The sequence below is a fragment of the Amycolatopsis sp. CA-126428 genome (assembly GCF_002904335.1).
In the GTDB taxonomy this organism is placed as follows: domain Bacteria; phylum Actinomycetota; class Actinomycetes; order Mycobacteriales; family Pseudonocardiaceae; genus Amycolatopsis.
The window spans coordinates 1-55,939 of the sequence record NZ_PPHF01000128.1; the positions used below are offsets into that span (position 1 = coordinate 1).

The 55,939-nt window shown below is 71.7% G+C and carries 55 protein-coding genes and 1 pseudogene (1 of these 56 cut by a window edge); 36 read left to right on the forward strand and 20 right to left on the reverse strand.

Annotated features, from left to right (window positions below; genetic code table 11):
* Positions 1–275 precede the first annotated feature (275 nt).
* Positions 276–740, reverse strand: coding sequence for a metallopeptidase family protein (locus tag C2L58_RS30890; protein ID WP_103341201.1), 465 nt, complete (start codon positions 738–740; stop codon positions 276–278).
* 77 nt (positions 741–817) lie between these two features.
* On the opposite strand from C2L58_RS30890, the gene C2L58_RS30895 reads away from it, so the two are divergent.
* The 5 genes from C2L58_RS30895 to manA all read left to right on the forward strand — a co-directional run bounded on the left by C2L58_RS30895 (position 818) and on the right by manA (position 5,280).
* Positions 818–1,171 carry a DUF3499 domain-containing protein gene (locus C2L58_RS30895; RefSeq protein WP_026468546.1) on the forward strand — a complete coding sequence of 118 codons (354 nt, stop codon included), beginning with the start codon at positions 818–820 and terminating at the stop codon, positions 1,169–1,171.
* 81 nt (positions 1,172–1,252) lie between these two features.
* A complete protein-coding gene (locus tag C2L58_RS30900; RefSeq protein WP_103341202.1) occupies positions 1,253–2,608 on the forward strand; it encodes a phosphomannomutase/phosphoglucomutase in 1,356 nt (451 codons plus the stop codon).
* Between the two features lie 88 nt (positions 2,609–2,696).
* Positions 2,697–2,918, forward strand: coding sequence for a Trm112 family protein (locus C2L58_RS30905; protein WP_103341203.1), 222 nt, complete (start codon positions 2,697–2,699; stop codon positions 2,916–2,918).
* On the forward strand, positions 2,902–3,996 hold the full coding sequence (locus C2L58_RS30910; protein ID WP_199191530.1) for a hypothetical protein: 1,095 nt from the start codon (positions 2,902–2,904) through the stop codon (positions 3,994–3,996). The genes C2L58_RS30905 and C2L58_RS30910 overlap by 17 nt, the downstream gene beginning before the upstream one ends.
* 54 nt (positions 3,997–4,050) lie before the next feature.
* On the forward strand, positions 4,051–5,280 hold the full coding sequence (gene manA / locus C2L58_RS30915; RefSeq protein WP_103341205.1) for a mannose-6-phosphate isomerase, class I: 1,230 nt from the start codon (positions 4,051–4,053) through the stop codon (positions 5,278–5,280).
* 754 nt (positions 5,281–6,034) lie between these two features.
* On the opposite strand, the gene C2L58_RS30925 is transcribed toward manA, so the two are convergent.
* A complete protein-coding gene (locus C2L58_RS30925; protein ID WP_103341207.1) occupies positions 6,035–8,962 on the reverse strand; it encodes an AfsR/SARP family transcriptional regulator in 2,928 nt (975 codons plus the stop codon).
* A gap of 153 nt (positions 8,963–9,115) precedes the next feature.
* On the opposite strand from C2L58_RS30925, the gene C2L58_RS30930 reads away from it, so the two are divergent.
* From C2L58_RS30930 to C2L58_RS30940, 3 genes are all read left to right on the forward strand, one after another.
* A complete protein-coding gene (locus tag C2L58_RS30930) occupies positions 9,116–10,033 on the forward strand; it encodes a cation diffusion facilitator family transporter (protein WP_103341208.1) in 918 nt (305 codons plus the stop codon).
* A gap of 97 nt (positions 10,034–10,130) precedes the next feature.
* Positions 10,131–11,657 (forward strand): amino acid permease, encoded by a 1,527-nt coding sequence (locus C2L58_RS30935; protein WP_103341209.1) that lies wholly within the window; start codon positions 10,131–10,133, stop codon positions 11,655–11,657.
* Between the two features lie 269 nt (positions 11,658–11,926).
* Positions 11,927–12,610, forward strand: a complete 684-nt coding sequence (locus tag C2L58_RS30940; protein WP_199191531.1) for an LPXTG cell wall anchor domain-containing protein — start codon at positions 11,927–11,929, stop codon at positions 12,608–12,610.
* A gap of 62 nt (positions 12,611–12,672) precedes the next feature.
* Here the strand turns inward: C2L58_RS30940 and C2L58_RS30945 are convergent, their stop codons facing one another.
* Entirely contained in the window at positions 12,673–14,943 is a 2,271-nt protein-coding gene (locus tag C2L58_RS30945; RefSeq protein WP_103341210.1) for a hypothetical protein, read from the reverse strand.
* Between the two features lie 92 nt (positions 14,944–15,035).
* Between C2L58_RS30945 and ahcY the strand changes: the two genes are divergently transcribed.
* From ahcY to C2L58_RS30970, 5 genes are all read left to right on the forward strand, one after another.
* A complete protein-coding gene (gene ahcY, locus C2L58_RS30950) occupies positions 15,036–16,508 on the forward strand; it encodes an adenosylhomocysteinase (protein ID WP_103341211.1) in 1,473 nt (490 codons plus the stop codon).
* A gap of 110 nt (positions 16,509–16,618) precedes the next feature.
* A complete protein-coding gene (locus C2L58_RS30955; protein ID WP_103341212.1) occupies positions 16,619–16,906 on the forward strand; it encodes a toxin-antitoxin system HicB family antitoxin in 288 nt (95 codons plus the stop codon).
* Positions 16,900–17,349, forward strand: coding sequence for a type II toxin-antitoxin system VapC family toxin (locus C2L58_RS30960; RefSeq protein ID WP_103341213.1), 450 nt, complete (start codon positions 16,900–16,902; stop codon positions 17,347–17,349). The genes C2L58_RS30955 and C2L58_RS30960 overlap by 7 nt, the downstream gene beginning before the upstream one ends.
* Positions 17,350–17,383: 34 nt before the next feature.
* Positions 17,384–17,632 (forward strand): VOC family protein, encoded by a 249-nt coding sequence (locus tag C2L58_RS30965; protein WP_199191532.1) that lies wholly within the window; start codon positions 17,384–17,386, stop codon positions 17,630–17,632.
* A 133-nt stretch (positions 17,633–17,765) separates the two neighbouring features.
* On the forward strand, positions 17,766–18,191 hold the full coding sequence (locus tag C2L58_RS30970) for a YjdF family protein (protein ID WP_103341214.1): 426 nt from the start codon (positions 17,766–17,768) through the stop codon (positions 18,189–18,191).
* 281 nt (positions 18,192–18,472) lie between these two features.
* Here C2L58_RS30970 and C2L58_RS30975 read toward each other — a convergent pair whose 3' ends face one another.
* Positions 18,473–19,471, reverse strand: coding sequence for a hypothetical protein (locus C2L58_RS30975; protein ID WP_103341215.1), 999 nt, complete (start codon positions 19,469–19,471; stop codon positions 18,473–18,475).
* Between the two features lie 247 nt (positions 19,472–19,718).
* Here C2L58_RS30975 and C2L58_RS30980 point away from each other — a divergent pair, with 247 nt between their 5' ends.
* From C2L58_RS30980 to C2L58_RS30990, 3 genes are all read left to right on the forward strand, one after another.
* The gene (locus C2L58_RS30980; RefSeq protein WP_103341216.1) at positions 19,719–20,315 is read left to right on the forward strand and encodes a papain-like cysteine protease family protein; all 597 of its coding nucleotides are present in this window, start codon (positions 19,719–19,721) and stop codon (positions 20,313–20,315) included.
* Positions 20,312–21,061, forward strand: a complete 750-nt coding sequence (locus tag C2L58_RS30985; protein WP_103341217.1) for a hypothetical protein — start codon at positions 20,312–20,314, stop codon at positions 21,059–21,061. The genes C2L58_RS30980 and C2L58_RS30985 overlap by 4 nt, the downstream gene beginning before the upstream one ends.
* A 62-nt stretch (positions 21,062–21,123) precedes the next feature.
* Positions 21,124–21,777 carry a dTMP kinase gene (locus C2L58_RS30990; RefSeq protein ID WP_103341218.1) on the forward strand — a complete coding sequence of 218 codons (654 nt, stop codon included), beginning with the start codon at positions 21,124–21,126 and terminating at the stop codon, positions 21,775–21,777.
* Here C2L58_RS30990 and solA read toward each other — a convergent pair.
* Both solA and C2L58_RS31000 read right to left on the reverse strand, forming a co-directional pair.
* Positions 21,766–22,896, reverse strand: a complete 1,131-nt coding sequence (gene solA, locus C2L58_RS30995; RefSeq protein WP_103341219.1) for an N-methyl-L-tryptophan oxidase — start codon at positions 22,894–22,896, stop codon at positions 21,766–21,768. The genes C2L58_RS30990 and solA overlap by 12 nt on opposite strands.
* Positions 22,893–24,947 carry an FAD-dependent oxidoreductase gene (locus C2L58_RS31000; RefSeq protein WP_103341220.1) on the reverse strand — a complete coding sequence of 685 codons (2,055 nt, stop codon included), beginning with the start codon at positions 24,945–24,947 and terminating at the stop codon, positions 22,893–22,895. The genes solA and C2L58_RS31000 overlap by 4 nt, the downstream gene beginning before the upstream one ends.
* Before the next feature lie 223 nt (positions 24,948–25,170).
* Between C2L58_RS31000 and C2L58_RS50840 the strand changes: the two genes are divergently transcribed.
* Together C2L58_RS50840 and C2L58_RS51730 are read left to right on the forward strand one after the other, a co-directional pair.
* Positions 25,171–25,311 carry a hypothetical protein gene (locus tag C2L58_RS50840; RefSeq protein WP_233226038.1) on the forward strand — a complete coding sequence of 47 codons (141 nt, stop codon included), beginning with the start codon at positions 25,171–25,173 and terminating at the stop codon, positions 25,309–25,311.
* Positions 25,308–25,367 (forward strand): annotated as a pseudogene (locus C2L58_RS51730) (hypothetical protein); the annotation flags it as partial. The gene C2L58_RS50840 and the pseudogene C2L58_RS51730, both read left to right, overlap by 4 nt.
* Positions 25,368–25,572: 205 nt before the next feature.
* Here C2L58_RS51730 and C2L58_RS31010 read toward each other — a convergent pair.
* The gene (locus tag C2L58_RS31010; RefSeq protein ID WP_103341221.1) at positions 25,573–26,403 is read right to left on the reverse strand and encodes an IclR family transcriptional regulator; all 831 of its coding nucleotides are present in this window, start codon (positions 26,401–26,403) and stop codon (positions 25,573–25,575) included.
* Positions 26,404–26,568: 165 nt separating this feature from the next.
* Here C2L58_RS31010 and C2L58_RS31015 point away from each other — a divergent pair, with 165 nt between their 5' ends.
* From C2L58_RS31015 to C2L58_RS31050, 8 genes are all read left to right on the forward strand, one after another.
* Positions 26,569–26,883: a bifunctional 3-phenylpropionate/cinnamic acid dioxygenase ferredoxin subunit gene (locus C2L58_RS31015; RefSeq protein ID WP_103341222.1), complete on the forward strand. Its 315-nt coding sequence runs from the start codon at positions 26,569–26,571 to the stop codon at positions 26,881–26,883.
* 180 nt (positions 26,884–27,063) lie between these two features.
* Positions 27,064–27,741 carry an MtrAB system response regulator MtrA gene (gene mtrA / locus C2L58_RS31020; protein WP_005150760.1) on the forward strand — a complete coding sequence of 226 codons (678 nt, stop codon included), beginning with the start codon at positions 27,064–27,066 and terminating at the stop codon, positions 27,739–27,741.
* A 7-nt stretch (positions 27,742–27,748) separates the two neighbouring features.
* Positions 27,749–29,473, forward strand: coding sequence for an MtrAB system histidine kinase MtrB (gene mtrB, locus C2L58_RS31025; RefSeq protein ID WP_103341223.1), 1,725 nt, complete (start codon positions 27,749–27,751; stop codon positions 29,471–29,473).
* Positions 29,470–31,206, forward strand: coding sequence for an LpqB family beta-propeller domain-containing protein (locus tag C2L58_RS31030; RefSeq protein WP_103341224.1), 1,737 nt, complete (start codon positions 29,470–29,472; stop codon positions 31,204–31,206). Before mtrB ends, C2L58_RS31030 begins: the two co-directional genes overlap by 4 nt.
* 578 nt (positions 31,207–31,784) lie before the next feature.
* A complete protein-coding gene (locus C2L58_RS51735) occupies positions 31,785–32,108 on the forward strand; it encodes a hypothetical protein (RefSeq protein WP_441296334.1) in 324 nt (107 codons plus the stop codon).
* An 870-nt stretch (positions 32,109–32,978) separates the two neighbouring features.
* Positions 32,979–33,665: a ribosome hibernation-promoting factor, HPF/YfiA family gene (gene hpf / locus C2L58_RS31040; protein WP_103341226.1), complete on the forward strand. Its 687-nt coding sequence runs from the start codon at positions 32,979–32,981 to the stop codon at positions 33,663–33,665.
* Between the two features lie 296 nt (positions 33,666–33,961).
* Complete coding sequence (gene secA / locus C2L58_RS31045; RefSeq protein ID WP_103341227.1) at positions 33,962–36,847, forward strand: preprotein translocase subunit SecA; 2,886 nt, start codon at positions 33,962–33,964, stop codon at positions 36,845–36,847.
* Between the two features lie 66 nt (positions 36,848–36,913).
* On the forward strand, positions 36,914–38,125 hold the full coding sequence (locus C2L58_RS31050; RefSeq protein WP_103341260.1) for a cytochrome P450: 1,212 nt from the start codon (positions 36,914–36,916) through the stop codon (positions 38,123–38,125).
* 192 nt (positions 38,126–38,317) lie between these two features.
* Here C2L58_RS31050 and C2L58_RS51405 read toward each other — a convergent pair whose 3' ends face one another.
* Entirely contained in the window at positions 38,318–38,776 is a 459-nt protein-coding gene (locus C2L58_RS51405) for an Rv3235 family protein (RefSeq protein WP_103341228.1), read from the reverse strand.
* A gap of 171 nt (positions 38,777–38,947) precedes the next feature.
* On the opposite strand from C2L58_RS51405, the gene C2L58_RS31060 reads away from it, so the two are divergent.
* The gene (locus C2L58_RS31060) at positions 38,948–39,337 is read left to right on the forward strand and encodes an HAD-IA family hydrolase (RefSeq protein ID WP_233226039.1); all 390 of its coding nucleotides are present in this window, start codon (positions 38,948–38,950) and stop codon (positions 39,335–39,337) included.
* A gap of 3 nt (positions 39,338–39,340) precedes the next feature.
* On the opposite strand, the gene C2L58_RS31065 is transcribed toward C2L58_RS31060, so the two are convergent.
* Complete coding sequence (locus C2L58_RS31065; RefSeq protein ID WP_103341229.1) at positions 39,341–40,102, reverse strand: TrmH family RNA methyltransferase; 762 nt, start codon at positions 40,100–40,102, stop codon at positions 39,341–39,343.
* Positions 40,103–40,136: 34 nt separating this feature from the next.
* Between C2L58_RS31065 and C2L58_RS31070 the strand changes: the two genes are divergently transcribed.
* Both C2L58_RS31070 and C2L58_RS31075 read left to right on the forward strand, forming a co-directional pair.
* Positions 40,137–41,543 carry a WS/DGAT/MGAT family O-acyltransferase gene (locus tag C2L58_RS31070; RefSeq protein WP_103341230.1) on the forward strand — a complete coding sequence of 469 codons (1,407 nt, stop codon included), beginning with the start codon at positions 40,137–40,139 and terminating at the stop codon, positions 41,541–41,543.
* Complete coding sequence (locus C2L58_RS31075) at positions 41,540–42,031, forward strand: DUF6912 family protein (protein ID WP_103341231.1); 492 nt, start codon at positions 41,540–41,542, stop codon at positions 42,029–42,031. The genes C2L58_RS31070 and C2L58_RS31075 overlap by 4 nt, the downstream gene beginning before the upstream one ends.
* 272 nt (positions 42,032–42,303) lie before the next feature.
* Here C2L58_RS31075 and C2L58_RS31080 read toward each other — a convergent pair whose 3' ends face one another.
* The 4 genes from C2L58_RS31080 to rsgA form a co-directional block, all read right to left on the reverse strand.
* Positions 42,304–43,134, reverse strand: coding sequence for an NAD-dependent epimerase/dehydratase family protein (locus C2L58_RS31080; protein WP_233226042.1), 831 nt, complete (start codon positions 43,132–43,134; stop codon positions 42,304–42,306).
* Between the two features lie 60 nt (positions 43,135–43,194).
* The gene (locus C2L58_RS31085; RefSeq protein ID WP_103341232.1) at positions 43,195–43,947 is read right to left on the reverse strand and encodes a hypothetical protein; all 753 of its coding nucleotides are present in this window, start codon (positions 43,945–43,947) and stop codon (positions 43,195–43,197) included.
* A 172-nt stretch (positions 43,948–44,119) separates the two neighbouring features.
* Positions 44,120–45,004 (reverse strand): hypothetical protein, encoded by an 885-nt coding sequence (locus tag C2L58_RS31090; RefSeq protein ID WP_103341233.1) that lies wholly within the window; start codon positions 45,002–45,004, stop codon positions 44,120–44,122.
* Between the two features lie 101 nt (positions 45,005–45,105).
* Complete coding sequence (gene rsgA / locus C2L58_RS31095; RefSeq protein WP_103341234.1) at positions 45,106–46,128, reverse strand: ribosome small subunit-dependent GTPase A; 1,023 nt, start codon at positions 46,126–46,128, stop codon at positions 45,106–45,108.
* Between the two features lie 106 nt (positions 46,129–46,234).
* Here rsgA and C2L58_RS31100 point away from each other — a divergent pair, with 106 nt between their 5' ends.
* Both C2L58_RS31100 and C2L58_RS31105 read left to right on the forward strand, forming a co-directional pair.
* The gene (locus tag C2L58_RS31100) at positions 46,235–46,993 is read left to right on the forward strand and encodes an SOS response-associated peptidase (protein WP_103341235.1); all 759 of its coding nucleotides are present in this window, start codon (positions 46,235–46,237) and stop codon (positions 46,991–46,993) included.
* On the forward strand, positions 46,990–47,598 hold the full coding sequence (locus C2L58_RS31105; protein ID WP_103341236.1) for an alpha/beta hydrolase family protein: 609 nt from the start codon (positions 46,990–46,992) through the stop codon (positions 47,596–47,598). The genes C2L58_RS31100 and C2L58_RS31105 overlap by 4 nt, the downstream gene beginning before the upstream one ends.
* A gap of 141 nt (positions 47,599–47,739) precedes the next feature.
* On the opposite strand, the gene ybaK is transcribed toward C2L58_RS31105, so the two are convergent.
* A complete protein-coding gene (gene ybaK, locus C2L58_RS31110; protein ID WP_103341237.1) occupies positions 47,740–48,216 on the reverse strand; it encodes a Cys-tRNA(Pro) deacylase in 477 nt (158 codons plus the stop codon).
* A 192-nt stretch (positions 48,217–48,408) separates the two neighbouring features.
* Between ybaK and C2L58_RS31115 the strand changes: the two genes are divergently transcribed.
* Positions 48,409–49,032: a sigma-70 family RNA polymerase sigma factor gene (locus C2L58_RS31115; protein ID WP_013229712.1), complete on the forward strand. Its 624-nt coding sequence runs from the start codon at positions 48,409–48,411 to the stop codon at positions 49,030–49,032.
* Entirely contained in the window at positions 49,029–49,349 is a 321-nt protein-coding gene (gene rsrA, locus C2L58_RS31120) for a mycothiol system anti-sigma-R factor (protein ID WP_103341238.1), read from the forward strand. Before C2L58_RS31115 ends, rsrA begins: the two co-directional genes overlap by 4 nt.
* A gap of 67 nt (positions 49,350–49,416) precedes the next feature.
* On the opposite strand, the gene C2L58_RS51555 is transcribed toward rsrA, so the two are convergent.
* Positions 49,417–49,491, reverse strand: a complete 75-nt coding sequence (locus C2L58_RS51555) for a 50S ribosomal protein bL37 (protein WP_098515123.1) — start codon at positions 49,489–49,491, stop codon at positions 49,417–49,419.
* Positions 49,492–49,561: 70 nt separating this feature from the next.
* Here C2L58_RS51555 and C2L58_RS31125 point away from each other — a divergent pair, with 70 nt between their 5' ends.
* On the forward strand, positions 49,562–51,082 hold the full coding sequence (locus C2L58_RS31125) for a sensor histidine kinase (RefSeq protein WP_103341239.1): 1,521 nt from the start codon (positions 49,562–49,564) through the stop codon (positions 51,080–51,082).
* Between the two features lie 404 nt (positions 51,083–51,486).
* Here C2L58_RS31125 and C2L58_RS31130 read toward each other — a convergent pair whose 3' ends face one another.
* Complete coding sequence (locus tag C2L58_RS31130) at positions 51,487–51,741, reverse strand: WhiB family transcriptional regulator (RefSeq protein WP_003059797.1); 255 nt, start codon at positions 51,739–51,741, stop codon at positions 51,487–51,489.
* Positions 51,742–52,016: 275 nt separating this feature from the next.
* The gene (locus tag C2L58_RS31135) at positions 52,017–53,003 is read right to left on the reverse strand and encodes a diacylglycerol/lipid kinase family protein (protein WP_103341240.1); all 987 of its coding nucleotides are present in this window, start codon (positions 53,001–53,003) and stop codon (positions 52,017–52,019) included.
* Positions 53,004–53,365: 362 nt separating this feature from the next.
* On the opposite strand from C2L58_RS31135, the gene C2L58_RS31140 reads away from it, so the two are divergent.
* On the forward strand, positions 53,366–53,836 hold the full coding sequence (locus C2L58_RS31140; protein WP_103341241.1) for a hypothetical protein: 471 nt from the start codon (positions 53,366–53,368) through the stop codon (positions 53,834–53,836).
* On the opposite strand, the gene C2L58_RS31145 is transcribed toward C2L58_RS31140, so the two are convergent.
* The gene (locus C2L58_RS31145) at positions 53,833–54,315 is read right to left on the reverse strand and encodes a GNAT family N-acetyltransferase (RefSeq protein ID WP_103341242.1); all 483 of its coding nucleotides are present in this window, start codon (positions 54,313–54,315) and stop codon (positions 53,833–53,835) included. The genes C2L58_RS31140 and C2L58_RS31145 overlap by 4 nt on opposite strands.
* Before the next feature lies 1 nt (position 54,316).
* Positions 54,317–54,904: an acid phosphatase gene (locus C2L58_RS31150; protein WP_103341243.1), complete on the reverse strand. Its 588-nt coding sequence runs from the start codon at positions 54,902–54,904 to the stop codon at positions 54,317–54,319.
* A gap of 83 nt (positions 54,905–54,987) precedes the next feature.
* On the opposite strand from C2L58_RS31150, the gene C2L58_RS31155 reads away from it, so the two are divergent.
* Positions 54,988–55,461 carry a hotdog fold domain-containing protein gene (locus tag C2L58_RS31155; RefSeq protein WP_103341244.1) on the forward strand — a complete coding sequence of 158 codons (474 nt, stop codon included), beginning with the start codon at positions 54,988–54,990 and terminating at the stop codon, positions 55,459–55,461.
* Here C2L58_RS31155 and C2L58_RS31160 read toward each other — a convergent pair.
* A protein-coding gene (locus C2L58_RS31160) for a hypothetical protein (RefSeq protein ID WP_103341262.1) crosses the window boundary here: on the reverse strand, positions 55,458–55,939 show its 3' portion. The gene runs 178 nt beyond the window's last position; only the last 482 of its 660 coding nucleotides appear in the window; its start codon lies beyond the right edge, outside the window — the gene reads right to left on this strand; its stop codon occupies positions 55,458–55,460. The two genes, C2L58_RS31155 and C2L58_RS31160, sit on opposite strands and share 4 nt — an antisense overlap.

Below are 55,939 nucleotides of genomic sequence, written 5' to 3' on the forward strand. Positions count from 1 at the left end.
GCGTGCCTTGACAAACCCGACCGGCGGCTGAAGGGAAGGCTGGGATGAGGGGCGGGGGAGGTCTGGTGACGTTGTTGGCCGGCTTGCGCTCCCGGCCGCCGGTTCGCCCGCCGACTGAAGAGAAGGCGGGGGCGGGGGAGGTCTGGTGACGTCGTTGGTCGGCTTGCGCTCCCGGCCGCCGGTTCGCGGCGACCCCTCAGCCCCGGCCGTGGCTACCCGCCGGGATCGTCAGCCCGGCCGTCGCTACTCGCCAGCGACCCCCCGCCCGGCCGTGGCTACTCGCCTTCGATGACGTCCGGCTCCACGCCGAGATACCCCGCCACCTGCTCCACCAGCACGTCGTGCACCAGCTCCGCCAGCTCCGACGGGTCCTTCGCCCGTGCCTCCAGCGGCCGCCGGTACAGCACGATCCGGGCCCGCGTCGGCAGCCCAGTCCGGTCCACCCCCGCCGGGACCAGGCGCGACAGCGGCACCGCGCCGTCGTGCAGCACCCCGTCCGCCGGCGAGTGGCCGTTCTCGCGGATCTCGGGTACGTCGTCGACCGCCACGTCGAGCTTCGTCAGCTCGTGGCGCCAGCGGGCTTCGATCGGCTCCAGTGCGTCCAGCACCAGTGCGTCGAAGCGTTCCGCGCGGCTCGCGGCGGCGGGCAGGGTCGCCGGATACAGCGTCCCGCGCAGGCCCCGGCCGTGCCGGTCCCGCCGCGAGCGCCGCCTCTGTCGGTAATCACGAGCCGTCGCCACGTCCCGAAGTCTATGCGACCGCGGTTCAGCGCGTGTCGCGCTGGAGACCTTGCGGCGACGCGCTATCGTTTCGTTTTGTGCGGAGCGTACGGAAGTGTTCGCGTACTGGCTGTCTCGAGCCAGCTGTGGCCACGCTGACGTATGCGTACAGCGACTCCACCGCCGTCGTCGGCCCGCTGGCCACCGCCTCCGAGCCGCACTCCTACGACCTCTGCGAAGCCCACGCGCTGCGGCTGACCGTGCCCAAGGGCTGGGAAGTCGTCCGGCACGAAGGGGCCTTCGCCGCGCCGGACCCGTCGGCCGACGAACTGACCGCGCTGGCCGAGGCCGTGCGCGAGGCCGGCCGCCCCGGCAAACCGGCTCCCGCGCCCGAGCCGGAGGGGCCTTCCGGGCGCCGCGGCCACCTGCGGGTCCTCCCCGGCCGCGCCTGAACGCGTAACCCTCTCACCCCGCCGGTAGGCTTTCCGCGCGGCGCAGCGGGCGCCGGGACGGACTATTCGCGGGGAGACGGCGTGCCAGACCTTTCGGGCATCGTGAAGGCCTACGACATTCGCGGCGTGGTCGGCGAGCAGCTCGACGCGGACCTCGTCCGCGACTTCGGCGCCGCGTTCGCCCTGCTCATCAAGCCGGAGGCGCCGTCGGTGGTGATCGGCCACGACATGCGCGACTCCTCGCCGGGGCTCGCGGCCGCGTTCGCCGAGGGCGTCACCTCGCAGGGCCTCGACGTGGTCAGCATCGGGCTGGCCAGCACCGACCAGCTGTACTTCGCCTCGGGTTCGCTGAACATGCCGGGCGCGATGTTCACCGCCAGCCACAACCCGGCGAAGTACAACGGCATCAAGCTGTGCCGCGCCGGTGCCTCGCCGGTCGGCCAGGACACCGGGCTGGCCGAGATCCGCGACACCGTCGAGCAGGGCGTGCCCGGCTTCGAGGGCCAGCGCGGCACGATCACCGAGCGGGACGTCCTCGACGGCTACGCCGCCTACCTGCGCAACCTCGTCGACCTGTCCGGCAGCCGGCCGCTGAAGATCGTGGTCGACGCCGGCAACGGCATGGGCGGCCACACCGTCCCCACCGTGTTCGACGGGCTGCCGATCGACATCGTGCCGATGTACTTCGAGCTCGACGGCACCTTCCCGAACCACGAGGCCAACCCGCTCGACCCGGCGAACATCGTCGACCTGCAGGCGAAGGTGCGCGAGGTCGGCGCGGACGCCGGGGTCGCCTTCGACGGCGACGCCGACCGCTGCTTCATCGTCGACGAGCGCGGCGAGCCGGTTTCGCCGAGCGCGATCACGGCGCTGGTCGCCGTCCGCGAGCTGGCGAAGGACCCGGGCGGCACGATCATCCACAACCTGATCACGTCCAAGGGCGTGCCGGAGATCGTCGCCGAGCACGGCGGCAAGCCGGTCCGCACCCGCGTCGGGCACTCGTTCATCAAGGCCGAGATGGCCCGCACCGGCGCCATCTTCGGCGGCGAGCACTCCGCGCACTACTACTTCCGCGACTTCTGGCGCGCCGACACCGGCATGCTGGCGGCGCTGCACGTGCTCGCCGCGCTCGGCGAGCAGACCGGCCCGCTGTCCGAGCTGACCAGCGCGTACTCGCGCTACGCGGCTTCGGGGGAGATCAACTCCACGGTCGACGACCAGGTCGCGAAGATGATGGCCGTCAAGGACAGCTTCGGCACCCGCCCCGGCGTCGAGCTCGACGAGCTGGACGGCCTGACCGTCCAGCTGCCGGGCGGCGCCTGGTTCAACCTGCGCCCGTCGAACACCGAACCGCTGCTCCGGCTGAACGTCGAGGCCGCGAACGCGGAGGCCGTGCAAGGGCTGGTGGACGAAGTACTCGCGATCATCCGCAGCTGACCCGTCCACGATGAAGGGCGGGCCCGCGGGCCGAACTGTGTCCTGAAGGTGCCCTTCATCACACCTTTTCGCGTGGTATGGAGGAACCATGGCCATCACGCTCGACCCCCAGCTCCTCGAGATCCTGGCGTGCCCGTCGCCGGATCACGCCCCGTTGCGCCCCGGAGCGCCGGACGACCCCGAGGCCGACGCACTGACCTGCACCGAGTGCGGCCGGGTGTACCCGGTCCGTGACGGCATCCCGGTGCTGCTCCTGGACGAAGCGACCTTGCCCGGGGACCACGGAACCTCCGATGCCGACAGTGCTTGACGACACGCTGCTCGACGACCCCGCGCGGCTGGCCGAGGCCGACAGCGCGGGGCTGCTCCGGGCCGCCGCGATGGCCGGCGCCCAGGTGCGGGCGACCGCCGAGCTGGCCGCGGAGCTGGAGCTGTCCGACCGGCTCGACATGGGCCGCCCCCGCGCGGTCGTGCTGATCGACCGGCCGGGGGTGAGCCGCACCCTCACCCGGCTGCTGGCCGCTCTGCTGGCGCCGTCGTGCCCGGTCCCGGTGGTCGTCGCCGAGGTGGTGCCGAGCTGGATAGGCGCGCTCGACGTCGTCTTCGCGCACACCGACGACCCGGGTGACCGAGAACTCGCCGCGTCGCTCGAGCGTGCCGCCCGCTACGGCGCTTCGGTGGTGCTTTCGGCGCCGGCGGAAGGCCCGGTGGCGGCCGCCGTCGCGGGCAAGGGCGTGCTGCTGGCGCCGCGGATCCCAGTGCCGCCGGAGCTGGCGTTCCCGCGTGGCCTGGCCGCCGGGCTGCTCACCGCGAACGCGCTGGGCCTGCTGATCTCCGACGTCCAGCTGCTCGCCGACCAGCTGGACCTCGAAGCCGAGAAGGACTACCTGGCCCGGGACTCGTTCGCGAACCCGGCCAAGGCGCTCGCGCTGCGGGTCGCCGACCGCGTGCCGCTGCTGTGGGGACTGGACCCGGTCGCGGTCGCCGTCGGCGAACACGCTGCGCACGCGTTCGCCGCCCACGCGGCCACGGTGTGCGACGTCGAGGACTATCGTCAGGCCCTGGCGCGCCCCGCATTGCGGCGGGCGGCGCAATCAGGTGGCGCGGAGCGTGACATCTTCGCCGATCCGGACGATCCCTCTGGTGACATCCCCACCCGGGTGCTGCTGCTCTCGGTGCGGACCGGTCCGGCCACGGACGCGGCGCGCTACCAAGCCGAGGATCTGCTGCCGGGTGCGGACGTCATCGCGCCGGCCGAGGAGATCGAGGCCGACGAAATCGTGCGGGCCGCGGTGCTGGCGCTGCGGTTCGAACTGGCGGCGGTCTATCTCGGGCTGGCGGCGGGCAGGATCGGCGGCGCCGGTCGCTTCGCGCCCGCGACGGCGTGAGACCCGCCCAGCACCGGCTCCGGCCGGTGCCGGAGGAGTGGAGTTGAGGTGACAGTGGAGCTGCTGCGCAACGCGGTGCGGCCCTACGCTTGGGGATCGCGGACGGCGATCCCCGAGCTGCTGGGCCGGCCGATCCCCGCGCCGCACCCCGAGGCCGAGCTGTGGATGGGTGCCCACCCGGGTGACCCGTCGCACGTCATCGGCCCCGACGGGACCGAGCGGAGCCTGCTCGAGCTGGTGGACGCCGACCCGGTGACCCAGCTCGGCGAGCGCTGCGCGAAGCGGTGGGGCGGGCGGCTCCCGTTCCTGTTGAAGATCCTCGCGGCGGAGGAGCCGCTCTCGATGCAGGCGCACCCTTCGGCGGCCCAGGCCGCGGAGGGACACGCCCGCGAGGAGCGGCTGGGCATCCCGCGCGAGGCGGCGAACCGCAACTACCCGGACCCGACGGCGAAGCCGGAGCTGGTCTGCGCGCTGACGGAGTTCCACGCGCTGGCCGGGTTCCGTGCCCCCGACCGCACGATGAAGCTGCTGAAGGCGATCGAGACGCCGGGGCTGGCCAACTACACCGGGCTGCTGGAGGCCCAGCCGGACCCGTCCGGGCTGCGGGCGCTGTTCACGACGTGGATCACGCTGCCGCAGTCGTCGCTGGACAGGCTGCTGCCGGAGGTCCTGGACGCCTGCATCCGGCACGTCCAGGAGCACGGCGAGTTCGCGGTCGAGTGCCGCACGATCCTGGAGCTCGGCGAGGCCCACCCGCGCGACGCGGGCGTGCTGGCGGCGTTGCTGCTGAACCGCCTGACGCTGCGCGCGGGCGAGGCGATCTACCTGCCGGCCGGCAACCTGCACCTGTACCTGCACGGCACGGCCGTGGAAATCCTGGCGAACTCGGACAACATCCTGCGGTGCGGGCTGACGCCGAAGCACGTGGACGTCCCGGAGCTGCTGCGCGTGGTCGACTTCGCGTGCGGCGAGATGCCGGTCCAGTGCGGTGACTCCGGGGGGCGCATGGCGGTGTACCGCACGGACGCCCCGGAGTTCGAGCTGTCCCGCGTGGAGTGGGCGGCGGGCCAGGACGACGAGATTTCGGTCGACAGCGTCGGCCCCCAGATCCTCCTCTGCACGGCGGGCAACCTCCTCGTGACGGCGGACGACGGCGAGCGGGTCGAGCTGCGCCGTGGTCAGTCGGTGTGGCTGCCGGCGGCGGACCCGCCGGTGAAGATCCGCGCCTTGGGCGGGGAACGGGCCCAGCTCTTCCGCGCGACCGCAGGCACCTGCGAGGACTGACCCTCCGCCGGGCCGCCCCAGGTCTCCAGCAGGCCGGCTCACGTACCTGCCGGGTCGGCCCGCGCACCTGCCGGGTCGGCCCGCGTACCCGGAGGGTCGGCTGGCGTACCCCGAGAGTCGGCTTGCGTACCCGGAGGGTCGGCTTGCGTACCTAGTGGGTCGGCTGGAAACCGGCGCCCAGGTATCCCAGCCAACGAGTCCTGGGGCGCGAGCCGACCGCCGGGGCACGGGAGCCGACTGTCCAGGCACGCGGCCCGACCGCCGGGGTACGCGGACCGACTGTCCAGGTACGCGAGCCGACCCTCCGGGTACGCGAGCCGACTGTCCGGGTACGCGGGCTGACCGCCGAGGTGGGCTGGGTGTGCGGGGGTGCCGCGGGGTTCTGTGTGCGTTCCGTGTGGCGGCGTCCGCCACGATCGACACCAAGGGGGGACCCTGGTGCGCTGATGCGCGCCGCCGGGTCCGCAGGGGGTGGCGCCGGTCGGATTCGCCCGGCGTCCGTGGGCGTGAGGTGGTGCCGCGAGGGGGCGGCACCACCTCGGCGGCCAACCCGGCGGCCGCGGCGAGGCGGGTGGTGCGGTGAGGGGCGGCACCATCCCGTCTTGCCCGGTGGACCACCTCGGCGAGGGGACCTGGCCGAGCAGGCCAAAGAGGGGCGCCAGGCCAGCTGGCGGGCCAGGCCAAACTACCGAGGGGTACTTGGCAGGCCGGTTCGGTGCGGAGGCAGCACCCCATCAACCCAGGCGAGCCCCCGTCAGGCCGGCTCGGTGAGAGCGAGCAGCGCCCGGCGAAGGGCGGCCGCGCTGGCGTCGCGCGGGTCGAGCAGCTCCGCGGCCTCGGCCGCCGCCACCTCGGCCGCCGCCGGGTCTCCCGTGGCTTCGTACGCGCGCTTCAACACCAGCCACGTCAGGCCGGTGGCCGCTCTGCCGCCCATCTCGCGGCACTCGTCCAGACACGTCCGGAGCACCGCGATCGCCTGGGCCGCCCGGCCTTCGCCGATCCAGGCCGCCGCCAGCGCGCGGGTGCACGACAGCTCTCGCGGCCGCTCGTCCAGCTCCCGCGCCAGCTCGCGTGCCTCGCCGAACGCCGCCGTCGCTTGCTCTCGCGCGCCCGTTGCCGCCGAGATCGCGCCCCTCGTTCGCAACGACTTCGCCAGCGCCGAACGCGCCATCGTGCCGCGCAGCAGGTCGACCGACTCCGCGATCGCCGCCACCGCGCCCGCGTCGTCGCCCGTCAGCAGCGATGACCACGCGAACCCGTGCAACGCCTCGCCGAGCACCCGGGCGTCGCCGGTCGAGCGGGCCGCCGCCAGCGCTGTCCGGTCGACTTCGCGGGCGTCTTCGATGCGGCCGAGCCGCAGCAAGGCCGCCGACTCCGCCGCGCGGACCCAGCCGAGCTCGGCCGGGGAACCGTCCACAGTGAACAGTTCGCGGGCGTGGGCCGCCGTCTGCAGGGCCTCCTCCGCGCGGCCGAGGCCGATCAGGCAGTGCGCCAGGTTCGCCGAGACCCACGCGTGGGTGCGGTGGTCGCCGTGCGCCTCCAGCTCCTTGGCGCACGCGCGGTAGCGGACCGCGGCCTCCTCGTACTCGCCGCGCGCGTGCCGCAGCAGCGTCAGCGTGGCCTCGGCGACCGCCGCCAGCGGCGGGCCCGCGTCCAGGACGGCCTCGTACGCCGCGCGCATGTCGGCGTACTGCCCGTGCAGGTACAGGTAGACGCCGAGCCGGTCGAGCAGCAGCAGGGCGTCCCGCGGGCCCAGCGTGCCGATGAGCGCCAGGAGGTTCGCGCGCTCGGCGGCGAACCAGTCGTCCGGACGCGCCAGCAGCCGCTCCACCAGCTCATCCGGCAACGGCTGCGCGGGCGGCTCGTGGGCCGGGGACGGCATCGGCACCGTGCGCGGCAGCCGGGCCGCCGCCGCGTCGGCGAGGGCGAGCGTGGCCGCCAGCACCGTCCGGAGACCTTCGCCGGGCGCCGGTTCGCCGAGCTCCGCCGCGTACAGCCGGACGAGGTCGTGCATCCGGTAGCGGCCTTCGCCCGTCGCGTCCGCGCCGCGCGCCTCCAGCAGGCTCGCTTCGACGAGCTCCTCGACGGCTTCGTCCGGGTCGTCCACCAGGGTGGTGACCGCCCAGGCCGGCAGGTCGGCGAGGCGGCACCGGCCGAGCAGCCGGAACGCTCTCCGCGCGGGCGGCCGCAGGCCGTCGTAGCTCAGCGCGATGCTGCTCCGGACTGCGAGGTCGCTCACGGTCAGCTCGTCGAGGCGCCGGACCTCGTCCTCCAGCCGGCCGGCCAGCTCGCCGAGCCGCAGGTGCGGGCGGATGGCCAGCCGGCTGCCCGCGATCCGCAGCGCCAGCGGCAGCCGCGCGCACGCGGTGATGATCCGCTCGGCGTCGGCACGCTCCCGGGCCACCCGCGCCCCCGCGAGCCGGTGCAGCAATTCGGCGGCGTCGGCGCCCGACAGGGGACCGACCGCCAGCCGGTGCGCGCCGGCGAGCCCGCTCAGCCGGCGGCGGCTCGTCACGAGCACCGCGCAGCCCGGCGTGCCCGGCAGGAGCGTGCGGACGTGCTCGGGGTCGACGGCGTCGTCGAGCACCACCAGCACCCGCCGGTCGGTGAGCCGGCCGCGGAACACCGCCGCCCGCGCCCGCACGTCGTCCGGGACGGCCGGGCCGGGGACGCCCAGCGCGCGCAGCAGGTCGGCCAGCACCTCGCCGATTTCGCGGCCGGCCAGCGGCACGTACAGCTGGCCGTCCGGGAACCGCGCACGCAGCCGGTGCGCGGCGCGCACGGCGAGGGTGCTCTTGCCCGCGCCCGGCTCGCCGCTGAGCACCGCGACCGGGACGCCGCCGCCCGCGCCGAGCACGCCGGTCAGCTCCGCCAGCTCGGCGTCGCGGCCGGTGAAGTCCCCGATGTCCGGCGGGAGCTGGCAGACCGGCCACACCGCCGGCGGCAGCCGCGGCACCGGGTCTTCGCCGCGCAGGACGGCCGCGTGCACCCGCCGGGCCTCCGCCCCGGGCTCGACGCCGAGCTCCTCGATCAGCGTGCTCCGCAGCCGCCGGTAGACCTCCAGCGCGCTGCCCTGCTGGCCGGCCCGGTGCAGCGCGATCATCAGCTGCGCGGCCGGCCGTTCGCGCAGCGGGTGCTCGGCGATCATGGCCTGCAGCTCGCCGGTCAGCTCGCCGTGCCGCCCGGCGGCCAGCTCCGCGTCGACGCAGTCCTCGAACACGGCGAGGCGTTCGGACTCCAGCCGGGCGATGTCGGCGCCGAGCCGCGGTACGTGCAGCCCGGCCAGCACCGGCCCCCGCCACAGCGTGAGCGCCCGCCGGTAGTGCCCCGCGGCGGCCACCGGATCCCCGGTCCGCCGCCCTTCGGCGACGGCGGACCGGAAGACGAGCAGGTCGAGCTCCTCCGGTTCGACGTGCAGCCGGTAGCCGGCCGGGCCGTGCTCCACCCGCAGGCCCTCGATCCGGTCGCGCAGCCGCGAGAGGTAGGTGTGCAGGTTGGACGTGGCCGACTTGGGTGGCCCGCCGGGCCACAGCGCCTCGACCAGCACGTCGACGGGGACGTGCCGGCCGGCGTTGAGCAGCAGCACGGCCAGCAGCGTGCGCTGCCGCGCACCGCGCAGGACCGCCCACCGGCCCGGCGGGCTCTCGACGGCGAGCGGACCGAGCACGGCGAAGTGCGCCATGTCACCTTCCCGGTAGTGGTCGGCAGGAAAAACCACGGTAGCGAAGGGGTACGACAAAACCGGTGGCCGCGGTTCACCCGGTCGGGACGGTCGGCGCCGCGCGTTCCCATTAGGCTCCACTCGGACATTCAGGACTTCACCAGGGGAGCGGTCGTGTCAGCTGGAGGCGGAACCAAGGCGATCCTCGCCGCACTCGGGGCGAACGCCGGGATCGCGGCGGCGAAGTTCGCCGGCTTCCTGGTCACGGGGTCGTCGTCGATGCTGGCCGAGTCCGTGCACTCGCTGGCCGACACGACCAACCAGGGCCTGCTGCTGCTCGGCCAGAAGACGTCGAAGCGGGAAGCCGACCAGGAGCACCCCTTCGGCTACGGCCGCGACCGGTACTTCTACTCCTTCATCGTCGCGCTGATGCTCTTCACGCTCGGCTCGGCTTTCGCGATCTACGAAGGCATCCACAAGATCGGCCACCCGGAGCCGCTCGAGTCGCCGATCGTCGCCGTGATCATCCTGGTCGTCGCGGTCGCGCTGGAGGGCTACAGCTTCTCCACCGCCATCGGCGAGTCGAAGAAGATCAAGGGCGACACGACCTGGTGGGGCTTCATCCGCCAGGCGAAGGAGCCCGAGCTGCCCGTGGTGCTGCTCGAGGACGCCGGCGCGCTGCTCGGTCTCGTCTTCGCCCTGCTGGGGGTCGGGCTGTCGGTCGTCACGGACAACCCGGTCTGGGACGGCATCGGCACCCTGGCGATCGGCGCGCTGCTCGGCGTCATCGCGATCATCCTCATCATCGAGATGAAGAGCCTGCTCATCGGGGAAGGCGCCAACGAGGGCGTCCTCGCGACGATCGTCGACGAGCTCGCCGCGGGCAAGGTCGAGCGCGTCATCCACATCCGCACCCAGTACCTGGGCCCGGACGAGCTGCTCGTCGCGGCGAAGCTGGCGCTGGTGCCGGGGCTCGACACCGCCGAGGTCGCGAGGGCCATCGACGACGCGGAGGCCCGCGTCCGCGCCAAGGTGCCGGTGGCCAAGCTGATCTACCTCGAACCGGACCTGGACCGCAGCCTCACGCGGTAGCCGAAGATCTGCTTCCCCTTTTCGGTGAGCCGTCACGGACCTGACCCGATAGGGTGACCTACTGCGATACATGCAGGCCAGCCGCAGGAGGTCAACGGTGCCCGGAACGGGATTGTGGCGCACGAAATCGATCGAACAGTCCATTGCGGACACCGACGAGCCGGATACGAAGCTCCGGCGGAACCTGAGCGCGTGGGACCTCACGGTCTTCGGCGTCGCCGTCGTCATCGGTGCCGGCATCTTCACGCTGACCGCGCGCACCGCGGGTGACTACGCCGGGCCGTCGGTATCGCTGGCCTTCGTGTTCGCCGCGATCGCCTGCGCGCTGGCGGCGCTCTGCTACGCGGAGTTCGCCTCGACCGTGCCGGTCGCGGGCAGCGCGTACACCTTCTCCTACGCCACCTTCGGCGAGTTCATGGCGTGGATCATCGGCTGGGACCTGATCCTCGAGCTCGCCGTCGGCGCGGCGGCGGTGTCCAAGGGCTGGTCGGTGTACCTGGAGACGGTGCTCGGCTACCTCTTCGGCAAGGGCACCAAGTCGACGTTCGACATCGGCAGCGTGACCGTCGACTGGGGCGCGCTGCTCGTCGTGGCGATCCTGACGACGCTGCTGGCCGTCGGCACCAAGCTGTCTTCGCGGGTGTCCATGGTGATCACCGGGATCAAGGTCGCCGTGGTGCTGTTCGTGATCATCCTCGGGTTGTTCTACATCAAGGGCGCCAACTACACGCCCTACATCCCGCCGGGCGAGACGGGCGGAGCCGGCCAGACGGGCGTCGACCAGTCGCTGTTCTCCCTGATCGCGGGCGGCGCGAGCAGCTCGTTCGGCGTCTTCGGCCTGCTGGCCGGCGCTTCGCTGGTGTTCTTCGCGTTCATCGGCTTCGACATCGTCGCGACCACCGCGGAGGAGACGAAGAACCCGCAGAAGGCCGTGCCGCGCGGGATCATGGGCTCGCTGGCCATCGTCACGGTGCTGTACGTCGCGGTGTCGCTCGTGGTCGTCGGCATGACGTCGTACAAGGACCTCGCGACCAAGGCGGGCGACGGCAGCCACAAGACCCTCGCCACGGCGTTCTCCGCGAACGGCGTCGACTGGGCGGCCAACATCATTTCGTTCGGCGCGCTGGCCGGCCTGACCACCGTCGTGATGGTGCTGATGCTGGGCCAGGTCCGGATCATCTTCGCGATGTCCCGCGACGGCCTGATGCCGCGCGGGCTGGCGAAGACCGGCGAACACGGCACGCCGAAGCGGGCGACGCTCATCGTCGGCGGCCTGGTCGCGCTGGCGGCCGGGTTCTTCCCGGCCGACAAGCTCGAGGAAATGGTCAACGTCGGCACGCTCTTCGCCTTCGTGCTCGTGTCGGCGGGCGTGCTGATCCTGCGCCGGACCCGGCCGGACCTGCCGCGCGCGTTCAAGGTGCCGCTGGTGCCGCTGATCCCGATCCTGGCCATCCTCGCCTGCGTGTGGCTGATGCTGAACCTGACCGTGCTGACCTGGCTGCGGTTCGTCGCCTGGATGGTGCTGGGCGTGGTGATCTACTTCGGGTACAGCCGCCGGCATTCGCTGCTCGGCAAGCGGCAGGCCGAGGGGGTCGACGAGCCCGTGAAGTCGCCCGAAGCCTGACTTGCACGATAAAAGCCCCGCCTGCCTGGACACCCAGGTCGGCGGGGCTTTTTGCGTTTGGTTGCTTAATGCGAGGTTACGACTTGATCAAGACGATCTTGCGATTTGTACCCAAAGGGGGACCCCCTGTAAGCGGCTGGGTGACGTGCGATACCTTTCGATCCTTCGTGTGCCACTGACGGGTGAATTACAGCCGCGTGATTCCCACGTTCAGTGGTGCCGCGTCCCCCGATTTTGCCGTTCATCCCCCGTTCGGTACTGGAGAACTCATGCGCAGACGTTCCTTCCGCGGCGCCGTGGCGGTCATGGCGCTCACCACCGCTGCCCTGATCGGGACCGCCGGTTCCGCCCTGGCCTGCTACAGCGACGACAACCGTCCCCACCCGACGCCGGGTAAGCCGACGCCCTGTGCCGACGGCCAGGTCCTCGACCAGAAGGACGTCGTCTCCGAGCTGACGAAGAACAACACCCGGCTGAACATCAAGTCGGTCAACGAGGGTGTCACGGTCACCCGCATCGTCGTCGTCGGCGGCGACGACGGCTTCAACGACTACACGCCGGGCAAGAAGCTGGACAAGAACGCGCCGTGGAACGACCTGCGCGCGCCGTTCAACTTCAACGGCAGCCAGCCGAAGATCGACAAGTGGTTCCTGTGCGGCTCGAAGACCACCAAGCCGACCGCGCCCGCCACGACGCCGGTCACCAAGACGTCGACGCCGCCCACCACGACGGCCACCACCAAGCCGAGCACCCCGGCGACCTCGGCGACTTCCGTCTCGCCGACCAGCTCGACCCCTGCGGCCGTCGTCCCGGCGGGCAACGAGTCGGGTACCGGTGGCGGCCTGGCCAACACCGGTTTCGACAACAGCTGGCTGATCTGGGTCGGCGCGCTGCTGCTCGTCGCCGGTGGCGGCCTGCTCGCGCTGCTGAAGTTCCGCCGCAAGGCTTCCTAGTTCTCTGGTGAAGCCGAGCTAGTCCACGGCTGAAGGCCCCTCGCTCCGCGCGCGAGGGGCCTTCACCGTTTCGGGGGGAAGTCCCCGAACAGCGAGCCCTGCTCGCCCCAGGACGGCTTGCCGAGGCCGGCCGCCATCGCGACGGCGTGGTCCCATTCGGCGTCGACCACGTAGTCCTGGTGCTTGAGCACCCCCGGCGCCCAGCGGTGCCGCCCGGTCGGGCCGCGCAGCGGGTCCGGCAGCCAGTGGTCGCCGCCGAGGATCAGGACGCCGTTGGCGTCGGCCGCCGCCGACACCGGGCCGCAGCCGCCCTCCGGGAGGAACCCGACGCCGTGCAGCCGCCGGTCGGCGACCGAGTGCCGCCAGGTCGTCACGCCGCCGCCGAAGATGTCGGTGCCGCGGCACAGTGCCCGCCAGCGGCCGTCCAGGTCGGCGAAGAGCCGTTCCAGCGCTTCCTGGGGCAGCAGCGCCGGGAAGGCGCGCTGGTAGCCCCACTGCAACGGCGATCCGGCGGTCAGCACGCCGACCCGCTCGAGGTCGGCTTCCGGCAGTTCGGCCGCCAGCCGGGCGGCGGCCATGATCGTCAGCAGGCTGCCGAGGTTGTAGCCGGAGAGCACCACGCGCGTACCGGGTTCGGCGAGGTGTTCCCGCGCCCGCGCGGCCAGTTCCGGGACGACCTTCAGCGCGTAGCAGGGCGGGACCGTGGGGTGCGCCGCCCGCGGCCAGAAGCAGACCAGGTCGGCCAGCGCGCCGAGGTGGCGGCTGCGCTGCGGGGTGCGGGCGGCCGTGTAGACCACGCGCAGCAGGCCGGCGGCCAGCGCGCCGAGCGCGACCACGCCGATCGCGGACAGCGGGCCGAACCAGCCGGGGACCAGCCCGAACCCGAACCGCAGCACCAGCAGGGCCGCGCCGCCGGCGGACATCGCGCTCGCGACCGCCAGCGCCAGGTGGTGCAGGTGCCGTCGTTCCCACGCCGAGCGCGCCCACGCCGCCGCGGCCTGGGCCTCCTGGCGCTCGTCGTGCTCCATCAGCTCGACGATTTCGGGGATGCCCCGCCGCAGCCGCCGCAGCGGGACGGCGACCGCGAAACCCAGCACGCCGAGCACCGCGGCCAAGGCCAGCCCGGCGCCCCACAGCACGGTGACCAGCAAGTACGTGTCGGGCACCTTCAGGTGCTCCGCCCCGGAAAGCCGTCGGAGCGCCTCGGCGAGCCCGGCCCCGAACCCGCCGCCGAGCAGGCCGGCCAGCGCGAGCACCGGCGCGGCCGCCCAGCCGCCCATCCACGGCCGCAGCCGCTGCGGCTTGTGCTTCCAGCCGGGCCGGGCCAGCAGCGCCGCCGGGGCGAGGAACAGGGCGAACAGCACCGTGACGGCGACCAGGGCCGCGCCGAGACCTTCGACGACGGCGTTCGTGCCGGGCAGCGGACCCGCGCCCGGCCCGTGCGAAAGCACGAGCCGCACCGCGGCCACGACGACGAGCAGGGTCGCGAAGGCGAGCACGCCGGGCCGGGCGAACCGGCCGGTGTCGACGCCGATCGCGGCGGCGACGACGGTGGCGAGCACCACCGCCAGCGTGGCGATCCAGGCCACGAGGTCGACGGTGCCGCCCGGTACACGGAACGGCCCGCCGAGCAGCAGCAGCGCGACCGAGGCCAGCGCCGCGACGGTGTGCAGGCAGCGCAGGGCCGGCGTCTCCGGGTCGGCGCGCATCCGCAGCGGGCCGCCGGTGAGGTCGCCGTCGGCGTGCACCGCCCAGGTCGCGCTGGAAATCCGGTGCAGGACGAAGATCACGGCCAGCAGGGGCAGCACACCGACGGCGATCCGGGCCCCCGCCGTGCGCAGCACGTCGGGGACCACCGGCAGGCAGCCCGATCCGGGCGCGAGGCACTGCGCGGCGAAGAGGTCGAGCGCGATCGCCGCGAGCTGGCCCATCAGCAGCATCGTCAGCAGCAGGGCGCCCACGCGCAGCAGCCCGCGGCACACGGCGCCGAGGAAACGCGCGAGGCGGCGGCCCGGCGGGACCGGCGGCAGCATCCAGAAACAGACGTTGGCCAGGGAGAACGGGAACAGCAGCGCCCAGGTGGCCTTCGCGGCGCCGCCCGAAGTCATGCCGTGCCAGAGGTAGCCCTCGAGCGTCCGGGGGATCGACCGGCCCAGCGCCGGCAGCACCGGCCCGGGTGCCGGGCGGCGCAGCCGGTCCGCCGGGCGGACCACGCGGCCCAGGCCGTCGCCGGCGACGTCGACGGTCGAAACCGCGTCGAGCAGCGTTTCCCCGCTGGTGCCCACGAGCCCGGCGACGCGGATTTCCACGACGCGGGTGTCCGAGCCGGGCATGGGCACGGTAAGGGCCTCCTAACACTTCTAGGGACAGTCGAGCGGACAACGGTAGTGTTCTGGTGTCATCGAGTCTTGGAGGAATCGCCACTATGACCCCCGAAAGCGTTGCCAAGCGGCACGAGACCCGCAACGGCATCGAGTTCGCCGTCGCCGACCTCGAGGCCGCCGAGTTCGGCCGCAAGGAAATCCGCCTCGCCGAACACGAAATGCCGGGACTGATGGCGCTGCGGCGCGAATACGCGGAGGTCTACCCGCTGCGCGGGGCGCGCGTGTCGGGCTCGCTGCACATGACCGTGCAGACCGCGGTGCTGATCGAGACGCTGGTGGCGCTGGGCGCCGAAGTGCGCTGGGCGTCCTGCAACATCTTCTCGACGCAGGACCACGCGGCCGCGGCGATCGTCGTCGGCCCGCACGGCACGCCCGAAGAGCCCAAGGGCGTCCCGGTCTTCGCGTGGAAGGGCGAGTCGCTCGAGGAGTACTGGTGGTGCACCGAGCGGATGCTCTCCTGGGACGGCGAGGGCCCGAACATGATCCTCGACGACGGTGGTGACGCCACCATGCTGGTGCACAAGGGCACCGAGTACGAGAAGTCGGGCGTCGTGCCGACCCCGGACGAGAACACCTCGGACGAGTTCCGCGTGTTCCTCGAGCTGCTGCGCGCGTCGGTCGCTTCGGACAAGGACAAGTGGACCAAGATCGGCGCGGGCATCCGCGGCGTCACCGAGGAGACCACGACCGGCGTCCTGCGCCTCTACCAGCTGGCGGCGGCGGGCGAGCTGCTGTTCCCGGCGATCAACGTCAACGACGCGGTGACGAAGTCGAAGTTCGACAACCGCTACGGCATCCGCCACTCCCTGATCGACGGCATCAACCGCGGCACCGACGTGCTGATCGGCGGCAAGGTCGCGGTGGTCTGCGGCTACGGCGACGTCGGCAAGGGCGCGGCGGAGTCCCTGCGCGGCCAGGGCGCGCGGGTGATCGTGACGGAAATCGACCCGATCTGCGCGCTGCAGGCGGCGATGGACGGCTACGCGGTCCGCAAGCTCGAGAGCGTGCTGCCCGAGGCCGACATCATCATCACGACGACCGGCAACAAGGACGTCGTGCTGGTGGAGCACATGGCGAAGATGAAGCACCAGGCGATCCTGGGCAACATCGGCCACTTCGACAACGAGCTCGACATGGCGGGCCTGGCGCGGTACCCGGGCATCCGCCGGATCAACATCAAGCCGCAGGTCGACGAGTGGATCTTCCCGAACGGCAACACGATCATCGTGCTGTCCGAGGGCCGGCTCCTGAACCTGGGCAACGCGACCGGCCACCCGTCGTTCGTGATGTCGAACAGCTTCTCGAACCAGGTGATCGCGCAGATCGAGCTGTTCACCAAGCACGAGGAGTACGACAAGGAGGTCTTCCGCCTCCCGAAGAAGCTCGACGAGAAGGTGGCTCGCATCCACCTGGACGCCCTGGGTGGCGAGCTGACCAAGCTCACCAAGGAGCAGGCCGAGTACATCGACGTGGACGTCGAAGGCCCGTTCAAGCCGGAGCACTACCGGTACTGAGGTTTTCGCGTTTCCGCTGGTCAGGGCCGCCCCGAAAGTGTTCGGGGCGGCCCTTTGTTTTGCGTTCGTGACAGTGATAGCACGAATGGGTGACGTGTTATCATGGAGGCGTGAAACAGTTGATCACAAGGATCGACGACGAGCTGCACGCCCGGCTGAAGGCGCTCGCCGAGGCGCAAGGGCGCAGCATGAACGACCTGGTCACGGAAGCGTTGAGGGGCGTTGTGGCAAAGACCGAAACACGAGCGGAATGGAAGCGGCGGCTGATCGCCGAAGGCAAGGTGGTGCGCGTGGAGCCGCCGCCTCGGGTGCCGACTCTCGATGAGATCGAGGACCTGTCCCGTGGCTGGGGCACGGCTGTGAACGAAGCGCTCGACTGGACCCGAGGGGAGTGGTGACCGTGCTGTACGTCGACACCAGTGCGCTGGTCACCGCCTATCTGCGGGACGAGCCGGAGCACGACAGGTTCCGCAAGCTGCTCCTCGAGGGGGATGCCCCGATCTTGAGCAGCGACTTCACCCGCGTCGAGTTCGCCGGCGCCATGACAGCCGCCAAGCGGACCGGTCGCATCCCCGATCCGGCGGCGGTGCTCGCGCACTTCGATCACCTCGCTTCCCCGGACGGGGACATGGTGCTCATCCCGTTCGACCCGGACCGGGTCATTCCCGCCGCGCGGCGGCTCGTCACCGAGAACTACCCGGTGCGCACGCTCGACGCGATCCACATCGCGGTCGCGATGCACTCCACGGCTGAGCTGACCGACGGCGGGCCGGTCACCTTCGTCACCCGCGACGAGCGTCAGGCCGACGCGGCCAAGGCCAACGGGTTCGAGGTGCTGTGATGGTCGACCTGATGGGGCGCCGCCGACGTACGTCGTGAGTGAGACCGAGGCGTTGTGGGAGGTCACCGAGCACGGCGCGGTTTTCGTCGAGCGCCGTCCGGAGCGGGCCACCGGGCACGCCATGCACGTCCTGTTCGTCGGCGACCTCGACGAGCGCGTCGCGGCGATCTCCGAGCGGGGCATCGAGCCGGCGGCCCGGGAGACCTACGAGAACCGCGTACGGAAGCTGCTTTACCGCGACCCCGAGGGAAACGAGATCGGCATCGGTGGCGGTCCGGCGTAGCCTGGTGCCGTTCTTGGCTTCACGAACCTCACGGCCCGGTAGGTAGTCCGGGCGGCTCGCTCAGGGCTCGTTGTCCCGCTTCGGCGGGAAACCGGTGGCGCCAGGCTGATCCGTCACGCCTGGAGGTTTCCCGATGCGCGGGGTGTTCACGCTGTACCACGACGGCCGGTTCTGGATCGGCGTCTACGAAATCCACGAAGACGGCCTGGTCCGGGCCGCGCGCCACATCTTCGGCACCGAGCCGACCAACGCCGAGCTGTCGGCCTTCGCCGCCGGCCGCGACTTCGCCCGCCTGGCCGACGAAGCCCGCGCGGCCCCGCCGACCCCGGCCGAGCAGCGGCCGACCGCCCGTCTCAACGCCAAGCGCCTCGCGAAGCTGGCGAAGAAGGCCCAGGAGGACGAGGGCATCGGCACCGCCGCCCAGCGCGCCCTGCGCGACGCGGTCACCCACCGAGCGGCCGAGAACAAAGCGGCCCGCAAGCGCCGCGCGGCCACCGAGGCCGCCCGCCGCCGGGCCTTGGCCCGCGCCAAGGCCCGCGCCAAACACCGCGGCCACTAGCAATGCCCGCCCAGTCACCCGAGTTGCCCGCCCAATCACGCGAGTTGGCTGCTCAATCACGCGAGTTGGCTGCTCAATCACGCGAGTTGGCTGCTCAATCACGTGAGTTGGCCGCTCAATCACGCGAGCCGACTCCCCGGGTGCGCGGGCCGACCCTCTGGGTGCGCGGGCCGACCCTTCGGAAGCGCGAGCCGGCCGCGCTCAAGCGGCCATCAGGCGTGACCGAGGGGCATCTCGTGTGATCAGCGGGGCATCTCGTGTGATTGGAGGGGCGACACGGGTCAGTTCCACTCCACCGCGACCCCGGCCAACCCGGGTCCCGCGTCGTTGAAGAACGCGCTGCTCACTCCGCCCATGTCGCAGGCCAGTTCCTCCGCCACCACCGGCAGGGCGTCGTCGCGGGCGCGGACCTGGCGGGTGCAGCGGGCCGGGAGCGCGTTGCGGTCGAAGCGCAGCTGGACCAGGTAGCTCGCGCAGCGGTCGCGCAGCATCCGGTAGTAGCCCGGCGACGCCGAGCCCGAGTCGTCGCGGACCTCGAAGCAGAACACGTGGATGTCGCCCTCGGCCAGCTTGCGGTCGAACAGCAGCTCCGTGGCCATCGTGTCCGCGTCCGGGTTGCGGCGCATCCGGCCCACCCGGCAGCCCTCGTCCGTGATCAGCTCGACGTCGTCGATGCGGCAGCCCGGGTCGCCGTTGTACACCGTCAGGTACCGGTCCGGGCCGTGGCGGCGGGCGCGCGTCACCAAGCGGGTGCGCAGGCTGACCTGCCGGTGCTCCGCGTCGAACGTGATCGTGTCGTGGACCGACAGCAGCTCCAGGTCCGCGTTGTAGTGGTTCGACGACGGGTACGCGCCCAGCTCGGCCAGCAGGTCCTCGACGATCGACCCCATGTCACCGGAACGCAGGTCGTGGAACGACGCCGCCGGCTGGTGGCCGCGGCGGACCAGGCGCGGGCCGATCAGCACCACCAGGGCGTCCGCCGGCAGCTGGAGGACCGATTCCAGGGCCCGGACCGCCGGCAGCGCCTTCGGCACCTCGGGCTGACGCAGGCCGCGTTGCCAGTAACTGAGCGTCGACTGTCCGATTTGGACCCCGCGCAGCGCGAGGTGGGCGCGCAGCCGGGCCAGCGACAGCCCGCGGTAGGCGATCGCCAGCCGCAGGGCGTGGTGGAACTCGCCGGTGCGGAGTGCCTCGGTCAGCTCTTTCGGCAGTTCGGCGACCGATGCCCGGGTCGTGCGGGCGCCATCGATGATCAGTGGGAGGTTCCCGTCTTGTGCCACCGCTCGTCCCTTCACCCGACCAGTGTGTGCGCTGGGCGTGAACACCGCGGAACGTTCACGGTAGCAGCGTAGGGTGGCCGTGCCGACCCCCGTTCAGGGTGGTTGGCCTCGTTGAGGTGAGCGTTCCGCGTTCCGGTTGTCCCCCGGAACGGTCCGTTCCTCCGGATGGCGTTCTTGCTCCTTGTGACCGCGTTGTTCACCGTTGTGACCACCGCTGGTTCGCCCACTCCGCCACAGGAGGCCGTCTGTGCTGGTGAAGTCGAGCCAGGTCCACGCCGTACTGGCTGTGAGCCTGCTGTTGTGCCTGGTCGCGCCGACGCAGTCCCAAGCAGCCGCGCCCGGAGTGCCGTCGACCTACCGGAACCAGATCGTCCTGCAGCTCCAGCAGAAGAACCAGTGGTGCTGGGCCGGCGCGGGCAACACCATCGCCGCCTACCACGGCGCGGTCGTCAGCCAGACGCGGTTCTGCCGGCTCGCCCACGGGAACGCCGGTGTGATCGGAGACACCGGCGCGGACTGCGCGAACCTCCCCGGCACCCTCGCCGACCCGCAGCGCGCCTTCGCCCAGCTCGGCTTCAGCTCGCCGGGCCGCTACCTCGACCGCCGCATCTCCTACGCCGACGTCCGGACGCAGACCGCCGCGGACCAGCCGGTCGAGACCCGGGTCGGCTGGAACTCGGGCGGCGGCCACGTGCACGTCCTCTACGGCTACGACACCCGCGGCGACTGGGTGTTCTGGGGCGACCCCGGCCCCGCCAAGCGCTACAACTGGTCGACCTACGGCTACTACACGCAGAATTCGTCCTTCACCTGGACGCACACGCTCACCGGGATCGCCCGATGAGCAGGCGGGCGCTCGTGCTCGCCGTGCTGACCGGCGCGGCGCTGCTGATGACGGCTCCGGTGTCAGGCGCGGCCCAGGCCGCCGGCATCAGCAGCGCCGACGCCTCCGCGGCGCACCGCGCGGCCGCGGGGTTCCAGGACGTCCTCGTCCGGTTCTTCGCCCAGGCCCCGGGCGCCCAAGGGCCGGTTTCGGTCCGGATCGCGCCGGACGCCTACGCCGTGTACGAGCTTTCGCCGGACTTCGTCGCGGGCAAGCCCGACGCGGCGCCCGGTGACTTCGCTTACTTCGCGATCCCCGCGCGTGCCTCCGACGGCCGGACCGCGACGCTCTGGTCGGTCCGGGGCGCGGACGGCACCTGGCAGATCGGCAACATCGCCTCGGGTGACGTCGAGGGCGAGTACGCCCGGCAGCTGCCCGCGGGCGCCCAGCTGCTGCACGAACCGCAGATCGACGCCTGGTACGCGGTCCGCGACGGCCACATCACGTCGCTCTCGGACGGCCAAGCGGTCGTCGGGTACCAGCAGACCGTCGAAGGGCGCTACGCCGACAAGCTCCCCGGCTCGGTCTACGCCCGCGACGGCGAGGCCGGTGGTTTCGACGCGACGTCCCAGGTGATGCCCCGCGGCGACGGCGGCCCGGCGCCGTCCGGCCACGACACCGGCTGGGTGCCGCTGCTGATCCTCGTCGGCGTGCTCGCCGTCAGCGGCGCCGGCTACGTGCTCCACCTGCGGCGGCACGCCGCCTAGACGAACCGGCGGGCTCGGCGTCGATCCCCTTCCACCGAGCCCGCCGGTCCACCACCACTACTGTGACCTCCGTGGGTCGACTGGTGGTCATCGAAGGGCTCGACGGCGCGGGCAAGCGGACGCTGACCGACGGGCTGACGGCGGCGCTGGGCGCCAAGGGCGCGAGCGTGGCGTCGCTGGCGTTCCCGCGCTACGGCGAGAGCGTGCACGCGGACCTCGTCCGCGAGGCGCTGCACCGCGGGCACGGCGACCTCGCCGACTCCGTGTACGGCATGGCGATGCTCTACGCGCTGGACCGCAGCGGCGCCGCGGACCGCATCCGTGAGCTGCGGGACGCCCACGACGTCGTGCTGCTCGACCGGTACGTCGCCTCCAACGCCGCGTACGCGGCCGCGCGCTTGCGGCAGGACGCGGCCGGCGAAGTCGTGAAGTGGGTGTGGGAGCTCGAGCTCGACCGCTTCGGCCTGCCCCGCCCGGACCTGCACCTGCTGCTGCGCGTCGCCCCGGCGGTCGCGGCCGAGCGGGCCGAACGCCGGGCGGAGAACGAGACCGGCCGGGAGCGCGACGCCTTCGAAACCGACGACGGCCTGCAGCGGCGGTGCGCGGCCGTCTACGACGAGCTGGCCGCGTCGGGCTGGCTCGCGCCGTGGCACGTCCTGGACGGCGTTGCGGGCGTGGACCACGAAGCGCTGGCGACGACGCTGCTAGGGCAGTAGCCGGGCGGGGTCGAACCGTGCGATCGGGTGCGCGGTGGCGCCGTCCAGCACCAGGTCGGCGAGGATTTCGCCGACCACCGGGGCGAACTTGAAGCCGTGGCCGGAGAACCCGCACGCCAGCACCACCCGCTCTTCGGCCGGGTGCGGGGCGAGCACGAAGCTTTCGTCGGCGGTGTCGGTGTACATGCAGGTCGCGGCCCGGAGGAACGCGCCGGGCAGCGTCGGCAGGTGCCGCTTCACCACGGACGCGATTTCGTGGACCTCGTCGCCGGACACCGCCCGGTCGATGCCGTCGGGCGTGCACGTCCGGCCGCCGCTGTGGAACGCGACCTTGACGCCGTCCGCCGGCGCGTTGTGCGCCGGGAAGCCGTAGAACGTGTAGCCGTCGCCTTCCCAGATGTAGACGGGGTGCTCCCGGAACGGCCCGGTCCCGCCCGAAGGCGCGAACCAGTACTGCACCTGCCGCCGGACCGTGAAGGCGATGCCGAAGCCGCGCAGCAGCTCGCCGGCCCACGCGCCTGGGCACAGCACCAGGCGGCCGGCCGTGTAGTAGCGGTGCGACGTCCCGACGCGGACCCCGCCGGCCGTGGTGTTCCAAGTGAAGACCTTCTCCTCGTGGTGCAGTTCGGCGCCGCACCGCGCGGCGAGCTGCAGGTGCGCGGCGACGCTGCCTTCGGGGGACACCAGCCCGGCACCCGGCTCGTACAGCGCGACCTCGCCCGGAGCCGGCGCCATCGTCGGGAACCGGCGCCGGATTTCCGCCGCGTCCAGGAGTTCGTGCGGGATGTCGAAGGCGCGGGCCGACGCCGTGCTGCCGGTGATCGTCCGCGACTCCGCCGTGCCGACCACGATCCCGCCGCAGCGGGTGAACAGCCGCCGTCCGCTGTCGCGTTCGAAACCGTCCCACAGCTCGTGGGCCCGCAGCAGCAGCGGCACGTACTCGGGGCCTTCGAGGTACGCCTGGCGCGTGATCCGCGAGCCGCCGTGGCTCGACCCGCGGTTGTGCACCGGCGCGAACTGGTCGACGCCCAGCACCCGCTGCCCGCGCTGCGCCAGCCGGTACGCCGCGGCGCTGCCCATCCCGCCGAGGCCGACGACGATCACGTCGTAGTGCGTCATGCCACCCTCCCCGGGACGCGCGTGCCGAAGTGCCCGACCTGCACCGGCGTTCCGGACCGGCTGTACTCCACGGGAAGCCAGCCGTAGGCGATGGCTCTGCCCGCGGTGTGGCCGTACCCGGCGCTGGTGACGTACCCGGCCGGGTGGCCGTCGACGTACACGGGATCCCCGCTTCCGACGACCGCACCGGTCGTCAGCCGGGCCAGCCGCCGGCTCACCGTCGCGGCGGAGCGGCCCGCCAGCGCGTCGCGGCCGACGAAGTAGCCCTTGTCCAGCCGGACAGCCGAACCGAGCCCGGCTTCGTACGGGTCGTGCTCGGTGGTGAAGTCGACGCCGGGTGTCGTGACGCCGGCCTCCAGCCGCAGGCCGGCCAGAGCCTGGTGGCCGGCGACGGCCACGCCGTCATCCCGGAGCGTGTCCCACAGGCGTCGCCCGAAATCCGCCGTGGTGTGCAGTTCCCAGCCCGGTTCGCCCACTGTGGACAGTCGCAAGGCGACGACCGGGACGTCTCCGGCGTACGTCTCTTCGGCCGAAAAATCCGCTGTGGACAGTCCGGGGAGGACTTCGTGGGCGAGCGGGCCCCAGAGGCCGAGGCAGCACGTGCCGGGCGTGGTCTCGTGGATCTGCACCGTGCCGTCGCGCGGGAGATGCCGTCGCAGCCAAGCGAAATCGAGACGCCCGCCGGCGCCGACGTGGAACCGCTCGTCGCCGAGGCGGGCCACCGTCAGGCGGCCGCGGACGCCGCCGTCCTCGCCGAGCAGCAACGTGGGGGTCACCGTGCCCGGCGCGGTAGCGAGGTCGCCCGTCGTCATGGCCTGCAGGAACGGCAGCGCCCCCGGGCCGGTGACGGCCAGCCGCGGTTCGGGCGTCAGGTCGAACATCGCGACGCGCTCACGCGTGGCGGCCGCTTCGGCGGCCACGTCGGCCGAATACCGCTCCGGCCGCGCCCAGCCGTCCGCGGAACCGAAGTGCGCACCCAGCGCGATCTGCCGTTCGTGGAAGGGGCCGGTGCGGATCGGCTCCGAAGAAAACCGGGCGAACCGGGCGAACCGCGCGAGGTCGCAGCCGTGCAGGGCCAGCGACGGCTGCCCGTCGACGAGCCAGCGCGCCAGTTCGCGCGCGACCCCGGCGGAGTGCTCGGGGCGGACGGCGCGGGCGATCCAGAAGCCGTCGATGTCCGGGTGCTCGCCCAGCAGCGGCCGCCCGTCCGGGGTGCCGGGAAGCACCACCGTCGTGGTGGTTCCGGCGCCGGCGTCGCGGAGTGCGGGCAGGAGATCGGCGGCCACGGCCACCCCGGCGCCGAGCCGGTCGACGTGCTCGCGGACGTACATCCCGGTGTCGAGGTGGCGCAGCACGGGCTTGCCCGCTTGCACGTGTTCGTCGTTGTGCCCGGCCAGGTCCGGCAACGGCGAAGTCAGCAGGTATTCGTGGGTCAGCGGCACCTGCGGCAGGTCCAGGCCGGCGAGCTCGCCGGCGCACGACACGACGACGTCGGCGCGGATCCGCCCGGCCGCGGTGACGACGCCGGTGACGCGGCCGCCGCTGCGCTCGATCGCCGTGACCTCCTCGGCGGCGAACCGGGCGCCCCGGGCTTTGGCCCGCCGGGCCTGGGCTTCGGCCGCGCGCGGCGCGTGCAGCAGGCCGTCGCCGGGCACGTGGAAGCCGCCGAGAACCCGGGCTTCGTCGAGCAGCGGGTGCAGGTCGGCGCACTCGTGGGGCGTGCGCAGGTAGCCGCGCACGCCCCACGAGGTCGCCCAGCCGTGGTGCTGCTTCAGGTCCTCGAGCCGCTCCGGCGACGTCGCGACTTCGAGGCTGCCCACCGGGTTGAAGCACCACTGGCCGTCGAGCCCGCTGCACTTCTCGACGGTGTACTGGGCGAACGCCGTCAGCGTGCGGTCGGCGTGGGTGCGGAACACCAGGCCCGGGTGGTCGGCCGCGGCGTCGTCGCCGACGACGGTGACGTCGGTCCAGCCGCGCTCGGTCAGCTCGTCGGCCAGCGCGCAGCCGAGCAGGCCGGCGCCGACGACGACCACCCGGGGCCGTGCTGCCATTTCGCGGGATCCCTCCGGGCGAGGTTGCGTCTTCGGCAACAACGTGCGTCATGCGCGACGCAGTGTCAAGCACCCGAAACGGTGTCCCCTCAGGCGCGGGCGAACTCCATGACCCAGTTGGTTTCCCAGGTCTGCCCGCCGTCGGCCGAGAACGCCTGCTGCCACCGCGGGGTCGCGGTGGTTTGCCCGTCCAGGCGAGGTGGACCTTGATCGGGGCCCCTCCGTGGGTGTCGTCGCCGTAGAAGTCGCCGCTTACCGCGAAGCGGACCGGGTGCCGCAGCTGCTCGCGGCCGCGGAAGCGCTGTGGCAGGACCAGGTCGTCGAGGTCCGGTACCGCCGCTGGTCGCGGCGCCCGGGGTCGTGACGCGGCGGCCGCACCCGCTCGGCCTGGTCCTCAAGGCCGGCGTCTGGTACCTCGTGGCCGGGCCGGAGCCGCGGACCTACCGCGTCGGCGACATCGAGGAGCTCCGGGCGCTCGCCGCCGGAATCGCCGCCCTGCCGGACATCCTCGGCCCGCCAGCCGCCGGCTCGTGGCCCGCACCCTCGAACCCGCGGACGCGCAGGTGCTGGCGCCCGCGGAACTGGTGGCACACATGGGAAAGACGATCCGCGAAATGGCGCGGCTCTACCCCTGGTCCCGGAAATAGCCCAGCTGCGCGGAAAGTTCCTCCGCCGCCTCGGTCATCGGCTTCACGATCTGCTTCACGCGCTGCTTCGAAAGCCGGTACGACGGCCCGGAAGCGCTCATCGCGGCGACGACGTCCCCGCCCGGGCCGTGGATCGGGACGGCGACGGCGTGCATGCCGAGCTCGAGTTCTTCGTAGCAGGCCGCATAACCGTCTTCGAGCACCCGGTCCAGCTCGGTCATCAGCTCGTCCGGCTCGACCGTCGTGCGCGGGGTGTACTGCTCCAGCTTCCGCTTCAGCACCCGCTTGCGCTCGGCTTCGCCCATGTACGCCAGGAGGATCTTGCCGCTCGAGGTCGCGTGCAGCGGCGTCCGCTGGCCCGTCCAGTTCTGCGTGGTGATCGCGGCCGAGCCGCGGGCCTGGCTGATGTTGATGGCGACGCCGTCGTCGGCGATGGCGATGTTCACCGTTTCGCCCAGTTCCTCGGCCAGCACCAGGCAGCTGGCCCGGCCCAGCTTCGCGAGGTCCATGCGGCCGGTCGCGGCCCCGGCCAGCCGGACGATGCCGAAGCCGATCGCGTACTTCCCGCGTTCGCCGAGCTGCTCGACCAGGCCTCTGGTCTCCAGGACGCTCAGTAGGCGCGACGCCGTCGACTTGTGGACCCCCAGTTCGCCCGCGATCTCGGTGATGCCGGTTTCGCCGTTGCGCGCCAGCAGTTCCAGCACGCTGATGGCCCGGTCGACCGATTGCACCTGGCTCTGAGTTGCGTTGCCCTCAGCCGAGGCACGCTTTCCCGCCGAGGTTGCGTCAGCAGAGTCCTGGTTTCGCATGGCGCAACAGTATCCGTTTTGCGGGGCGCCTATCGGCTGAGTGGGGGAATCTCTTGACGAGGACGCCCCCGAAGCCGGATTGTTGCGCAAGTTGCACATCGTCTCACAATGCGCAACTTTCACGTACCGCCCCGGCATCCCGCCAGTCGTTCTCCGGAGGCCCCGATGATCCGAGCCTGCGCCGTCGCCGACCTGCCCCTGGGGGAGGCGCTCCGCCTCGGCGGTCCCGCTCCGATCGCGGTGTTCCACACCGAGGACGGCTTCTTCGCCGTCGACGACACCTGCACGCACCAGGACGCTTCGCTCGCCGACGGCTGGCTCGAAGGCTGTTTCGTCGAGTGCCCGCTGCACGCCGCGCGGTTCGACCTGCGCACCGGCGCGCCCACCTGCCTGCCGGCGAAGGCCCCCGTGCGGACCCGCCGCGTGGTCATCACCGACGGCGCCGTGTACGTCGACGCGCCCGTGCCGGCCGTTCCCTGAAACTCTCCTCGCAGGTCCGTGAAGGCCGCATCGAGGGACCCCGAGTCCCTTCGGTGCGACCTTCACGGACCGTCCACCGGCACCCGGATGGAGCAGGGAGCTCGCGCGATCTTGATCTTTCTGGTGGTCAAACACGCGGGTCGTGCGTGCGGGCGCCGGAACTAGTGCGAATATGTGGACATGAAGGCACGTGTTCTCGTGGTCGACGACGACCCCGCCCTCGCGGAGATGCTCACCATCGTGCTCCGTGGGGAGGGGTTCGACACGGCGGTGGTCGCCGACGGCTCACGCGCGCTGCCCGCGCTGCGTGAGCTCAAGCCCGACCTCGTCCTGCTCGACCTGATGCTGCCCGGGATGAACGGGATCGACGTCTGCAAGGCGATCCGCGCCGAGTCCGGGGTGCCGATCGTCATGCTCACCGCCAAGAGCGACACCGTCGACATCGTCCTCGGCCTGGAGTCCGGCGCCGACGACTACGTCGTCAAGCCGTTCAAGCCGAAGGAGCTGGTCGCGCGGGTCCGTGCCCGCATGCGCCGCACCGAGGCCGAGCCGGCGGAATCGCTCACCATCGGCGACCTGGCGATCGACGTGCCGGGCCACGAGGTCACGCGCGAGGGCAAGGCCATCCCGCTGACCCCGCTGGAGTTCGACCTGCTGGTGGCCCTGGCGCGCAAGCCACGCCAGGTGTTCACCCGCGAGGTGCTGCTCGAGCAGGTGTGGGGTTACCGCCACGCGGCCGACACCCGGCTGGTGAACGTGCACGTCCAGCGGCTGCGCTCGAAGGTGGAGAAGGACCCGGAACACCCCGAGGTGGTGTTGACCGTTCGCGGCGTCGGGTACAAGGCCGGCCCGCCGTGATGAGTCGATGAGCACGGAGACCGGCAGACGGGTCCCCGCGTTCGCGCGTTCGACGGCACGCCTGGTGCGGCGTGTCGTCGTTTTCGCGCGCCGCCGCGCGGTCGCGTTCAACGAGCTGTGGAAGCACTCGCTCCAGTTCCGCGTCACCGTGTCGACGCTCGCGCTGTCTTCGGCCGTGGTCTTCGTGCTGGGCATGGTCCTGCAGAACCAGATCACCGAACGGCTGCTGGACACCAAGCGCACGGCGGCGGTCGCCCAGACCCGCGCGGCGGCGGAGACGGCCGCCGGCGAGCTCGTCGGCCTCGGCTCCGAGAACGTCGAAGCGCTCACGAACCGGCTCGAGAACGCGCTGAAGAAGATCGCGATCACGCCGACCAGCCAGGACGCGGCCGGGTCGGCGGCGGGGACGTTCGTCCCGGTGCTCGCCAGCGGCGGCCACGACCAGTCCGGCGCCACGCTGGCGTTCGCCGGCCCGTTCGAGAACGTGCCGCCGCGGCTGCGCCAGTTCGTCGAAGCCGACCAGATGAGCTTCCTCGAGCACACCGTCCCCGAGTCCGGCGGCGGCCGCACGACGTACCTGATCGTCGGCACGCCGTTGAGCACCGTGGCCGTCCCGCTGCAGCTGTACCTGCTGTTCCCGCTGACGACCGAGCAGAACACCGTCTCGACGGTGCAGAACACGTTGCTGGTCGGCGGGCTCGTGCTGCTGCTCCTGCTGGCGGGCATCACGAACCTGGTGACGCGGCAGGTGGTCCGCCCGGTCCGGCAGGCCGCCGCGGCGGCCGAGCAGTTCGCCGGCGGCGACCTCGACCAGCGGCTCGCCGTGCTCGGCGAAGACGACCTCGCGAAGCTCGCCGTGTCCTACAACGGGATGGCCGCGAGCATCCAGCGCCAGATCCGCCAGCTCGAGGAGTTCGGCGGCCTGCAGCGCCGGTTCACCTCCGACGTCTCGCACGAGCTGCGCACCCCGCTGACCACCGTCCGGATGGCCGCGGACGTGCTGCACGCGTCCCGCGAGCAGTTCCCGGCCGGCCTCGCGCGGTCGACGGAACTGCTGGTCGACGAGCTCGACCGGTTCGAAGCGCTGCTCGGCGACCTGCTGGAGATCAGCAGGCTCGACGCCGGTGTCGAGGACCTGTCGGCGGAGTTCATCGACGTCCGCCCGATCGCCACCCGCGCGGTCGAGCAGGTGCGGGTGATCGCCGGCAACGCGGGCAGCTCGGTGGAGCTCGTGCTGCCCGAGGAAGAGGTGATCGCCGAGGTCGACGCCCGGCGCGTCGAGCGGATCCTGCGCAACCTGCTCGCCAACGCCGTCGACCACAGCGAGGGCAAGCCGGTGGTGCTGACGGTCGGGGCGAACGAGACCGCCGTCGCCATCACGGTCCGCGACCACGGTGTCGGCCTGCGGCTCGGCGAGGCGGACCTGGTGTTCAACCGGTTCTGGCGCGCCGACCCGTCGCGCAACCGGCGCACCGGCGGCACCGGGCTGGGCCTGGCGATCAGCCAGGAGGACGCGCGCCTGCACGGCGGTGAGCTCGACGCGTGGGGCGAGCCCGGCCACGGCGCCTGCTTCCGGCTCCTGCTGCCGCGTCAGCAGGGCGTGCCCGTCGGGGACTCGCCGCTGGTCCTGCCGCCGCCCGACCGGTTCGCCGGCGAGGTGCCGCTCGGGATCATCGACGTCACGCCGGCGCCGGAGGCGATCTTCGCCGAACGTGAGGGAATCGGTCAGTGAAACCACACGCTCTCCGGGGGGCCGGGGCGAAGGTCCTGCTCTCGGTCCTGTGCGCGGTGCTGCTCGCGGGCTGCGCGAACGTGCCGCTGGAGTCGCAGCCCCAGGTGGTGCCCGGCGAGCGGCAGGGCCAGAGCTCGGGTGACGTGGTGCCGGAGCCGCCGCCGGGGATCGACCCGCTGTCGCTGGTCCGGGCCTTCGTCGGGGCGACGCTCAAGCCGGGGCAGAACAACGTCGCCGCCCGGGCGTACCTGGACGAGCAGGGCCGGGCGGCCTGGCGGCCGAGCCGCAGCCTGACGATCATCCAGGACACCTTCGGCACGGTCTACGACACCGGCCCGCCGCCGGACCCGGGCACGCAGGTCGTCAACGTCCGCGGGATCGACATCGGCACGCTGGACCAGAACAGCGCGTTCGTGCCGGACTACAGCTCGGCGCTGCTGCAGGTGAAGGTGCGCAAGCAGCCGAACGGCCAGTGGCGCATCGTCGACCCGCCGGCCGACCTGTACGCGACCGAGTCCGACTTCACCGAGAACTACACGCCGGTCCCGGTGAGCTTCTACTCGGAGTCGTCGGCCACCTTCGTCCCCGACCGGCGCTACGTCCTCGCGAAGCCGCAGTCGGGGCTGCCGGGCCGGGTGATGGACCTGCTGGTCAGCGGGCCGTCGACGAGCCTGGCCGGCGCGGTGAAGAACCTGCTCGGCGAACCCATCGAGATCGACACGAACGTCAAGAGCCTCGACGACGGGACGCTGGTGGTGCCGCTGACCGGGCTCACGGGGGTGCCCGAAGACATCCGGAACCTGATTGCGGCGCAGATCGTGCTGTCCCTGCAGTACGTCACGTCGGCCCGGATCCGCATCCTCGCCGACGGCGCCCCGCTCGTGCCGAACCACCCGGACTGGCGGCAGAGCGACCTGCCCGCGTACGGCGCGTCGCTGTCGATCAGCTTGCAGCTGCCGGGCTTGATGACGGTCGGCGGCCGCGTCCGTTCCCTCGGTGACGGCGCCCCGGTGCCGGGCCCGGCGGGCAACGGCGGGTACGACGTCGTGAGCGCGGCCCAGTCGATCGACGGCAAGCGCCTGGCGGTGGTCGAGCGCAGCGGCGGCGGCGTGCGCCTGCGGATCGGCGACCTCGGCCACGACCTGGCGTTGACCGCCCTCGGCGGCAGCTCCCTGACCCGCCCGACGTGGCGCCCCGGCACGGGCGAGCTGTGGACGGTGGTCGACGGGCCGTCGGTGGGCCGGATGGTGCTCGACCAGAACGGCCAGTGGACGGCGCTGAGCGTCAACGCCACGGACCTGACCCAGCAGGGCGACCTGACGGAACTCCGGTTCTCCCGCGACGGCGCGCGCGTCGCGGCGGTGATCAAGGGGCAGCTGTGGGTGGCCTCGGTGGTCACCAACGGCGACTCGGTGTCCCTGCGCGAGCCGCGCCACCTCCAGCCGCACGAACTCGAGGACGTCGTCGACGTCGACTGGGTCGCCCCGGAAAGCCTGGTGGTGGCGACGAAGTCGCCGTCCCAGCCGGTGGTCAAGGTGACGGTGGACGGCCAGCGGATCGACCCGTTCAACAGCAGCAACCTGACCCCGACGGTCCACGGCGTGACAGCGGCCCCCGGCCGCCAGATCGTGGTCGCGGACGCCAACGGCCTCTGGACGGCGTCGGTGCTGGGCGAGGTGTGGCGGCCGCAGAGCCACACGATGAAGGACGCGGATCCCTTTTATCCGGGCTGATCTTTTTCACTCGGGTGGGTGACGTCCGGGCGTTCGAAACTGTCGGTGCCGGTCGGGACACTGTCGGTGTGCTGAAGAGACTGCTCGATCTGCTGATCCCCAGCCGCTGCGCCGCGTGCGGAGCCCGGGGCGAGCCGTGTTGTGCCCAGTGCGAGGGGGTGTGGGGTGCGGCCCGGGAGGTGGTGCGCGCGCCCACGGCGGGGTTGGTGCGGGTGTTCGCGCTGGCCAGGTACCGCGGGGTGGGCCGGAGGTTGTTGATCGCGTACAAGGAGCGCGGGCGCCGTGACCTGGCGCCGTCGTTGGGGAGGGTGCTGGCGGAGGCGGTGATGGTGCTGCCGTTGGAGTTGACCGCGGTCGGCGCGCCTGGTGGGGTGTCGGTTCGGTCGGGCGCCATTCCCGCAGGGTCCGGTGGGCCTTCGGCCTGGCCGCATGCCAGCCCGGCGCGATCGGACGGCGCTCGCGCCGCTCCGACATCTCCCCCGGGTGGGGCTGCTCAGCCCACATCCCCGAACCCGGCGGCCCGCTCCGCCCGGGCGATTTGCCTGGTCCCAGCCCCGAGCCGCCCGTCGGCGGCGCGGGTGCGAGGCGGCCCGCACGTCGAACGCCTGGCCCACGCGGCAGCCAGCGTCCTCGCGGCGCAGGGCATCGAAGTCGCCGTCGCGCCCGCGTTGGAGCTGGCGGGCGCAGCCCGCGACGCGGTCGGCTTGAGCCGCGAACAGCGCATGGCCAACCTCGCCGGCCACCTGAGGTTCCGCGAGGCCGGGCGCCCGCCGCCGGGATTCAGCGTCGTGGTCCTGGACGACGTGATCACCACCGGGGCCACGGCGGCCGCCTGCACCGGCGCGCTCGCGGCGGCGGGAGTTACGGTCTCCGCCGTCCTGACCCTGCTGGCCGCCGGCTGAACCGGCCGGGCTCGCCGCCGTGCGCTGAAAACCGATCCATGTGCACCACTGTGGACCTTCCCCGGGAACCGCGCAGGCCGGCGAGAGCGGCCACAAGCGACGGCTCCCGGCCGAGCCGCGCCGACTCGACCGGGTGACGCAAGTCGTGCGCGGCAACCCCGACCCAGGCGAACCGTGCCCAGCAAACCCCGAAACACGCCGGAAACAACGTGGTACCGGTTCCGCGCCTCACCCCGATCAACCGCCCCCGACCCGCACCGCAACCGACTTCTCCCCAGCTCAAGCCGCAAAAAAGGACCCCACCGAGAACCCCTTATCGCGCCCGGGTGAACCTCCCGTCACCTACACGAGTGACAACCGCCGGGAACGCGAGCGGACCGGTGCCCGTTGTCCGGGCATGAGGGTGTCGATCACGATCACTCGGCCGCCGCACTACTCCACCGGAGTGGCGGCTGTGGGAGATCGGGCTGTCACCCTGGGCGTCCACCAGCAGGCAGCGGTGCGCCGTCCGTGTGAAAGCACGGCGATCGCGCCGCGTCCGACCAGCGGGTGTTTTGCGGTGCCCACTTCGCGATCACTGCGCGGGGTGACCGAGTCCCATCCCCTGACATCCCCCGGCTCGGGGGCTGTTGTAACGGGCGTGAGGAAGCTAACGTGCTCCGCAATCAGCAATCCCCGCAGGCAGGGAGGTGACGAGCCCATGTCCCTGGCGCCGGAGGTGCGCTGAGTCCGCGCTCGGTCACCGGAACGAGACGTCGTCCACCGTTTCCGAGTTCCTTCTCAGCCCGCGATCCGGGCTTACGTCCCCGCAATACCGGCGCCGTGTGTGAACACATCAGCTCGCAGTCATCTCAGCGAGGGAGGTCGTGTATGGACATCGTCGTTAAGGGCCGCAACGTGGAGGTGCCCGACCACTATCGGGCACTTGTCAGCGAAAAGCTGGCCCGCCTCGAGCGCTACGACAGGAAAGTCATCCGGTACGACGTGGAACTGTTCCACGAACCCAACCGACGCCAGGCCAAGAGCTGCCAGCGCGTCGAAATCACCGGAAAGGGGCGGGGCCCGGCCGTACGCGCTGAAGCGTGTGCCGCCGACTTCTACGCGGCGCTCGATTCCGCAGTCACCAAGCTGGAAAACCGGCTGCGGAGGACACACGACCGGCGGCGCGTGCACTACGGCCGCAGCCGTCCGGAATCGGTCGCCGAGGCGACCTCGGCACTGCCGGGTGGTGGATCCCCGGCCGCAGCCAGTCCCGCCGCGCGTACCGCGGTGTTGGACGCACCCGAAGCCGAACCTCAGTCGAACGGCTTCGCGAGTGCCGAAGAATTCCACCTGCCCCAGCAGCAGAGCTGGGCCGACGACGACCTGGGTCACCAGCCCGGCCGCGTCGTCCGCGAGAAGCAGCACACCGCCGACCCCATGACGGTGGACCAGGCTCTCTACGAGATGGAACTGGTCGGCCACGACTTCTACCTCTTCAACGACTCCGACGCGGGCCGGCCCAGCGTGGTCTACCGGCGGAAAGGCTTCGACTACGGCGTGATCCGGCTCGGCTGAGCCGGGCTCGAAGGAGGCCGGACGGAGGGTCCGCACGCGCTCGCGTGCGGGCCCTCCGTATGTCAGAACCTTATTCTGGTTAGGCCGGCGCTACAGACCGCAGGCCGTCCACCTACGTGACATTCGCGCCGGCCGACGGCTGAATAAGGTTCTCAGGACGTACGGCGTGTGCACACCACGGCCACCGTTCCCTACGATGGGGGTGGGAAGGTGGCGCCGAACTCGGCCGCCACCGCGGGAGAACCTGCCCGGGACCGGCCTGGGCGTGCTCATATTCAGCTAGTGAGGTCGACCGGATGGTGCTGAACCGCCTGCTCCGCGCGGGTGAGGGCAAGATGGTGAAGCGGCTGCGCAACATCGCCGATCACATCAACACCCTCGAAGACGACGTCAAGGACCTGACCGACGCCGAGCTGCGGGCCAAGACCGAGGAGTTCCGCAAGCGGAACGGCGACGGCGAATCCCTCGACGACCTGCTCCCGGAGGCCTTCGCGGTCGTCCGGGAAGCGGCCAAGCGGGTGCTGGGCCAGCGTCACTTCGACGTCCAGCTGATGGGCGGCGCGGCGCTGCACCTCGGCCAGGTCGCCGAAATGAAGACCGGCGAGGGCAAGACGCTCACCTGCGTCCTCCCCGCCTACCTCAACGCCATCCCCGGCAAGGGCGTCCACGTCGTCACGACGAACGACTACCTGGCCAAGCGCGACTCGGAGTGGATGGGCCGCATCCACCGCTTCCTCGGCCTCGAGGTCGGCGTGATCCTCTCGGAGCAGCAGCCGGACGTCCGGCGTGCCCAGTACAACGCCGACATCACCTACGGCACGAACAACGAGTTCGGCTTCGACTACCTGCGCGACAACATGGCGTGGAGCCTGGACGACTGCGTCCAGCGCGGCCACTACTACGCCATCGTCGACGAGGTGGACTCGATCCTCATCGACGAGGCCCGGACGCCGCTGATCATCTCGGGCCCGGCGGACCAGTCGTCGCGCTGGTACGTCGAGTTCGCGCGGCTCGTCCCGCTGATGAACGGCATCGACACCACCACGATGGGGTCGCGTGAGCGGGTCGAGAAGACGAACCTGATCAACTCGAAGTACCACTACGAGATCGACGTGCGGAAGCGCACGGTGGCCGTCACCGAGAAGGGCGTCCGGTTCGTCGAGGACCAGCTCGGCATCGACAACCTGTACGAGGCCGCCAACACCCCGCTGGTCGGGTACCTGAACAACGCGCTCAAGGTCCAGGAGCTCTTCCACCGCGACAAGGACTACATCGTCCGCAACGGCGAAGTCATGATCGTGGACGAGTTCACCGGCCGCGTCCTGCACGGCCGCCGCTACAACGAGGGCATGCACCAGGCGATCGAGGCCAAGGAAAAGGTCGAGATCAAGGCCGAGAACCAGACCCTCGCCACGATCACGCTGCAGAACTACTTCCGCCTCTACGGCAAGCTGGCCGGGATGACCGGTACGGCCGAGACCGAGGCCGCCGAGTTCCACCAGACCTACAAGCTGGGTGTGGTGCCGATCCCGACGAACCGCCCGATGGTCCGCCAGGACCAGCCGGACCTGATCTACAAGACCGAGGAAGCGAAGTACGAGGCCGTCGCCGAGGACATCGCCGAGCGGTTCGAGAAGGGCCAGCCGGTGCTGGTCGGCACCACGAGCGTCGAGAAGTCGGAGCGGCTGTCGAAGCTGCTGGTCAAGCTGAGCGTCCCGCACGAGGTGCTGAACGCGAAGCACCACGACCGGGAGGCGCTGATCGTCGCGCGCGCCGGCCAGAAGGGCGCCGTCACGGTCGCCACGAACATGGCCGGCCGCGGTACCGACATCGTGCTGGGCGGCAACCCCGACCTCATCGCCGACCAGGTGCTGCGGGAGCGCGGCCTGGACCCGGTCGAGCACTCCGAGGAGTACGAGGCCGCCTGGCCGGAGGTCTTGGAGCAGGTCAAGGCCGAGTCCAAGGCCGAGGCCGAGGAGGTCCGCGAGGCGGGCGGGCTGTACGTGCTGGGCACCGAGCGGCACGAGTCGCGCCGCATCGACAACCAGCTCCGCGGCCGGTCCGGCCGGCAGGGCGACCCGGGCGAGTCCCGCTTCTACCTGTCGCTCGGTGACGAGCTCATGCGCCGCTTCAACGCGACGATGGTCGAGCGCGTCATGACGACCATGCGCCTGCCCGACGACGTGCCGATCGAGCACAAGATGGTCTCCAAGGCCATCAAGAGCGCGCAGACCCAGGTCGAGCAGATCAACATGGAGCAGCGCAAGGACGTCCTCAAGTACGACGAGGTCATGAACGAGCAGCGCAAGGTGATCTACGCCGAGCGCCACCGCGTCCTGGCCGGCGAGAACCTGCGCGACCAGATCGAGGGCATGCTCGTCGACGTCGTCAACGCCTATGTGGACGGTGCGACGGCCAACGGCTACGCCGAGGACTGGGACCACGAGAAGCTGTGGACGGCGCTGAAGACGCTGTACCCGGTGAGCATCGAGTGGGACGACCTCATGGAGGACGGCGACCTCGACGAGAGCAGCCTGCGCGACGCGCTGGTCCAGGACGCCCGCAACGCCTACGACAAGCGCGAAGCGGAAATCAACGCGCTCGTCGGCCCGGAGGGCATGCGGACCCTGGAGCACCAGGTGATGCTGACGGTCCTCGACCGCAAGTGGCGCGAGCACCTGTACGAGATGGACTACCTCAAGCAGGGCATCGGCATGCGGGCGCTCGCGCAGCGCGACCCGCTGATCGAGTACCAGCGCGAGGGCTTCGACATGTTCCGCGCGATGCTCGACTCGCTGAAGGAGGAGGCCGTCGGCTTCCTGTTCAACCTGCAGGTCGAGCGCGCCGAGGCCCCGCCGGCCGAGGAAGCCGCGGCGGTGCCGACGGGCGTCCCCACCGGCAACGGCCAGGCGGCGGAGGGCCGGCACGCGCGGCCGGCGCCGCCGCAGCCGCCGACGACCGACACCGAGTCCGTCCCGGCCGCCCTGCGCGGCAAGGGCCTCGGCGGCGGTGGCCAGCAGCCGGGCATGACGCTGTCCGGGCCGGGGGAGGACGGCGAGGTCGAGTCCCACGCCGAGGGCGAGGCGCAGGCCGCGGGCGGTGGCGCCGGCGGGACCCGCCGGGATCGTCGCGCCGCCCAGCGTGACGCCGCCAAGAAGGGCAAGAAGGGCCCGCGTCGCTGACACGGGTGTGACCGGGGTGCGCGGCTGGTCCGCGCGCCCCGGTGTCATGAACGGGGGAGGGGCTTGGTGACGTCGGCGGATCCGCAGGAGTTCTTCGCGTTGTTCGCGGCCGAGCGGCGGCCGGACCCGTACCCGGCGTACCGGCGGTGGCGCGAGCGGTGGCCGGTCGCGGCCCTGAACGAGCGGATGTTCGTGGTGAGCGGCCTCGCCGAGGCGACGCACGTGCTGCGCGACCCGGCGTTCGGGCACCCCGAGCCCGAGTACCTGGATCCGGCGGACCGCCTCCCGGACCAGCCGGTCGACGAATCGGGACGCGTGGTCCGGGCGTTCCTCTCGCTGAACCCGCCGGACCACACGCGCCTGCGGCGGCTGGTGGCGAAGGCGTTCACGCCGCGGATGGTCGAGCAGCTCACGCCGCGCATCGAGGAGATCGCGGCCGCACTCGTCGCCCGCGCGCCGGCGGAGTTCGACGTGATGACGGCGCTCGCGAAGCCGTTGCCGGTCGAGGTGATCGCGGAACTCCTCGGCGTACCGCTGGACGATCGCGAGCGGTTCGCGGAGTGGTCGCACGCGATGGCGCGGGCGCTGGACCCGCCGTTCCTGCAGCGCCCGGAGACGTTCGAACCGGCGGTCAGGGCCCGCCAGGCGTTCGTGGGCTACTTCCGTTCGCTGGCGGCCGAGCGGCGGCGGGAGCCGGGCGACGACCTGCTTTCGGCGCTGGTGGCGGTGTCCGACGCGGGCGACGTGCTCACCGAGGGCGAGCTGCTGGTGACGCTCACGCTCCTGCTGATCGCCGGCCACGAGACGACGACGAACCTGATCGGCAACGGCGTCCTGGCGCTGCTGCGCGGCCCCGACGGCCTGAAACCGCTGGGCACGGACGGCGAGAACGCGGCGCGGGTGGTGGAGGAGGTGCTGCGCTACGACTCGCCGGTCCAGCTGACGGCCCGCACGGCCCTGCGCGACACGGAGCTGGGCGAGCTGGCGGTACCGGCGGGCAGCCAGCTGATCATGGTGCTCGGCGCGGCCAACCGCGACCCGGCAACGGGCCCCTCCCCGGAAACCTTCGACCCGGCGCGGGAGCCGGGCCGCCAGCTGGCGTTCGGCCAGGGCATCCACTTCTGCCTGGGCGCGCCATTGGCGAGGTTGGAGGCCCGCATCGCATTCCGCGAACTGGCCCGCCACCGCCCGGACCTGACCTTGGCGGGCCCACCGGAGTGGAACCCGACGGCGACCTTGCGCGGCTTGTCGGCCCTTTCCGTGGCGAGCGGCGGTTAGGTTCCGGCGCGACGCTGGCCGCGACGACAAACGTGGCTCGGGCGGACCGTGCCGCAGCGACGCGGCGCGGTCCCGTGAGTGGCGGCGGTCGGCGTGGCGCGCCCCCGCGAGCCGTCGGCAGGGCGGGGCACCTGAACCCGCCTCACCTCGCCGCTCTTGCGACGGGTGGCGAGCGGCCCGCACCTCCCCGCTTCACGCCGCCCGCCGGATCGGGTTGGCCGGCTGCTGCGGCTTCAACAGCGCGAACCGCACGCACCGCCAGCCGGTCGGGGTGCGGGTGAAGCGGGCCGCCAGTGCGAACGAGCGGCCGTCCGCCTCCACGCGGGCGCACGCCTCGACCACCTCCGGTGCCGGCGTGCACGTGTGGATCGTCTGCGTCCGGTGCCGTGGCCGCGTCCGGCGTGGCCCGATGAACCCCGCGTACACCTCCGGCGCCACCAAGGCGCGGACCTGCGCCGCCGGGCGGCGGCCGTCGTAGGCCTCCAGCAGCATGTTCAGCAGGTGGCCCACCTCGCCCGCGTCGAGTTGCCGCGGCGCCGGGTACCGCGCGTCGCCGCGGTGGGGCACGCTCGGTGTCCCCTCTGCCGGACGGTCCGCCCGGCGAGGCACCTCGCAGTGGACCAGTGTTCGCAACCGGTGTTCCTCGATCATTTTCCTTCCCTCCCTGGCTCGGCATTCGCTTAGAGGGGGAACGGGCCGGAAAAGACACCGGAATCGCACGATCCGGGCGGAAACCGCCGAAGCTGTGGATTCCTGCCGGCCATTGCGGTAAACCCCCGCTCGGCGAGACACCGCGTCCCGGCCCCGGCTATGGTGTGCCGGATGCTGAAAGGGTTGTTGGTCGATTTCGCCGGTGTTCTCACCGATCCCGACGCCGGCCGGTTCTACGACTACCTGGCGGCCGCACGCGAGCGCGGCGTCCGCACCGCGCTGCTGTCCAACGCGCCCCGGGCCTCGGACGAGGTCAAGAACACGATGTCCGGCTTCTTCGACGCCCTGGTGTTTTCCGGCGAGGTCGGCGTGGCCAAACCGGACCCGGCGGTCTACCTGATCGCGGCCGAGCGGCTCGGGCTGCCCGCCGCGCGCTGCGCGTTCGTCGACGACTCGGCGGCGAACGTCCGCGGCGCCGTCGAGGCGGGCATGGTCGGGGTGCACCACCGGTCGGTCGGCGAGACGCTGGACGAACTCGCCGTGCTGTTCGCGGCCGGGTGAGGGTCAGCGCGCGCGGCGGACCAGCTCGAACGACAGCACCGCGGCGGCGGCCGAGACGTTCAGCGACTCGACGTCACCCGGCATCGGGATGGACACCCACTCCGTGACGAGCTCGCCGACCTCCGGCCCGACACCGGCCGTCTCGCCGCCGAGGACGAACGCGGCGCGCTGCGGCAGGTCGATGTCGAACACCGTCGTGCGAGCCGACGCGCCCAGCGCGTAGAGCCCGTAGCCGGCTTCGGTCAGCATCTCGGCGGCCTCGCGCGCCGAGCCGCAGCGCAGCACCGGCGCCCGGAACGCCACCCCCGCCGACGCCTTGACGACCAGCGGGTCCAGCGCCGCGACGCCGCGCCGGGGCACGATCACCCCGTCCAGGCCGGCCGCGGTCGCCGTCCGCAGGATCATGCCGACGTTCGCGGGCGTGGTGATGCCGTCCAGCAGCAGCACCCGCGACGGCGGCCGCCGGTCGCCCAGCGCCGCGGAAAGCGCTCGCATCCGCGGGGCGAGGACGTCGGCGAGCACGCCCTGGTCCTGCTTGCCGTTGCCGGCGAGCACCTTGACCCGGTGGGCACTGGCGCGCTGCACCGGCACGCCGGCCTCCTTCGCCGCGCGCTGGATCTCCGCCGCGCCGGGCCCGCGGGCGGTGTCGGCGAGGATCACCTTGTCCACGCGCAGGTCGTCGTCCGCCAGTGCCTCGAGCACCGGCTTCCGGCCGTACACGGTCAGGAAGCGGTCCTTCGGCGAGATTGTCGACTCATCACCCACACCCCGCAGTCTCGCATCATGAAAGGATCGGCCCATGCCCGACCGCCTTTCCGCGCTGGACGCCTCGTTCCTCTACCTCGAGGACCACGCGACCCCGATGCACGTCGGCGGCGTGGCGATCTTCGAGCGGCCGCGCTCCGGGTTCGGCTACGCACAGCTGGTCGACCTCATCGGCGGGCGGCTGGCCTACCTGCCGCGGTACCGGCAGCGCGTGCTCGAGGTGCCGGGTCACCTGGCGCGGCCGGTGTGGGTGGACGACGTCGACTTCGACCTGAACTACCACGTCCGGCGCTCGGCGCTGCCCCAGCCGGGCAGCGACGAGCAGCTGTTCGACCTGGTCGCCCGCCTGATGTCGCGGCGGCTGGCGCCGGAGCGGCCGCTCTGGGAGGCGTACTTCATCGAGGGGCTGGCCGGCGACCGGGTGGCGCTGGTGACGAAGACCCACCAGTCCGTTGTGGACGGTGTCGGCACGATCGACCTCGGCCAGCTCATCCTCGACCTGGAGCCGGCCGAGCCGGAGCCGTTCGTGGACATCTGGACGCCGCGCCGCGAGCCGAGCCGCACCCAGCTGGTGCTGGACGCGGTCAGCGAGGGCGTCCAGCGGCCGGGCGAGGTGGTGGAGAACGTCCGGTCGGCGGCGAACGACGCGTTCGCGGCGGCGGGCAAGTTCGCCGAGACCGTCGGCGGCGTGGCGTCGACGCTGCGCACGCTGGTGAGCCCGGCGCCGCCGGGGCCGCTGAACGTCCGGGTGTCGGGTGGTCGCGTGTTCGGCGTGGTCCGCACGCGGCTGGAGGACTTCCGCAAGATCCGCGCGGCGCACGGCGGCACGGTCAACGACGTCGTCCTCGCGGCCATCACGGGGGCGCTGCGCGAATGGCTGCTTTCGCGCGAGGTCCAGCTCACGCCGGACACGACGATCCGCGCGCTGGTGCCGCTGGCGGTCCGCGACGCCGAGACACCCGCGTACTCGACGCCGGGGCTGGTCGGCAACCAGGTGGCGGCGTACCTGGTGGACCTGCCGGTCGGCGAGCCGAACCCGGTCCTGCGGCTCCAGCACATCGGGCACGCGATGGCCGAGCACCTCGATTCGGGCCGTTCGGTGGCGGCCCGCGGCCTCCTCAAGGTCGGCGGCTTCGCCCCGGCTACGCTCCATTCGCTCGGCGCGCGTGCGGCGGGGTCGCTGTCCGGGCGGATTTTCAACGTCATGGTGACCAACTCGCCGGGTCCCCAGGTGCCGATGTACGCGGGAGAGGCCAGACTGGTCGAGATGTTCCCGGTGATGCCGCTGATGCGCACCCAGGCGCTGGCGATCGGGGTGACGTCCTACCACGGCGGCGTCTACTTCGGACTGAACGGCGACCGCAAGGCCGCGTTCGACGTCGATCTGGTCGCCGGGATGATCGAAGAGTCCTTGGAAGAGCTGAAGGGTGCGCACTGGTGAGGGTTTATCTGCCTGCGACCATCGCGATGCTTCGCGACCTCGAGACATCGGGGGAGTTCCGCGCCCGCAGCGGAACGGCCTTCGCGCTGACGCCGGCGTTGCGCGAGGCGTACTCGAGCGGGTCGGACGAGGAGCTGGAGTACGCGGCGTTGCTGGACGCGGCCCGGGCTTCGTTGCGCCTGATCGCGGCGGAGGAGAAGGGCGAGCCACGCCGGGTGGTGGTCTCGGCGGACGTCGCCGGAGTGACCCTGCGCCCGGACCTGGACGCACCGGTGGTGCGAATCGGCGGCCCGATCCCGCTGTCGGCGGTGGCGGCGATCCACGTGGACGCCCCGGAGGCGGCTGAAGCGGTGACCGCGGCGGCGGCGGTGATCGACGCGGCCGACCTGGGGGATCCGGACGCGGAGTTCACTTTGGGGGATGCGGAGGACCACGAGCTGGCTTGGTATGCGCCGCAGGAACTGCCGTTCCTGCTGGAGCTGCTCTGAGTTGTCCTCAATGGCGGTCGCCTGTGGACAACGGGGTTTGAGCAGGGGTTTTGTCGGGGGTGGCCGGTAGACTGGACTTGGGGACGCCCCCCTGGGAGGGCGGGGGACTTTTGTCGGGGCTGACGGGCGGGCCGCAAAGACCGCCGGGGCTTCGCGAAGCCACTCCCCGCGACCAGCACAGACGATGTTGCCGGAACCCTGCCACGGAGAGCGGCGAACGCGAGCCGCGAAGACGTCAGTCCGCGAACCACTCCGGCCCCGGCACCGGTCGTTCACACCGCCACCCGGTCGCCTCCATGAGCTTCTCCGACACCACCCGCTTGTGACCGCCCCATCGGCTCCGCCAGTGGTAGCCGGGAAACCAGCCACTTCGGTACCGCCCGCGCCTTCCGCACCCCCGCCGCCTCGGCCATGGCCGCTCCGAGTGCGCCCTTGAGGACCGGTGGCGCTCCCACGTTGTAAACCCCCGAAGGTGCGTCCAATGCGGCCACCGCCGCCGCGGCTGCGTCGGATGGGTGGATCGGCGTTGTCCAATCGTCGCGGGAGCCCATGATCAACGGTGCTCCGTGCCGGGCCGCCGCCAGCATTGCTGATGTGGTCGCGTCCGGGCCCACCAGCAGGCCGATGCGCAGCCGGACCACCGTGCGGTCCGTCAGCGCCGCCACGTTCTCGTGGGCCGTCAGCGAAGACGCCGTCACTCCGCCCGGGCGCAGGGGCGCGTCCTCGGTCAGCGGAGCGGACCCGCCGTCGGCGTACACGAACGAGATGCCCTCCTGGACCACGATCCGCACCTCTTCGACCTGCCGGACCGCCGCCGCCAGCGCGGCGCTTCCCGCCACCCGGACCCGGTCGTTCTCTGCCCAGCCCGAGCGCCGCGTCATCGCGCGGGGACCCGGGATGCGCGTCGCCAGGTTCACCACCGCGTCATGGCCGCGCAGCGCCGTGACCAGCGACGGCACCGAAAACAGCTCCCCGATCACCGGCTGGGCGCCCGTGGCCGCCACCCGTGCGGGGGATCGCGCCAGTCCGCTCACCTCGTGGCCCGCCGCCCGCAGCCGGGCCACCGCCCGTGTGCCCAGCACGCCCGTCGCCCCGATCACCATCACCCGCACGTCCGTCTCCTTTCGACCGAAGACCGGACGAGACGCGCGCGCGAAACGTGACTAGCCGACCTCGGCCGCGGGCGGCGGCTGGACGTCCACCGGTGTGCCCCAGTCCGAATAGCGCGTGGTGATGCGGGCTTCCGAGCCCGGCAGGATCGGCGACAGGTCCAGCACGATCTGCAACGGCCGGTGCGTCTCGTCGAGCCACAGCTCCACCGGGAACTTGCCGCCCACCCGGCCCGCCGCGTCCGCCGGCAAGCCCGCCGGCAGGTCGGTGCCCAACCGGGCCAGCTCCAGGTCGACGCGGTAGTGCTCCGCCGCCACTCCGCCCAGGTCCGTGCGCTCGGCCGCGATGATCGTGCCCGCCGTCCGGATCTCGCCGAGGGTGTGTGCCGGGTCGTTCTGGGCGGCCAGCTGCGTCAGGCTGGCCCCGAGGACCTGGGAAAACGGGTCCGTGCCGTCCGCCGCGACCACCACCCACGGCTTGCCCGTGCCGACCTCGTCGCGTGAGCCTTCCGGCACCTTCGCGTACAGCTTCCCGGCCACCAGCCGCAGCTCCACCGGCTCGCCGAGGAAGTCGGTCGTCATCACCTGGGCCGTCCCGCCCGCGCCGAACCGTGCCTGGCCCTGGCCCTTCGACCGGACCGAGCCGACCGCGACGTCCGTGCCGAACTTCGCCGAGCCGCCGCTCGCCGTGGCCGCCGTCGCGGCGTCGGCCAGCGCTCGCGCGTCCTCGAACGCCGGACGTCGCGGCGGGTCGGAGCAGGCACCGGCGAACAGGGCGAACAGCAGCACCACGGCGGCTTTGCGCATGGCGCCAACAAAAACACAGCGGCTCCCCCGAACTCATTCGGGGGAGCCGCCGCTACTGTGCCGGTAGGTACTGATCCGGCCACAGCCACGGCCGGATGACTTTGCAGCGGCGGTTACGTGCCGCGCGCGGGCCGGCCTGCTTTCGGCCGGATCAGTACTCAGCGTCGTCCGGTCAGCGACCGGCCTTCTTCATCAGCTCGCCGAGGTCGACGACCTGGTCGGCGGGCGGGGCCGTCACGTCGACCTGGGTGCCCCAGTCGCTGTACTTCATCGTGAACTTCGCGTCGCCGGCCGGCGCGCCCAGCGCCTGCATCATCGGGCCCTGGTCCATGGTCACCTGCACCGGCAGGTTGTCCTTGTTCAGCCACAGCTCGGCCGGGAGCTTGACGTCCTTGCCCTTGAGCATGTCGGTGAGCTTGTCGCGCGCCGCGGCCGGGACCTGGCCGGTGAACTGGTCGACGGCCTTGGCGACGTCGAGCTCCACCTTGTAGTGGTTGACCTTCTCGCCGTTCAGCTCGGTCTGGTCGGACGAGATGATCCGGCCCGCCTTGGAGATCTGGTCGAGCATCTTGCTCGGGTCACTCTGCTCCGCCGACTGCGACAGCGCGCCGCCCAGCGCCTGCGAGAACGGGTCGTTGCCGTCGGCCGCGATCTTGGCCCAACCCTTGTCCGTACCCAGCTGCTTCTGCTCTTCGGCGGGCAGCTTGATGTACATGACCTTGTCGACCAGGCGCATCTCGGTGGTCTGCCCGGCGGCGGTGCTCGTCATCGAGAACCGGGTGTCCGTCTCGTCCATCGCCATCGCGCCGGTGGCGCTCAGCGTCTGGCCGGCGGCGGAGCCCTCCATGGTGAACTTCGCCGACTTCGACTTCACGGTGTTCTGCTTGGACGCCGACGCCAGCTGGATCGCGTCGGTGAACGGCGAAGCGAGGCCCGCCGACTGGCTCTGCCCGCCCGCGGCGGCCGGTTCGGCGGTGCCGGTGGCGGAATTGCCGCTGCACGCGGTCAGCGTGAGCACCAGCGCGGCGCCCGCGGCGACCAGAGTGGTCTTGCGCATTGAGTTCCCCTCAGAGTCGGATCTTCCGCTCGGCATATCGCCTGATCGGGTGATTGGTTACCGATATGACGGAGACGACCGGCGATCGGTTCCCGGTTGTCTCAGGTCTCAGTGGCGCGGGTCACATCGTGGCCCCCACGTGACGCCAGCAGGCGCCGCAGGGACGCAAGCCGCTCCGGGCTCGCCTTCCCTTCGGTGACGACGTCGTCGAGCGCGCAGCCCGGGTCCTCGGGCGCGCCCAGGTGCCCGCAGCCGGACGGGCACTCCTCGGCGGCCGCGGCGAACTCCTCGAAGGCGTCGACGATGTGATCCGCCGTGACGTGGGCCAGCCCGAACGACCGCACGCCGGGCGTGTCGATCACCCAGCCGCCGCCGGGCAGCGGCAGCGCCACCGCGGCGACGGACGTGTGGCGCCCCTTGCCGACCCCGCTCACCACGCCGACGGCCAGGTCGGCGTCCGGGACCAGGCGGTTGACCAATGTCGACTTGCCGACACCGGAGTGGCCGACCAGCGCGGTCAGGTGGTCTTTCAGCAGCTCGTCGAGGCCTTCGGGCTGTTCGTCGTGCCGGCTGACGATCACCGGGATGTCGAGGCCCGCGTAGCCAGCGAGGAGCTCGTCCGGGCTGGCCAGGTCGGCCTTCGTCAGGCACAGGACCGGCTCGACGCCCCCCGCGTAGCAGGCGACGAGGCAGCGGTCGATGAAGCCGGTGCGCGGTGGCGGGTCGGCCAGCGCGGTGACGATCAGCAGGCGCTCGGCGTTCGCGACGACCAGCCGTTCGTACGGGTCGGTGTCGTCGGCCGTGCGCAGGAGCGAGCTGGTGCGCTCGTCGACGCGGATGATCCGCGCGAGGGTGTCCGGTTTGCCGGAGACGTCCCCGACGATGCCGACCCGGTCGCCGACGACCACCGGGGTCCGGCCCATTTCACGGGCCCGCATGGCCGTGATCACCTGGGCCGGATCGGCGTCGATCGCGCAGGTCCAGCGGCCGCGGTCCTTGCCGATGACCATGGCCGTGACGGCGTCGGCGTGCTCGGGACGGCGCTTGCTGCGGGGCCGGGTGCCCTTGCCTGGACGCACCCGGACGTCGGACTCGTCCAGCTTGCTCCAGTCGTTGCGCGCCAAACCCGTCGTCCTCTCGTGTGCCGGTGCCCACCCGAATGATCCCACGCCGCTCGCCACGGCCCTGGCCTGCGTGTAACGATGACCCAACCGGTAGAGGAGGTTGGCCATGTGCGGGCGCTACGCCGCCACGAAGGACCCGGCGAAGCTGATCGAGGAGTTCGACGCGATCGACCTCACCGAAGGCCACGCGCGCGCCGACCACAACGTGGCACCGACGAAGAACGTGGTCACGGTCGTGCAGCGGCACCCGCGTGACGAAGACGGCCAGGTCCTCGAGGACGAGCCCGCCGAGCGCTCGCTGCGGATGATGAAGTGGGGCCTGGTGCCGTTCTGGGCCAAGGACCCGTCGGTCGGCTCGCGGATGATCAACACGCGCGCCGAGACGGCCGCCGAGAAGCCGGCCTTCCGCCGCGCGCTGGTGTCGCGCCGCTGCCTGGTGCCCGCCGACGGCTGGTTCGAGTGGCGCCGCACGGGCAAGGAGAAGGAGCCGTTCTACATGACGGCGCCTGACGGTTCCTCGATCGCGTTCGGCGGGATCTGGGAGAGCTGGCGGCCGAAGGACGACGACAAGGCCTCGCCGCTGATCACCTTCTCGATCATCACGACCGACGCGGCCGGCCAGCTCACCGACGTCCACCACCGGATGCCGCTGATCGTGCCGCGCTCCCACTGGGACGGCTGGCTGGACCCCGACCGCGAAGACGTCACCGACCTGCTGGTGCCGACGCCGGACGACATCGTGGCGTCGCTGGAGCTGCGGCCGATCTCGAGCAAGGTGAACAACGTCCGCAACAACGGGCCCGAGCTGCTGGAACGGGTCGATCCGGCGCACGAGGGCGCCCTGTTCGACGCGCCGAAGTCATGACGGCCCTCCCGATCGAGACCGCCCACGGCCCGGCGCGGGTGTACCTGCACTGCGCCGAGGAGGGCGTGGCGGTGCTCATGCTCGGCCACGGCGCGGGCGGCGGGCTCGAAGCGAAGGACCTGGTGGCGGTGACGCGCGCGGCGCGGGCGGCGGGTGTGCACGTGGCGCTGGTCGAACAGCCCTACCGGGTGGCGGGCCGCCGCGCGCCGGCCCCGGCGAACCAGCTGGACACGGCGTGGCTGACGGTGGCGGACGAGCTGTCGGAGCGTTTCGACGGCCTGCCGTTCGTGTTCGGCGGCCGGTCATCGGGCGCGCGGGTGGCCTGCCGGACGGCGTCGGCCGGGCAGGCGGTGGCGGTGCTCTGCCTGGCGTTCCCGGAACACCCGCCGGGCCGGCCGGAGAAGTCGCGCCAGCCGGAGTTCGACGCGGTCGAGGTGCCGACCCTGGTGATCCAGGGCGAGCGCGACCCGTTCGGGCGCCCGAAGCCGGGTCCGCACCAGGAGCTGGTGCTGGTGGACGGCGACCACAGCTTGGGGAAGGACCTGGAGGCCATCTCGCGCGCGGCGACCGAGTGGCTGTCGCGGGTGCTGCGGCCGCTGGCCTGAGTTGTCCACAATGGGGTCGGTTGTCCACAGATTTGCCGAGGGGCGGGTTTTGCGCCCCTGCTGCCGATAGGCTGGACAGGGGCCGCCCCCCAGGGACGGGCGGGGGCTGTCCGGTCGCTCCCTAGGGGGCATTCCTGCAGCTCAGGCCCCGATCGGCGCCACCGCGGCCCCGGTCAGCCGGATCAGCTCACCCGGTGCCAGCTCCACTTCCAGCCCCCGCCGTCCGGCCGAGCAGAACACCGTCTCGAACCCCTCCGCCGAGGCGTCGATCACCACCGGTAGCCGGCTTCGGTGGCCCAGCGGTGAGATCCCGCCGAGCACGTACCCCGTCGCCCGCTGGGCCGCCGCCGGGTCCGCCATCTTCGCCTTCTTGCCGCCCGCCGCGGCCGCCAGTGCCTTCAGGTCCAGCTGGCCGGTGACCGGGACCACGCCCACCACGAGCCGGCCGTCCACCTCCGCGACCAGCGTCTTGAACACGCGTGCGCGGTCCAGGCCCAGCGCTTCCACCGCTTCCAGCCCGTACGAATCCGCCCGCGGGTCGTGGTCGTAGGCGTGCAGCGTGTGCGCCACTTTCTGCTTCACCAGCAACGCCGTCGCCGGGGTGCCCTTGCCAGCCATGGCGGAAGTCTAGGGAATGCCCGATCCCCCCGATCGGTTGTACCGGATGTGACAACAACGCTCGCCACCACACGCTCACGCAGCCGCCGCAGTTCCCAGGCACCGGCGAACCGCGGCGTGCCCGGTCCCCGCGTAAACTCGGGTCCGCCGTATGCGCGCACGCGCATCGACGCCGAGCGGGAAGGGAACGGTTTGCCGAGCACGCAGAACTCAGCGCCGGAAGAAGCGACCGAGGCCGAGCGCGCCGAGCGTTTCGAGCGGGACGCGATGCCGCTGCTCGACCAGCTGTACTCGGCCGCGATGCGGATGACCCGCAACCCCGCCGATGCCGAGGACCTGGTCCAGGAGACCTACCTCAAGGCGTACGCGGCCTTCGCCTCCTTCAAGGCGGGGACGAACCTGAAGGCCTGGATGTACCGCATCCTGACCAACACCTACATCAACGGCTACCGCAAGCGCCAGCGGCAGCCGGTGCAGGCGCCCACCGAGGAGATCACCGACTGGCAGATCGCCAAGGCGGAGAACCACACCTCGAGCGGGCTGCGGTCGGCCGAGGTCGAGGCGATGGACAACCTGCCCGACACCGACGTCAAGGCCGCCCTGCAGAAGCTGCCCGAGGAGTTCCGGCTGGCCGTCTACCTGGCCGACGTCGAGGGCTTCGCGTACAAGGAGATCGCCGAGATCATGGACACGCCCATCGGCACCGTGATGTCCCGCCTGCACCGCGGCCGCGCCCAATTGCGCGACCTGCTCGCCGACGTGGCCCGGGAGCGCGGTTTCATCCGAGGTGCCCAGGAAGAGGTGGCCGGGCGATGAACGACATGTGCGAAGGCGCGTCCGACAAGGTCCGCTGCGAAGAGGCGCTCGCCGACATCTACCTGCTGCTCGACCGCGAGTGCAGCCCCGAGCGTGACGCCGCGTTGCGGTCGCACATCGAGGACTGCCCGCCGTGCCTCGAGGAGTACGGCATCGACGAGCACATCAAGCAGCTGCTGGCCCGCAAGTGCGGCGGCGACCACGCCCCGGCCGAGCTGAAGAGCCGGCTGCGCGCGTCGATCCGCCAGACCGTCGCCACGCGCGGCGGCGTCACCGTGGAACGCACCGAGATCACCCTCGAGCAGCGCTCCGAGTAGCGCGCCTGAGCACGACGAAGGCCCCCACGCTGGTGCGTGGGGGCCTTCGTCATGCCGACGCCGGGAATCAGGCGTTGGGCTTCTTGCCGTGGTTCGCGCCGTTCTTCTTCCGGTCGCGACGCTTGCGGGCGCGCTTCGACATGTTCACTCCTCGTCGTCAAAGGTTCCTGGTCAAGTGTGTCATGACGGTCCGTTCTGGTTGGATGGGGTGCGTGTCCACGCTCGCCGAACTGCTCGCCGACAACACCGGCCTCCCGGGGGAGGCGGCGGATCACCTGCAGACCGTCGTCGCGGAGTGGCAGCTGCTGGCCGACCTGTCCTTCGCCGACTTCCTGCTCTGGGTCCCGGTGACCGAAGAACTGCAGCCGGACGGCGGTGACTTCGTCTGCGTCGCGCACGCGCGGCCGACGACGGCGCCCACGGCGCACCCCGAGGACGTCGTCGGCACGCGGTTCACCGTCCAGGAGCACCCGCAGCTGGCGAAGGCCATGCGCGAGGTGCGGATCTGCCGCGAGGAGGACCCGCACTGGTACCGCGACCTGCCGATGCGGCGCGAGGCGATCCCGGTCCGGTTCCACGACGAGGTCATCGCCGTGATGAGCCGCGAGACGAACCTGGCCGCGCCGCGGGTGCCGTCACCGCTGGAAATCGCGTACCTGGGCAGCGCCGGCGACCTGTGCCAGATGATCGTCGACGGCACGTTCCCGCCGAACGGGACGAACGCGACCGACACGCACACTTCGCCGCGGGTGGGGGACGGGCTGATCCGCCTCGACTCGAGCGGCACGGTCGTGTTCGCCAGCCCGAACGGCCTGTCCGCCTACCACCGGATGGGGCACGAGTCCGACCTGGTGGGGACGCGGCTGGCGCCGTTGACGCGGTCGCTGATCCGCGACCCGTTCGACGCGACCGAAGTGTCCCACCGGATCATCGAGGCCCTCGACGGGAAGCCGTCGAGCCGCACGGAGGCCGACTCGCGACGCGGCGCCGTGGTGCTGTTCCGCGCGTTGCCGCTGCGGCCGGCCGGGCAGGCGGCGGGCGCGCTGGTGCTGGTCCGCGACGTCACCGAGGTGAAACGGCGTGACCGCGCGCTGCTGTCCAAGGACGCGACGATCCGGGAAATCCACCACCGGGTGAAGAACAACCTGCAGACGGTGGCCGCCTTGCTGCGGCTGCAGTCCCGGCGGACGTCGTCGGAGGAGGCCCGGCTCGCCCTGGCGGAGTCCGTGCGCCGGGTGACGTCGATCGCGCTGGTGCACGAGGCGCTGTCGATTTCCGTGGACGAGCGCGTCGACCTCGACAAGCTGCTGGACAACGTGCTGCCGATGGTCGGCGAGGTCGCCACGGCGGAGTCGCAGGTCGGGCTGTCGCGGAAGGGCTCGTTCGGGGTGGTGGTCGCGGAGATCGCGACGCCGCTGGTGATGGTGCTGGCCGAACTGGTGCAGAACGCGATCGAGCACGCGTTCCCGGCGGGCCGGTCGGGCAAGGTCGAGCTGATCGTGGAGCGTTCGGCCCGCTGGCTGGACGTCGTGATCCGCGACAACGGCCGTGGCCTGCCGTCGGGGTTCTCGCTGGAGCGGTCGGACGGGCTCGGGCTGCAGATCGTCCGGACGCTGGTGGAGTCCGAGCTGCGGGGCTCGCTGTCGCTGCGGAAGGTGCGGCCGGAGACGTCGGCGACCCGCGTGACGGGGACGGAAGCCGCGCTGCGCATCCCGCTGTCCCGCCGCCTCTGACGGTCGCGTACTCAGCCGGACGACACGCGTATCTGGGCGGACGACACACGTACCCAGGTGGACGACTCGCGTACTCAGAGGGTCGGTTCGCGTACTTGGAGGGTCGGTTCGTGGGCGCGAATGCGGATCTCGCGTGATTGGGAGGTCGACACGCGTGATTGGAGGGGCATCACGCGTGATTGGGGGGACGACACGATGAAGGCCCGGCACCAGGTGCGTGGTGCCGGGCCGTTCAGCGTTTCGTGGGAGGTTGAAGTCCCGGTGAGGTTTCACCGCACCCGTCGCCAGGTGGTTTCGCCTCGGTTGTTAAGCTCAGGTCGGGTAGGTATCACCCCAGACGGCGTGGGCACGACAAATGCCCGCCGGGTGAAATTCCTGCTCGGCCTGGGTGGATCTCGAGAAACTTAGGCGTTGGTCCGCGTGCCGATGTGCGTACGGCGGCGCTTGAGCGCGCGTCGCTCATCCTCGCTCATGCCGCCCCACACGCCCGCGTCCTGGCCGCTGGCCAAAGCCCAGGCCAAGCAGTCGGAAGCGACGGTGCAGCGGTGGCACACGGCCTTCGCCTGCGTAACCTGCGACAGAGCCGGACCGCTGGTTCCCACCGGGAAGAACAGCTCGGGGTCCTCGTCTCGGCAGGCCGCGTCGTGGCGCCAGTCCATGTTCGTGAGCTCCTTCATATGGCGCGGGAGGGCCGCGCCACAGTCGTCTAATGGCGGTCGTGTTCTTGGGTGCTTGTGAATGCTTTCACGAAGCACCGCTTTCGACAAGGGTTTCCGGAAGATCGGTGAGTCAGGTCACCCGGCCGAGCGACCCCTCTGACCTGCGGTTTCTCTCCGAGACAGCCGTCCGAAGGGAAGGCTGATGCGCTGAGTGGAGCTTCTCCGTCGACGAACGGCACCTGCTACTTATCCGCAGGCGATCAGCGATCCCGTCGTCACACGATTACCGTGAGTGCGTTCGGGACGCTGACGAATTCCACTCGGGTCCGCTGGCCGACGAGGTCGCCGTCCACCTGGAAGTTTACCGGTTCAGCTGCGTCGATGCGGATCATCGGCAGGTCATCGTGACGCACGAGACGCCGGCCGCGCTGGTTGCTCTTCGTAGTCAAAGCTTGGCGTACATGCTTGAACACCGTCGGCAACCCCAGACCGTTCAACGCGAACAAACCCAATCCCGTCTCGAACGAGCAACCCGGGTTGAGGTGGATGGCTCGCTCACCCAGGTAACTCCACGGATCGGTGTTCGACACGAAAGCGGTCAACGCCTCGGCGGGTTCTTCACCCGGGATGCGGATCGTGAGGGCCGGCCGGCCCAGCGGCGGCCGGAAGTAGGAGCGGACGGCGGCCCGCAGGTAGAGGCCGGCCGTCGTCTGCTTGCCGCGGCGCTTGGCGACCCGGCCGACGACGTCGGCGTCCCAGCCGAGGCCGGAGTTGAAGGTGAACCAGTGCCCGTCGGCCAGGCCGAGCCCCACCCGGCGCGAGCGGTCGTTCTCCAGCGCGTTGAGCAGCTGGTGGGTGGCCTCGAACGAGTCCGCCGAGATGCCGAGGGCGCGCGCGAACACATTGGCCGAGCCGCCGGGGACGACGCCCAATGCGGGCACGTGGCCGATCTCCGAAGGGTCGCCACCACCTCTTCCGGGGGTCCGGGTGGTGGAGCCCCCGGCCTGGGGCGGAGCCCCAGGTGTCACGGCGTCGGCCAGCAGGCCGTTGACGACCTCGTTGACCGTGCCGTCGCCGCCGTGCGCCACGACCAGGTCGATGCCGTCCCGCGCGGCCGAGCGCGCGACGGCCATCGCGTGGCCGCGGTAGTCCGTCTCGACCACGTCGAGCTTCACCTGGCTGGCGAGCGCGTGCGCCAGCACGTCCCGGCCACCGGCGGTGGTCGAGGTGGCCTGGGGGTTCACGACGAGGATTGCGCGCATTACCGCAGAGTAAGTGACATCCGGCGGCCCGAGAACCTTCCGGCGCCGCATGGTGACGGGCGCAACCCCGGGGAACAGCACCTTCGAGACCCTGTGCCGGGCGGTCCTCCTTCGCACGCGAGTGTCCGCTCGTCGTGACAAGTGCACCCGGGCCGACCGCCCGCTCATCGACGACACCTGAATCTTCGGCGCCCGGGCGGTCCCGCGAAAACGGCCGACCGGGTGGCATACGATCGAATTGGCTCACGCACGGTGACTCGCCCTGGTGGAGTCCACTGTGCTGCCGCGCTGTGTTCCGCAAACCTGTGCTCCCGCAAAGCACCGCGCCAGTACTCGCCCAGTCCTTCCGGAAGGCCGCCGCAGTGAAGTTCTCGCCCGCTCCCCGTGAGGTCCGGCTGGCCGGCGTGGTCACCGCGGTGCCGTCGCTCGCCCTGCTGGTGTTCGGGGTGATCGTGCTGGTCGACGGCCTGGGTTCGCCGGCTCAGCCGGGCAACAACGTCTTCGTCGAGTCCGGGACGTTCATCGTGGTGGCGCTGGCGTTCCTGGCCGCGTCGGCCGGGCTGGTGCTCGGCCAGACGTGGGCGCGCTCGCCCGGCGTGGTGATCGCGCTGATCGTGATCGGCCTCGGCTGGTACCTGCTGGGCCCGTCCGGCGAGCCGCTGTGGGGCGTGCCGATCGCCCTGCTCGGCATCGTGGCCCTGGCCCTCCTGTTCCGCCGGTCGGCCCGGGCCTGGGCGCTGGGCCTGCGCGAAGGCGAGTCGGAGACCGAGGCCGCCGAGCGCGGCGGGCTGGCCGGCCGTCGCGCCGAGCGCGAAGGCCACGAAGAAGACTAAGCCTGCGCGGCCAGCGCCTTCAGGGGTTCGTCGGTGAGGCGGTTGACCGTCCACTCGTCCATCGCGACCGCGCCGAGGGCCTTGTAGAACTCCGTCGCCGGGTTCCAGTCCAGGACCGACCACTCGAGCCGCGCGTAGCCGTTCGCGACGCACTCGGCCGCCAGCGCCGCCAGCAGGGCCTTGCCCAGGCCCGAGCCGCGGTGGGACGCCCGCACGTACAGGTCCTCGAGGTAGATCCCGTGCACCCCGCGCCAGGTCGAGAAGTTGAGGAACCAGACCGCGAAGCCGACGACCTCGCCGTCCACTTCGGCCACGTGCCCGAACAGCTTCGGCGCCTCGCCGAACAGCGCGTCATGCAGCTGCGCCGGCGTCAGGTGGCACTCGTCGGGGGCGCGCTCGTACTCCGCCAGGTCGTACGCCAGGCGGACGGCCGCTTCGACGTCGTCGGGGCGGATCCGGCGGATGCGGTCGTCGGGCACGTCAGTCCTCCGCGGGCAGCAGGTTGAGGTGTTCGATCTGGGGTTCGCCGCGCTCGTCGCCGAGCACCGCGATGCCGCCCGCGTCGAGTCCGAAGTGGACGCCGGCGGTGGCGGGCAGGCCGATCCAGCGGGCCACCAGCACGCGGCTGAAGTGCCCGTGTCCCACCAGGATCACGTCGCCGGCTTCGCTGGCCTTCCGGGCGCGCTCCAGCACGCGATCCGCGCGGGCGGAGACCTCCGAAGCGCTTTCGCCGCCGGGGATCGGGTGGCTCCAGACCGTCCAGCCCGGCACGGTTTCGCGGATCTTCGGCGTGGTGATGCCTTCGTAGTCGCCGTAGTCCCACTCGGCGAGGTCCTCGGTGACTTCGTCGACGCGCAGCCCGGCCAGTGCCGCCGTGCGCAGCGCCCGGACACGCGGGCTCGACAGCACCAGCGACGGGCCGCCGACCAGGCTGCGGAGGGTGCCGCCCGCGGCCCGCGCCTGGCCTTCGCCCGCCGGCGTCAGCGGGATGTCCGTGCGGCCGGTGTGCCGCCCGTTCAGCGACCATTCGGTCTGCCCGTGCCGGAGGAGGAAGAGACGGTTGGTCACGCGGCCGAATATATCCGGCGGTTTGCGCGGCGGCTGGCCGTCTGGTTAGCTACTGAGCGGTAGCTTAGCTCGAGGAGATCTCCATGTCCCAGACGCCGACGTTCGCGATGTGGCACAAGCTGGCCGGGAAGCCGGGCGGGAAACAGCTGTTCAGCGCCGCGATGTGCCTCCGGGTGCCGTACTTCCGCACGGTGCTGCCCTCGGTGCGCGAGCTGCGTCCGGGCCACTGCGAGGTCACCGCGCCGAAGTGGTGGGGTGTTTACAACCACATCCGCACGTTCCACGCGATCGCCGCCTGCAACCTGGCCGAGATCGCGATGGGCATGCTCGCCGAGGCGACCGTCCCCGCCACGCACCGCTGGCTGCCGAAGGGCATGACCGTCGAGTACGTCGCGAAGGCCGAGACGGGCCTGCGCGCGGTGGCGGCGCTGCCCGCGCTGCCGGAATTCGGCGACGAAGGCTTCGACCTCGAGGTCCCGGTGACCATTTCGGACACGAACGGCAAGTCCGTGGTCACCGGGACGATCACCATCTGGGTGACGCCGAAGAAGCGTTAGAGCTGCTTGTACTGCACGTACGTCGTCTGGTGGAACGTGTTCTGCCCGGTCGGCGACGGCAGCCCCAGCTTCCGGTCGACGAGCTCGCCGAGCGGGCCGCAGCCGTGCGTCGCCGGGACCGCCAGGTCCGGGTCCACGACGCCGAAGTGGACCGTCGGCGGGTTCTTGGAGAGCACCACCGGCGGCAGCGCCGGGTCGTCGTGGACGACGGTGTGCATCGGCGCGGCCGCCGTGCCGATGCTGCATTCCCGGCGCAGCAACGGGTGCCGCAGCACCGCGTAGACGTCGAGCTCGCCGCGGCGGGCGTCGTTGCCCTGGAAGTCCGAGTAGCCGCCGTAACGCAGCTGGAGCGTCGTGCCGGCCAGGCCGGGCACGCGCACCGGTTCGTGCCGCAGCGCGCCGAACGCCTGCGCGTACTGGCCGTTCACCCGGCCTTCGCTGAACGTCAGCCGCATTTCCCCCAGGGGGATTTCCTGGC

Coding starts and splice junctions, on each gene's coding strand:
- C2L58_RS30905 (WP_103341203.1), top strand. CDS start 2,697: ATGGCCATCACGCTCGACCCCCAGCTCCTCGAGATCCTGGCGTGCCCG.
- C2L58_RS30910 (WP_199191530.1), top strand. CDS start 2,902: ATGCCGACAGTGCTTGACGACACGCTGCTCGACGACCCCGCGCGGCTG.
- C2L58_RS30925 (WP_103341207.1), bottom strand. CDS start 8,962: ATGGCGCACTTCGCCGTGCTCGGTCCGCTCGCCGTCGAGAGCCCGCCG.
- C2L58_RS30940 (WP_199191531.1), top strand. CDS start 11,927: ATGCGCAGACGTTCCTTCCGCGGCGCCGTGGCGGTCATGGCGCTCACC.
- C2L58_RS30945 (WP_103341210.1), bottom strand. CDS start 14,943: ATGCCCGGCTCGGACACCCGCGTCGTGGAAATCCGCGTCGCCGGGCTC.
- ahcY (WP_103341211.1), top strand. CDS start 15,036: ATGACCCCCGAAAGCGTTGCCAAGCGGCACGAGACCCGCAACGGCATC.
- C2L58_RS30970 (WP_103341214.1), top strand. CDS start 17,766: ATGCGCGGGGTGTTCACGCTGTACCACGACGGCCGGTTCTGGATCGGC.
- C2L58_RS30985 (WP_103341217.1), top strand. CDS start 20,312: ATGAGCAGGCGGGCGCTCGTGCTCGCCGTGCTGACCGGCGCGGCGCTG.
- solA (WP_103341219.1), bottom strand. CDS start 22,896: ATGACGCACTACGACGTGATCGTCGTCGGCCTCGGCGGGATGGGCAGC.
- C2L58_RS31000 (WP_103341220.1), bottom strand. CDS start 24,947: ATGGCAGCACGGCCCCGGGTGGTCGTCGTCGGCGCCGGCCTGCTCGGC.
- C2L58_RS31010 (WP_103341221.1), bottom strand. CDS start 26,403: ATGCGAAACCAGGACTCTGCTGACGCAACCTCGGCGGGAAAGCGTGCC.
- C2L58_RS31015 (WP_103341222.1), top strand. CDS start 26,569: ATGATCCGAGCCTGCGCCGTCGCCGACCTGCCCCTGGGGGAGGCGCTC.
- mtrA (WP_005150760.1), top strand. CDS start 27,064: ATGAAGGCACGTGTTCTCGTGGTCGACGACGACCCCGCCCTCGCGGAG.
- mtrB (WP_103341223.1), top strand. CDS start 27,749: ATGAGCACGGAGACCGGCAGACGGGTCCCCGCGTTCGCGCGTTCGACG.
- hpf (WP_103341226.1), top strand. CDS start 32,979: ATGGACATCGTCGTTAAGGGCCGCAACGTGGAGGTGCCCGACCACTAT.
- secA (WP_103341227.1), top strand. CDS start 33,962: ATGGTGCTGAACCGCCTGCTCCGCGCGGGTGAGGGCAAGATGGTGAAG.
- C2L58_RS51405 (WP_103341228.1), bottom strand. CDS start 38,776: ATGATCGAGGAACACCGGTTGCGAACACTGGTCCACTGCGAGGTGCCT.
- C2L58_RS31060 (WP_233226039.1), top strand. CDS start 38,948: ATGCTGAAAGGGTTGTTGGTCGATTTCGCCGGTGTTCTCACCGATCCC.
- C2L58_RS31070 (WP_103341230.1), top strand. CDS start 40,137: ATGCCCGACCGCCTTTCCGCGCTGGACGCCTCGTTCCTCTACCTCGAG.
- C2L58_RS31080 (WP_233226042.1), bottom strand. CDS start 43,134: ATGGTGATCGGGGCGACGGGCGTGCTGGGCACACGGGCGGTGGCCCGG.
- C2L58_RS31085 (WP_103341232.1), bottom strand. CDS start 43,947: ATGCGCAAAGCCGCCGTGGTGCTGCTGTTCGCCCTGTTCGCCGGTGCC.
- C2L58_RS31090 (WP_103341233.1), bottom strand. CDS start 45,004: ATGCGCAAGACCACTCTGGTCGCCGCGGGCGCCGCGCTGGTGCTCACG.
- C2L58_RS31100 (WP_103341235.1), top strand. CDS start 46,235: ATGTGCGGGCGCTACGCCGCCACGAAGGACCCGGCGAAGCTGATCGAG.
- C2L58_RS31105 (WP_103341236.1), top strand. CDS start 46,990: ATGACGGCCCTCCCGATCGAGACCGCCCACGGCCCGGCGCGGGTGTAC.
- ybaK (WP_103341237.1), bottom strand. CDS start 48,216: ATGGCTGGCAAGGGCACCCCGGCGACGGCGTTGCTGGTGAAGCAGAAA.
- rsrA (WP_103341238.1), top strand. CDS start 49,029: ATGAACGACATGTGCGAAGGCGCGTCCGACAAGGTCCGCTGCGAAGAG.
- C2L58_RS31130 (WP_003059797.1), bottom strand. CDS start 51,741: ATGGACTGGCGCCACGACGCGGCCTGCCGAGACGAGGACCCCGAGCTG.
- C2L58_RS31135 (WP_103341240.1), bottom strand. CDS start 53,003: ATGCGCGCAATCCTCGTCGTGAACCCCCAGGCCACCTCGACCACCGCC.
- C2L58_RS31155 (WP_103341244.1), top strand. CDS start 54,988: ATGTCCCAGACGCCGACGTTCGCGATGTGGCACAAGCTGGCCGGGAAG.